The organism is Gordonia sp. VNK1, from assembly GCF_040049135.1.
GTDB classification, from domain to species: domain Bacteria; phylum Actinomycetota; class Actinomycetes; order Mycobacteriales; family Mycobacteriaceae; genus Gordonia; species Gordonia oleivorans.
Genome location: NZ_JBDZDJ010000017.1, coordinates 55,705 through 113,375 on the forward strand (window position 1 = coordinate 55,705; position 57,671 = coordinate 113,375).

The 57,671-nt window shown below is 65.2% G+C and carries 43 protein-coding genes, 1 tRNA gene and 2 pseudogenes (2 of these 46 only partly in view); 26 read left to right on the plus strand and 20 right to left on the minus strand.

Annotation, left to right across the window (positions count from 1 at the left end):
- The 4 genes in view from ABLE94_RS19035 to ABLE94_RS19050 are tightly spaced (at most 43 nt apart) and all read left to right on the plus strand, a layout consistent with a single transcriptional unit that may run on beyond the window.
- Positions 1 to 459: the 3' portion of an HAD family hydrolase gene (locus tag ABLE94_RS19035; RefSeq protein ID WP_348809560.1), read on the plus strand. 174 nt of this gene lie to the left of the window's left edge; only the last 459 of its 633 coding nucleotides appear in the window; its start codon lies beyond the left edge, outside the window; its stop codon occupies positions 457 to 459.
- A gap of 28 nt (positions 460 to 487) precedes the next feature.
- Positions 488 to 1,447, plus strand: a complete 960-nt coding sequence (locus tag ABLE94_RS19040; RefSeq protein ID WP_348809524.1) for a 4-(cytidine 5'-diphospho)-2-C-methyl-D-erythritol kinase — start codon at positions 488 to 490, stop codon at positions 1,445 to 1,447.
- 11 nt (positions 1,448 to 1,458) lie between these two features.
- Entirely contained in the window at positions 1,459 to 2,604 is a 1,146-nt protein-coding gene (locus ABLE94_RS19045; protein ID WP_348809525.1) for a lipase family protein, read from the plus strand.
- 43 nt (positions 2,605 to 2,647) lie between these two features.
- The gene (locus ABLE94_RS19050) at positions 2,648 to 4,507 is read left to right on the plus strand and encodes an ABC-F family ATP-binding cassette domain-containing protein (protein WP_348802930.1); all 1,860 of its coding nucleotides are present in this window, start codon (positions 2,648 to 2,650) and stop codon (positions 4,505 to 4,507) included.
- On the opposite strand, the gene ABLE94_RS19055 is transcribed toward ABLE94_RS19050, so the two are convergent.
- The gene (locus tag ABLE94_RS19055; RefSeq protein WP_348809526.1) at positions 4,441 to 5,253 is read right to left on the minus strand and encodes an alpha/beta fold hydrolase; all 813 of its coding nucleotides are present in this window, start codon (positions 5,251 to 5,253) and stop codon (positions 4,441 to 4,443) included. The two genes, ABLE94_RS19050 and ABLE94_RS19055, sit on opposite strands and share 67 nt — an antisense overlap.
- Before the next feature lie 99 nt (positions 5,254 to 5,352).
- Here ABLE94_RS19055 and ABLE94_RS19060 point away from each other — a divergent pair, with 99 nt between their 5' ends.
- Positions 5,353 to 7,644 carry a carbon starvation CstA family protein gene (locus ABLE94_RS19060; protein WP_425476245.1) on the plus strand — a complete coding sequence of 764 codons (2,292 nt, stop codon included), beginning with the start codon at positions 5,353 to 5,355 and terminating at the stop codon, positions 7,642 to 7,644.
- On the plus strand, positions 7,641 to 7,859 hold the full coding sequence (locus ABLE94_RS19065) for a YbdD/YjiX family protein (protein ID WP_348802927.1): 219 nt from the start codon (positions 7,641 to 7,643) through the stop codon (positions 7,857 to 7,859). The genes ABLE94_RS19060 and ABLE94_RS19065 overlap by 4 nt, the downstream gene beginning before the upstream one ends.
- A 6-nt stretch (positions 7,860 to 7,865) precedes the next feature.
- On the opposite strand, the gene ABLE94_RS19070 is transcribed toward ABLE94_RS19065, so the two are convergent.
- Positions 7,866 to 9,428, minus strand: a complete 1,563-nt coding sequence (locus tag ABLE94_RS19070) for an ABC-F family ATP-binding cassette domain-containing protein (RefSeq protein ID WP_348809527.1) — start codon at positions 9,426 to 9,428, stop codon at positions 7,866 to 7,868.
- A 179-nt stretch (positions 9,429 to 9,607) separates the two neighbouring features.
- Between ABLE94_RS19070 and ABLE94_RS19075 the strand changes: the two are divergent.
- Together ABLE94_RS19075 and ABLE94_RS19080 are read left to right on the plus strand one after the other, a co-directional pair.
- Positions 9,608 to 10,614 (plus strand): annotated as a pseudogene (locus tag ABLE94_RS19075) (enoyl-CoA hydratase/isomerase family protein).
- Positions 10,615 to 11,417: 803 nt separating this feature from the next.
- Positions 11,418 to 13,058, plus strand: a complete 1,641-nt coding sequence (locus ABLE94_RS19080; RefSeq protein ID WP_348809528.1) for an HNH endonuclease signature motif containing protein — start codon at positions 11,418 to 11,420, stop codon at positions 13,056 to 13,058.
- 328 nt (positions 13,059 to 13,386) lie between these two features.
- Here ABLE94_RS19080 and ABLE94_RS19085 read toward each other — a convergent pair whose 3' ends face one another.
- Positions 13,387 to 14,997, minus strand: coding sequence for a peptide chain release factor 3 (locus ABLE94_RS19085; protein ID WP_348809529.1), 1,611 nt, complete (start codon positions 14,995 to 14,997; stop codon positions 13,387 to 13,389).
- A 66-nt stretch (positions 14,998 to 15,063) separates the two neighbouring features.
- Positions 15,064 to 16,080: a beta-ketoacyl-ACP synthase III gene (locus ABLE94_RS19090; protein ID WP_348809530.1), complete on the minus strand. Its 1,017-nt coding sequence runs from the start codon at positions 16,078 to 16,080 to the stop codon at positions 15,064 to 15,066.
- 182 nt (positions 16,081 to 16,262) lie between these two features.
- Between ABLE94_RS19090 and ABLE94_RS19095 the strand changes: the two genes are divergently transcribed.
- From ABLE94_RS19095 to ABLE94_RS19110, 4 genes are all read left to right on the plus strand, one after another.
- Complete coding sequence (locus ABLE94_RS19095) at positions 16,263 to 17,276, plus strand: ATP-binding cassette domain-containing protein (protein ID WP_348809531.1); 1,014 nt, start codon at positions 16,263 to 16,265, stop codon at positions 17,274 to 17,276.
- Positions 17,273 to 18,034 carry an ABC transporter permease gene (locus ABLE94_RS19100; RefSeq protein WP_348802919.1) on the plus strand — a complete coding sequence of 254 codons (762 nt, stop codon included), beginning with the start codon at positions 17,273 to 17,275 and terminating at the stop codon, positions 18,032 to 18,034. Before ABLE94_RS19095 ends, ABLE94_RS19100 begins: the two co-directional genes overlap by 4 nt.
- A gap of 93 nt (positions 18,035 to 18,127) precedes the next feature.
- Complete coding sequence (locus tag ABLE94_RS19105; RefSeq protein ID WP_425476246.1) at positions 18,128 to 20,233, plus strand: heavy metal translocating P-type ATPase; 2,106 nt, start codon at positions 18,128 to 18,130, stop codon at positions 20,231 to 20,233.
- 107 nt (positions 20,234 to 20,340) lie between these two features.
- Positions 20,341 to 21,321 (plus strand): hypothetical protein, encoded by a 981-nt coding sequence (locus tag ABLE94_RS19110; RefSeq protein ID WP_348809532.1) that lies wholly within the window; start codon positions 20,341 to 20,343, stop codon positions 21,319 to 21,321.
- A gap of 149 nt (positions 21,322 to 21,470) precedes the next feature.
- On the opposite strand, the gene ABLE94_RS19115 is transcribed toward ABLE94_RS19110, so the two are convergent.
- The 4 genes from ABLE94_RS19115 to ABLE94_RS19130 form a co-directional block, all read right to left on the minus strand.
- Positions 21,471 to 22,499, minus strand: coding sequence for a beta-ketoacyl-ACP synthase 3 (locus ABLE94_RS19115; RefSeq protein ID WP_425476248.1), 1,029 nt, complete (start codon positions 22,497 to 22,499; stop codon positions 21,471 to 21,473).
- A 177-nt stretch (positions 22,500 to 22,676) separates the two neighbouring features.
- A complete protein-coding gene (locus ABLE94_RS19120; protein WP_348809533.1) occupies positions 22,677 to 24,500 on the minus strand; it encodes an SLC13 family permease in 1,824 nt (607 codons plus the stop codon).
- Between the two features lie 37 nt (positions 24,501 to 24,537).
- Positions 24,538 to 25,104 (minus strand): aminoacyl-tRNA hydrolase, encoded by a 567-nt coding sequence (pth, locus tag ABLE94_RS19125; protein ID WP_348809534.1) that lies wholly within the window; start codon positions 25,102 to 25,104, stop codon positions 24,538 to 24,540.
- A 34-nt stretch (positions 25,105 to 25,138) separates the two neighbouring features.
- Positions 25,139 to 25,762, minus strand: coding sequence for a 50S ribosomal protein L25/general stress protein Ctc (locus tag ABLE94_RS19130; RefSeq protein WP_348809535.1), 624 nt, complete (start codon positions 25,760 to 25,762; stop codon positions 25,139 to 25,141).
- A 247-nt stretch (positions 25,763 to 26,009) separates the two neighbouring features.
- Between ABLE94_RS19130 and ABLE94_RS19135 the strand changes: the two genes are divergently transcribed.
- Genes ABLE94_RS19135 through ABLE94_RS19145 form a run of 3 tightly spaced genes read left to right on the plus strand, consistent with a single transcriptional unit; the run spans position 26,010 to position 27,320 of the window.
- Entirely contained in the window at positions 26,010 to 26,483 is a 474-nt protein-coding gene (locus tag ABLE94_RS19135; protein ID WP_348809536.1) for a limonene-1,2-epoxide hydrolase family protein, read from the plus strand.
- A 10-nt stretch (positions 26,484 to 26,493) separates the two neighbouring features.
- Positions 26,494 to 26,892 (plus strand): NINE protein, encoded by a 399-nt coding sequence (locus ABLE94_RS19140; protein ID WP_348809537.1) that lies wholly within the window; start codon positions 26,494 to 26,496, stop codon positions 26,890 to 26,892.
- 11 nt (positions 26,893 to 26,903) lie between these two features.
- Complete coding sequence (locus tag ABLE94_RS19145) at positions 26,904 to 27,320, plus strand: DUF2752 domain-containing protein (protein WP_348809538.1); 417 nt, start codon at positions 26,904 to 26,906, stop codon at positions 27,318 to 27,320.
- An 18-nt stretch (positions 27,321 to 27,338) separates the two neighbouring features.
- Here ABLE94_RS19145 and asnB read toward each other — a convergent pair whose 3' ends face one another.
- The 5 genes from asnB to glmU form a co-directional block, all read right to left on the minus strand.
- Positions 27,339 to 29,180, minus strand: a complete 1,842-nt coding sequence (gene asnB / locus ABLE94_RS19150) for an asparagine synthase (glutamine-hydrolyzing) (RefSeq protein WP_348809539.1) — start codon at positions 29,178 to 29,180, stop codon at positions 27,339 to 27,341.
- 116 nt (positions 29,181 to 29,296) lie between these two features.
- On the minus strand, positions 29,297 to 29,638 hold the full coding sequence (arsC, locus tag ABLE94_RS19155; protein WP_348809540.1) for an arsenate reductase (glutaredoxin): 342 nt from the start codon (positions 29,636 to 29,638) through the stop codon (positions 29,297 to 29,299).
- A gap of 3 nt (positions 29,639 to 29,641) precedes the next feature.
- Positions 29,642 to 30,841: an MFS transporter gene (locus ABLE94_RS19160; protein WP_348809541.1), complete on the minus strand. Its 1,200-nt coding sequence runs from the start codon at positions 30,839 to 30,841 to the stop codon at positions 29,642 to 29,644.
- A gap of 120 nt (positions 30,842 to 30,961) precedes the next feature.
- Positions 30,962 to 31,939 (minus strand): ribose-phosphate diphosphokinase, encoded by a 978-nt coding sequence (locus ABLE94_RS19165; RefSeq protein ID WP_348802905.1) that lies wholly within the window; start codon positions 31,937 to 31,939, stop codon positions 30,962 to 30,964.
- Between the two features lie 43 nt (positions 31,940 to 31,982).
- On the minus strand, positions 31,983 to 33,452 hold the full coding sequence (gene glmU, locus ABLE94_RS19170; protein ID WP_348809542.1) for a bifunctional UDP-N-acetylglucosamine diphosphorylase/glucosamine-1-phosphate N-acetyltransferase GlmU: 1,470 nt from the start codon (positions 33,450 to 33,452) through the stop codon (positions 31,983 to 31,985).
- Positions 33,453 to 33,652: 200 nt separating this feature from the next.
- On the opposite strand from glmU, the gene ABLE94_RS19175 reads away from it, so the two are divergent.
- The 8 genes from ABLE94_RS19175 to ABLE94_RS19210 all read left to right on the plus strand — a co-directional run bounded on the left by ABLE94_RS19175 (position 33,653) and on the right by ABLE94_RS19210 (position 43,544).
- On the plus strand, positions 33,653 to 34,408 hold the full coding sequence (locus ABLE94_RS19175; RefSeq protein ID WP_348802903.1) for an SDR family oxidoreductase: 756 nt from the start codon (positions 33,653 to 33,655) through the stop codon (positions 34,406 to 34,408).
- A 127-nt stretch (positions 34,409 to 34,535) separates the two neighbouring features.
- A tRNA-Gln gene (locus ABLE94_RS19180) sits at positions 34,536 to 34,607 on the plus strand.
- Between the two features lie 1,062 nt (positions 34,608 to 35,669).
- A complete protein-coding gene (locus ABLE94_RS19185) occupies positions 35,670 to 36,020 on the plus strand; it encodes a hypothetical protein (protein ID WP_348809543.1) in 351 nt (116 codons plus the stop codon).
- Between the two features lie 127 nt (positions 36,021 to 36,147).
- The gene (locus ABLE94_RS19190) at positions 36,148 to 36,768 is read left to right on the plus strand and encodes an AAA family ATPase (protein ID WP_348809544.1); all 621 of its coding nucleotides are present in this window, start codon (positions 36,148 to 36,150) and stop codon (positions 36,766 to 36,768) included.
- The gene (locus tag ABLE94_RS19195; RefSeq protein ID WP_348809545.1) at positions 36,765 to 37,076 is read left to right on the plus strand and encodes a hypothetical protein; all 312 of its coding nucleotides are present in this window, start codon (positions 36,765 to 36,767) and stop codon (positions 37,074 to 37,076) included. Before ABLE94_RS19190 ends, ABLE94_RS19195 begins: the two co-directional genes overlap by 4 nt.
- 259 nt (positions 37,077 to 37,335) lie before the next feature.
- On the plus strand, positions 37,336 to 39,699 hold the full coding sequence (locus tag ABLE94_RS19200) for an AAA family ATPase (protein WP_348809546.1): 2,364 nt from the start codon (positions 37,336 to 37,338) through the stop codon (positions 39,697 to 39,699).
- Positions 39,700 to 40,389: 690 nt separating this feature from the next.
- Positions 40,390 to 40,827 carry a hypothetical protein gene (locus ABLE94_RS19205; protein ID WP_348809547.1) on the plus strand — a complete coding sequence of 146 codons (438 nt, stop codon included), beginning with the start codon at positions 40,390 to 40,392 and terminating at the stop codon, positions 40,825 to 40,827.
- Between the two features lie 14 nt (positions 40,828 to 40,841).
- Positions 40,842 to 43,544: an ATP-binding protein gene (locus tag ABLE94_RS19210; protein ID WP_348809548.1), complete on the plus strand. Its 2,703-nt coding sequence runs from the start codon at positions 40,842 to 40,844 to the stop codon at positions 43,542 to 43,544.
- A gap of 23 nt (positions 43,545 to 43,567) precedes the next feature.
- On the opposite strand, the pseudogene ABLE94_RS19215 reads toward ABLE94_RS19210, so the two are convergent.
- The 3 genes and pseudogenes from ABLE94_RS19215 to ABLE94_RS19225 all read right to left on the minus strand — a co-directional run.
- A pseudogene (locus ABLE94_RS19215) lies at positions 43,568 to 44,080 on the minus strand (restriction endonuclease); the annotation flags it as partial.
- A 139-nt stretch (positions 44,081 to 44,219) separates the two neighbouring features.
- A complete protein-coding gene (locus ABLE94_RS19220) occupies positions 44,220 to 47,576 on the minus strand; it encodes an NACHT domain-containing protein (RefSeq protein WP_348809549.1) in 3,357 nt (1,118 codons plus the stop codon).
- A 942-nt stretch (positions 47,577 to 48,518) separates the two neighbouring features.
- On the minus strand, positions 48,519 to 49,145 hold the full coding sequence (locus ABLE94_RS19225) for a hypothetical protein (RefSeq protein WP_348809550.1): 627 nt from the start codon (positions 49,143 to 49,145) through the stop codon (positions 48,519 to 48,521).
- A 1,194-nt stretch (positions 49,146 to 50,339) separates the two neighbouring features.
- Between ABLE94_RS19225 and ABLE94_RS19230 the strand changes: the two genes are divergently transcribed.
- The 3 genes from ABLE94_RS19230 to ABLE94_RS19240 all read left to right on the plus strand — a co-directional run bounded on the left by ABLE94_RS19230 (position 50,340) and on the right by ABLE94_RS19240 (position 55,547).
- Positions 50,340 to 51,023: a hypothetical protein gene (locus ABLE94_RS19230; RefSeq protein WP_348809551.1), complete on the plus strand. Its 684-nt coding sequence runs from the start codon at positions 50,340 to 50,342 to the stop codon at positions 51,021 to 51,023.
- Positions 51,020 to 53,314 carry a hypothetical protein gene (locus ABLE94_RS19235; protein WP_348809552.1) on the plus strand — a complete coding sequence of 765 codons (2,295 nt, stop codon included), beginning with the start codon at positions 51,020 to 51,022 and terminating at the stop codon, positions 53,312 to 53,314. The genes ABLE94_RS19230 and ABLE94_RS19235 overlap by 4 nt, the downstream gene beginning before the upstream one ends.
- Positions 53,315 to 53,444: 130 nt before the next feature.
- Positions 53,445 to 55,547, plus strand: a complete 2,103-nt coding sequence (locus ABLE94_RS19240; protein WP_348809553.1) for a hypothetical protein — start codon at positions 53,445 to 53,447, stop codon at positions 55,545 to 55,547.
- 87 nt (positions 55,548 to 55,634) lie between these two features.
- Here the strand turns inward: ABLE94_RS19240 and ABLE94_RS19245 are convergent, their stop codons facing one another.
- The 4 genes from ABLE94_RS19245 to ABLE94_RS19260 form a co-directional block, all read right to left on the minus strand.
- Positions 55,635 to 56,195, minus strand: a complete 561-nt coding sequence (locus ABLE94_RS19245) for a hypothetical protein (protein WP_348809554.1) — start codon at positions 56,193 to 56,195, stop codon at positions 55,635 to 55,637.
- Between the two features lie 90 nt (positions 56,196 to 56,285).
- Positions 56,286 to 56,453, minus strand: coding sequence for a hypothetical protein (locus ABLE94_RS19250; protein ID WP_348809555.1), 168 nt, complete (start codon positions 56,451 to 56,453; stop codon positions 56,286 to 56,288).
- A gap of 462 nt (positions 56,454 to 56,915) precedes the next feature.
- Positions 56,916 to 57,314: a hypothetical protein gene (locus ABLE94_RS19255; protein ID WP_348809556.1), complete on the minus strand. Its 399-nt coding sequence runs from the start codon at positions 57,312 to 57,314 to the stop codon at positions 56,916 to 56,918.
- A 216-nt stretch (positions 57,315 to 57,530) separates the two neighbouring features.
- A protein-coding gene (locus ABLE94_RS19260) for a type IV secretory system conjugative DNA transfer family protein (protein ID WP_348809557.1) crosses the window boundary here: on the minus strand, positions 57,531 to 57,671 show its final stretch. The gene runs 2,043 nt beyond the window's last position; the window shows 141 of its 2,184 coding nt (coding positions 2,044–2,184); the start codon falls outside the window, past its right edge; its stop codon occupies positions 57,531 to 57,533.

The window sequence follows — 57,671 nt, forward strand, 5'->3', positions numbered from 1 at the left end:
GCCGTCGGTGACCGGTTGCGCGATGAGTGGGCCGAACGGTACCGCGAGGTCCTGCCGGAGGTACGTGCCATCCCCGGCGCATCCGACCTCGTCCGTGCGTTGACCCGATCCGGCTACCGGGTGGCCATCGCGTCGTCGGGAGCCCGGGAGTTCACCGACGCGGCACTCGACCTTCTCGGACTCGCTTCGACCGACGTCGACGTGGTGACCAGTGCCGATGATGCCGACAACTCCAAACCGGCCCCGGACCTGCTCACCGAGGCGCTGCGCCGGGCCGGTGGCAGCAGTGCGGTCCTGGTCGGTGACAGCGTGTGGGACGTCGCCGCGGCGACAGCGGCCGGCATGTCCTGTGTGGCCGTCCGCACCGGTGGCACCGCGGCCGCCGAACTGCTCGACGCCGGCGCAATCAGGGTCGTCGACGACGTCGCGGTGCTTCTCGACACGCGATGGCGGCCGTGACCGGAATGAACGCCTACTCTGGATCCCCGTGTCCCCAGCATCCCTGTCGGTGATCTCCGACGCCGTGACGGTGCGCGTGCCTGCCAAGGTCAACCTGCACCTCGGCGTCGGCCCGCTGCGCGATGACGGCTACCACGATCTGGTGACGGTCTTTCAGGCGGTGTCGCTGTACGACGACGTCACGGTGGCCCGCGCGGCGGGCCTGTCGGTGGAGATGACCCGCGACAGTGGTCGCGGCGCCGACGTCGCCGAGGTGCCCCTCGACGACGACAATCTCGCGGTCCGCGCGGTGCGAGCCCTCGGTGAGTACGCCGGTCGTGATCCCAAGGTGGCCATCGAGATCGTCAAACGCATCCCGGTGGCCGGGGGTATGGCCGGCGGCAGCGCCGACGCGGCGGGCGCGCTGGTCGCATTGGCGGCGTTGTGGAAACTCGACATCCCGCGCGCCGATCTCCTGGACATCGCAGCCGGTCTCGGCAGCGACGTGCCGTTCTCGGTGCAGGGTGGCACCGCCCTGGGCACCGGCCGCGGTGAGCAGCTCATGCCGATGCTCGCGCGCGGGGAACTGCACTGGGTGCTGGCCTTCGCGCGCGACGGACTGTCCACGCCCTCGGTATTTCGTGAACTCGACCGGCTCCGCGCCGACCGTGACCTGACACCGGACCCCGACGAGCTCCGGCCCGACGCACTCGTCCAGGCGCTCGCCGCGGGTGACCCCCACGTCATCGCCCCCTTGCTGCACAACGATTTACAGCCGGCGGCGCTGAGCCTGCAGCCGGGTCTGCGTCGCACGTTGCGCGCCGGAATCGATGCCGGCGCCCTCGGCGGCATCGTCTCCGGGTCCGGCCCGACGTGCATGTTCCTGTGCGCCGACGCGGATGCGGCCGTCGCGGTGGCCGCCGAACTGTCCGGCGCCGGCGTGGCCCGTTCGGTACGCACCGCATCGGGTCCGGTCAGTGGTGCGACGCGGCAGGTGCCGAGCGCGTGAGCAGACGACGCATGCACTCGACCGTGACGACGGCGGGTGTCCTCGGGACTGCGCTGAGCGCGGCGGTCACCGCCGGTGTGATCACCGCCGCACCCGCCTCGGCCGCGCCGCTGGCCGGCCGGGTGCTGAGCGCCGAATCGATTGCCGCCGAAGACCTTCCGCCCGGCGCCGCATCGGGCGAGCGGGTCACCTACGTGACGCGTGACCAGAACGATCGGATGGCCCTGTCCACCGGGGTCGTCTACGTCCCGAAGGGCACGGCACCGAGCGGCGGGTGGCGCATCTTCTCGTGGGCGCACGGCACCACCGGGATCGCCGATCAGTGCGCACCGAGCCGCACCCGCAAGGGCAGCGGCGTCGACCGGCCCGTCATCGACGCACTCGAGACCGGCTATGCCGTCACCGCCACCGACTACGCCGGTCTCGGCGCCGCGGGCGAGACCGAATACCTCGGTGGACGGGCGGCCGCACACTCGGTGATCGACATGATCCGCGCCGCCCGCTCGACCGAGGCGAGCCTGGGTACCGAGTGGGTGTCGGTGGGCCACTCCCAGGGCGGGCACGCCGCACTCTTCGCCGGGCACGAAGCGCCGTCGTACGCACCGGAACTCGATCTGCGGGAGATCCTCGCGATCGCACCGGCCTCGGGGATCGAGGGGGTGCTCACCAAGTCGTTCACCCCGAGCGTGCCGAGCCTGGGACGGGTCAACACCGTCAGTGCGCTCTACCTCTACATCCTGGCCGGGCTCGATCATGCCCGGCCGGACCTGCACATCACCGACCGGCTCTCCGACGACGGCAAGCGCTATCTCGATATGGCCCGGTCACAGTGCAACGGCGAGGTGTCCGACGCGCTGCGGTCGGTGTCACCGGGATCGCTGTTGGACGAACCGCTGGGCGACGACGCCGTCACCGCCGCACTCGCCGACTACACCCGCGTCCCGACCGGCGGTTACACGGTGCCGATCCGCATCGACCACGGACTGCTCGACCCGATCGTGCCGTTCCCGCTCACCGCGACCCTGGTCCGGTCGATGCAGGATTCCGGTACCGACGTCGACCTGCACACCCACAGTCGCGATGATCACACCGAGGTCGTCGCCGGCGCGCTCGGTGAGGTGATGACGACGGTGTCCTCGGCATTCGGGCGGGACTGACGGTGATGTGCCGGTGCGCCATGGCGGTTGATACCGTCTACCGGTGTCTCCTGCCCCCGCATCCGCGCTGATCAACGCCGATCGCATCAGTAAGAGCTACGGCATCCGCGCACTGCTCGACGAGGTGAGCCTCGGCGTGCACGAGGGCCAACGCATTGGCGTCGTCGGCCTCAACGGTGGCGGTAAGACGACGTTGCTGGAGATCCTCGGTGGTGTCACCGAACCCGATTCCGGCCGGGTGTCGCGGGCCGGTGGTGCACGCATCGCCGTCGTCACCCAGCGCGGTGAACTCCCGGCAGGCAAGACCGTTGCCGAGGTCGTCGTCGGTGGCCCCGAGGTCGCCGCACATGAATGGGCCGGCGACGCGCGGGTCCGTTCGATCCTCGCCGGCATCGGCATCGACGAATTGCTCGACACCCGCGTCGACGAACTCTCCGGTGGTCAGCGCCGCCGCGTCGGTCTGGCCGCGGCGCTGGTCTCCGACGCCGATGTACTCATCCTGGACGAGCCGACCAACCACCTCGACGTCGAGGGCGTGGAGTGGCTCGCCGAGCACCTCATCACGCGACGCAGCGCGCTGGTGGTGGTCACCCACGATCGCTGGTTCCTCGACACCGTCGCCATGCGCACCTGGGAGGTGCACGACGGCAGTGTCGACGAGTACGAGGGCGGCTACAACGACTGGGTGTTCGCCCGCGCCGAGCGGGTCCGGCTGGCCGACGCCGCCGAGGAACGTCGTCGCAACCTCGCCCGCAAGGAACTGGCGTGGCTGCGACGTGGTCCGCCGGCGCGAACATCCAAGCCGCGCTACCGGATCGAGGCCGCCGAGAAGCTCATCAGCGATGTGCCCGAACCGCGCGACTCGGTCGCGCTGTCGGCGTTCGCGCGTCGTCGGCTGGGTCGGGTGGTCATCGAACTCGAGGACGCCCACATCGAAACCCCTTCCGGGGAAACCCTTCTCGACGATCTGACCTGGCGGCTGGCGCCGGGGGAGCGGATCGGTCTGGTGGGGGTGAACGGTTCGGGCAAGACGACGCTGCTGCGTGCACTGGCCGGGGAGGTCGACGTCGCTCCCGGCCGGCGTGTCGAAGGTGTCACGGTGACCATCGGGTGGTTGCGTCAGGAACTCGACGACCTCGATCCCGACCAGCGGGTGCTCGACGCCGTGGAATCGGTGGCCGCGCGAATCATGCTGGGCGACAAGGAGATGTCGGCGAGTCAGCTCGCCGAGCGCCTCGGCTTCTCGCCGGCCCGTCAACGCACCCCGGTCGGTGATCTGTCCGGCGGCGAGCGTCGTCGGCTGCAACTGACGCGGGTGTTGATGGCCGAGCCGAACGTCTTGCTGCTCGACGAGCCGACCAACGATCTCGACATCGACACGCTGCAGCAACTCGAGGATCTGCTCGACTCGTGGGCGGGCACGCTGGTGGTGATCTCGCACGACCGTTATCTGATCGAGCGGATCTGCGATTCGACGTGGGCGCTGTTCGGCGACCGCACACTCACCAACCTGCCCGGCGGCATCGCGCAATATCTCGTGCGCCGTCGGGAGATGCAGCGTGGCGCATCGGCATCCGGCTCGGCGGTGGGGTCGTCGCAGGCGGCATCGGGCGAGGCCACCGCGGCATCGTCACCGTCGGCGGACGGTGCCGCCGAGGCCGCGAGCGCCGCGGCTCCGGCCGTCAGCGCTGCCGAACACCGCGAGGCCCGGAAGGCGGCCAATCGCGCGGAGCGTCAACTCGAGCAGCTGTCCAAACGCGAGGAGCAACTGCATCTCGCGCTTGCCGAGGCCGCCACCGATCCGGACAGGCTGGTGTCGCTCGGCGCCGAGTTGCGTCAGGTCATCGAGGACAAGGACGCCGCCGAGGCCGCGTGGCTGGAGGCCGCGGAAAAGCTGGAGTGAGTGAGGCTCGAGGTGAGTCGCCGGGTGTGGCTCAGCCTCGCATCGATCCGGGTCGCGAAATCGCCGATCATCGCCCCGGTCATCTCCGGCTGGATGAGCGGGTAGAGGTGCGACGCCCGGCCGATGATGCGCAGTTCGGCCTGCGTCGACAATGCGGCGAAAGTCTTTTCGTGGATGCGGAATTGGTCCCAGCCGCCGTTGGCGAAGAGCATCGATCCCGGGTAGGCGGACAGCTCACCGAGCGCGTCGAAATCCGCGATCGCGTCGACGACGTCGGCGATGGAGTGCAGTGCGAGTCCACCGGCCTCCATGTCCTGCGCCAGCTGCCGGCCCAACGCGACTCGCGTCAGGCCGCGGCTGATGGCCGCGGCCTGCGCGGGGAGCACACTGGTGGCCGCTCCGAACGCCCGAAACGGTGCTGCGAGAAGCGCACTCGGTTGCGCGGTCGATCCCATCGTCACCAGCCCGGCGACCGAGTCTGGGTGACGCCCCGCGGCGGCCATTGCGACGTAGCCGCCGAGGGAGATCCCGGCGACCACCGCGGGTTCCCCGACGGTTGTGATGGCGTCGAGGACGGCGTCGACGGCGTCGTCCATCCTGAACGTTTCGGCGCTGCGGTCGCCGTGGCCCGGCAGATCCGGGTGGATGACGGGGCGTTCGGTGATCGCCGCGGCGATACGGTGCATCGACGCACCGCTGACGCGGAGACCGTGGACGAGGACGACGGGAGTGGCGTTGCTGCTCATCGGGTGTCAGTATGCCGCCGCGAGGACTGCGCGTATAGTGACGCAGGCCACTGTTTGTGGACCTGTCGAGCAATCGAAAGGCACGCCACCGCCATGACGATGACCGAGACATCACCCATCACCGAACGTCGGGACGGCTACCCGGACGTCGAATTCGTAAAGAACGATCCGGATCTGCCACCGGTCGCGATTATCGACCGGACGCCGATGACGACGCCGAAGAAGATTCTCTTCGCGATCATCGGACTGCTGGGTGCGGTGGCGTGGGCTCTGATCGCCTTCATTCGTGGGGAGAACGTCAACGCGGTCTGGTTCGTTGTCGCGGCGGTCGCCACCTATGTGATCGCCTACCGCTTCTATGCGCGGATGATCGAGATGAAGGTGGTGCGTCCGCGTGATGATCACGCCACGCCCGCTGAGGAATTCGACAACGCGCAGGACTACATGCCGACCGACCGGCGGGTGCTGTTCGGTCATCACTTCGCCGCGATCGCCGGGGCCGGGCCGCTTGTCGGGCCGGTGCTCGCCGCGCAGATGGGTTACCTGCCCGGCACGATCTGGATCATCCTCGGTGCGGTGTTCGCCGGCTGCGTGCAGGACTACCTGGTGCTGTCGATCTCGACGCGGCGCCGCGGACGCAGCCTGGGACAGATGGCGCGCGACGAACTCGGGCCGGTCGGCGGTATCGCGGCGATCCTGGCCGTGTTCGTCATCATGATCATCCTGATCGCGGTGCTGGCGCTGGTGGTGGTCAACGCCCTGGCCGAAAGTCCGTGGGGTGTCTTCTCGATCGCGATGACCATCCCGATCGCGCTGTTCATGGGTGTCTATCTGCGGTACCTACGGCCCGGTCGGGTCAGCGAGGTCTCCATCATCGGGGTGGTGTTGTTGCTCGCGGCCATCGTGGCCGGCCGCTACGTCGGCGAATCATCCTGGGGCAGCGACTGGTTCAGTCTGTCGCCGGTGTTTCTGAGCTGGGCGATCATCATCTACGGCGTGGCTGCCGCGGTGTTGCCGGTGTGGTTGCTGCTCGCGCCACGTGACTACCTCTCGACCTTCATGAAGGTCGGCACCATCGCGCTGCTGGCGCTCGGCATCGTCATCGTGCAGCCGGTGATGCAGGCACCCGCGGTCAGCGAATTCGCCTGGAACGGCAAGGGTCCCGCGTTTGCCGGTGCGCTGTTCCCGTTCCTGTTCATCACGATCGCCTGTGGTGCGCTCTCCGGATTCCACGCCCTGATCGCCTCGGGGACCACCCCGAAACTCCTGGCCAAGGAGGGACAGGCGCGGATCATCGGCTACGGCGGCATGCTCACCGAGTCGTCGGTGGCGATCATGGCGCTGATCACCGCATGTATCCTCGATCAGCACATCTACTTCGGGATGAATGCCCCGAAGGCGCTCACCGACGGTACCGCTCAGGGCGCCGCCGACTACGTCAACGGTCTTGGGGTGCATGGTCAGTCGGTGACGGCCGAGGACTTCACGCAGGCCGCAGAGGCGGTCGGGGAGTCGTCGATTGTGTCGAAGACCGGTGGCGCACCGACGTTGGCGATGGGGATGGCCGACACCTTGCAGGATGCGATCGGTGGAGAGTCGTTGCGGCCCTTCTGGTATCACTTCGCGATCATGTTCGAGGCGTTGTTCATCCTGACCACGGTGGATGCGGGTACGCGGGTGGCGCGCTTCATGCTCTCCGACGGCATCGGCAACATCCCCGGCGCTCAGCGATTCAAGGACCCGTCGTGGCGGCCAGGCGCCTGGCTATGCACGGTGATCGTCTGCGCCGCATGGGGTTCGATCCTGCTGATGGGTGTCACCGACCCGCTCGGCGGCATCAACACCCTCTTCCCGCTGTTCGGCATCGCCAATCAGCTGCTCGCCGCCGTCGCGTTGACCGTCGTCACCGTCATCCTGTTCAAACGGGGACAGTCCAAGTGGGCGTGGGTGTCCGGTGTTCCGCTGGTATGGGATGTGATCGTCACGATGACGGCGTCCTGGCAGAAGATCTTCTCGTCGAATCCGTCGATCGGGTACTGGGCGCAGCACAGTGCCTTCGTAAACGCCAAGGATGCCGGGGAGACGAGTTTCAAGACCGCGAAGAACCTCGACGAGATGAATGCGGTCATCCGCAACACCTTCATCCAGGGGACGCTGTCGATCATCTTCGCCGTGCTGGTGCTGATCGTAGTGGTCGTCGGGGTGTACCTGATGGTGAAGGCGTGGCGGCGCGGTGGGTTGCCGACCACCGAGGAGAAACCGGTGCCGTCCCGGATCTTCGGTCCACGCGGCCTGATCACCACCGCGCCCGAACGCGAGGTGCAGCACGAGTGGGATGCCCTCCAGGCGCAGAAACACGGGCACCGGTCACCCGCGGAGGCGGCACCGTGACCGGCGCGCAGGTCATCGCGTCGCTGCGCCGCGCCGGTGGTCAGGTGGCGTGGTATGTGGGCAGCGTGATGGGCGACCGGGACTATCAGCGCTACCTCGACCATCACGCGGCGCATCGCGCCGACGGTGATGACCGTCCGCCGATGACCGAACGCGAATATTGGCGGGCGCGTTGGGATCACACCGAGAAGAACCCGCAGGGACGGTGCTGCTGAAGCGGATCACGCGCTCGGCACGGTGATCTCGCGGTCGATGCGGATCTGCCGCCGGAACTCGGTGTCGTGACTGACGATCAGCAGTGCTCCCGTCCACTGTCGTAGCGCGGACATCAGTTCCTCGGTGGTGTCGATGTCGAGGTTGTTCGTCGGTTCATCGAGGATCAGGAGCTTGGGCGTCGGATCGGTCAGCAGCGCCGAGGCCAGCGCCACGCGAAGACGTTCACCACCGGAAAGTTCGGCCAGCACCCGGTCACCCGCGGTGCCGCGGAACAGGAATCGGGCCAGGTGGGCTCTGACCTGCTGGGTGGTCGCCGCGGGGTGGGCGGCGGCGACATGCTCGGCGATACTCAAATGCGGGTGGGGGAAGGTGATGCGTTGCGGTACATACGCATAGGGCACGATGATGTGACCGCGCTCGATCAGATCGGTGATCAGCGTGGTCTTCCCCGATCCGTTGGCTCCGACGAGGGCCACCCGCTCCGGTCCGTCGATTCGCGTCCGGTCGTCGGCGACGATCTGGGCATGTGAGGCCAGGTCGACGGCGGGCATGGCGATCCGGGTGCTGCGGTCGTCGCGGACATCGGCGCGGGTCGACTCGAGGCGATCGGCCGCGGCCAACACGTCGTCGCGGTGTTCGCCCCGGAACTTGCCCGCCGAGACCTGCGCGGCGTCGCGTCGTAGGTGCGCGACGATCTTCGGAACCCGTTTCTCACGTTCGGCTTTCGCGGCCGTGCGCGCCCGACGATCCAGGGCGACCTGGGCGTCGACCATCTCCCGTTTCTGCTTGCGCAGGTCGTTCTCGGCGTTGGCGACCGCTGCCGACGCCGCCTGCTGCTCGGCGTCGATGATCTCACGGTAGGCCGAGTATCCCCCGCCGAAGAGTCGCAGATCTCCGTGGTAGAGCTCGAGGGTGTGCTGGACGCGTTCGAGTAGTTCAAGGTCGTGACCGACCACCAGGACCGTCCCGGGGAATCGCTCGATCGAATCGAAAAGCCTTGTTCGGGAATCCCTGTCGAGGTTGTTGGTGGGTTCGTCGAGAAGCAGGATCGACGGACGGCGCAGGAGTGTCGAGGCGATGGCGAGCATGGTCGACTCGCCACCGGACAGGGTGCCGACGGTGCGGTCGAGATCGGCGACGAGTCCGAGCGAAGCGAGTTCGCCGGCGGCGCGTTCCTCGATATCCCAGTCGTCGCCGATGATCTCGAAGTCGAGCGGATCGCTCGACCCGTTCTCGATGCGCGACAGTGCCGAGCGTTTCGCGGTGATGCCCAGGACATCGGCGATCGTGGCGGTGGGGTCGGCGTCCGGGTGCTGGGGGACCAGCCCGACGTCGCCGCGGACGCTGACGCTGCCACGGGTGGGCTGGAGAGTGCCGGCGATGAGGTGGAGCAAGGTCGTCTTGCCCGCGCCGTTGGCGCCGACCAGCGACACCGAACCCGACGGGATCGTGAGTGAGATGCCGTCGAAGACGACGGTGCCGTCGGGCCAGGCGAACGTCAGGTTCGAGAGGGACAACGATGTGGGTGTGCCGGGCGTCGACGGGTGCGACGCAGGGGAGGAAGCCATGGGTACTCCTGAGGTGCGGTGGGGTCGCGAGCATCGGTGACGTCGCGATGGATGACCGGCCTCAGTGGTTCATGGTGTGAGATCACTCCTCGGGTGGGCAACAAGAACTCGACCATATCCCCTGACGGCGGGTCGGTGTCAATGGCTTTTACGGGAGGGGACGCGCTAGCGTTGAGTTCATGTCGTTCATCCGCACGCACGTTGCCAACGGTGTCGGCGAGGTCATTCTCGATCGGCCCAAGGCGCTCAACGCACTCGACCAGTCGATGGTCGACGACATGGATCAGATCTTGCGCGAGTGGGCCGACGACGAGTTGATCGAGACGGTGCTGCTGACCTCGGCCAGTGAACGAGCGTTCTGTGCCGGCGGCGACATCCGCGCCATCCGGGATTTCGCGATCGACGGAGACCATGAGGCGATCACCCGATACTTCGCGGGGGAGTACCGCCTGAATCAGCTGATCGCCGAGTACCCGAAGCCGCACATCGCCCTGATCGACGGCCCGGCGATGGGTGGTGGCCTCGGTATCAGTGTGCACGGCGAGATCCGGGTGGTGACCGAGAAGGCGATGATCGCCATGCCGGAGACCGCGATCGGCTTCTTCCCCGACATCGGCTCCACCTACTTTCTCCCGCGACTTCCCAGCGGCGTCGGAATGTGGTTGGGACTGACGGGTTCTCGAGTGCGCGGATCGCAAGCTCTGTCGGTCGGGCTGGCGACCCACTTCGTACCGTCGGCGGATCTGCGTCCGTGGCCGACCGAATCCGTTCCGGCGCACCGCTCGGCGACATACTGGTGCCCGATCCGACCAAGCACGAGGATCATCCACCGCTGCCGGTCGAGGCGATCGGTGAGTACTTCGCCGATTCGAATGTCACCGCGATCGTCGGTGGCCTGCGCGGCGCCGTCGGCGACGAGTGGGCCGCCGAAATGCTCGATCTGATCGGCAACGCATCCCCGACCAGCCTGTGGGTGACCGCCCGACTGCTCGAACTCGGAGCCGACTCGCTACTCGACGAATGCCTGGAACGAGAACTCCACGCGGCCGAGAACATCACCATGACAAACGATTTCCGTGAGGGAGTGCGAGCGGTACTCGTCGACAAAGATCGCTCACCGAACTTCGACCCGGCCGAGATCGACGACGTGGACCCCGCCACGGTGGCAGCCATCATCGGAGCCTGACCTGGTCGCCCGGCCGTTCCCACAGGTCGAGTGCACGTAACCCCGCTGGCCGAGTGCCGACGAGCTTGCGAGTCGGTGTATCGAGGCCACCTCCGCAACCCCCGCTGGTCGAGTGCGCCGCGCGAGCGTAGCGAGCTCGTCGCGTATCGAGACCACTTCCGCATGCCGAAAGCATCACGTATGCACCAGCTTCCACTCGCCAGGGTGGCCTCGACCTCGACAGGCTCGGCCCGACGGATACGGGGCTCCGCAAGCTCCGCCCCACTCGGCCAGCGGTGGGCACCTCCGCTGGCCGAGTGCACGTAACCCCCGCTGGCCGAGTGCACGTAACCCCCGCTGGCCGAGTGCACGTAACCCCCGCTGGCCGAGTGCACGCAACACCCGCTGGTCGAGTGCACGCAACACCCGCTGGTCGAGTGCCGACGAGCTTGCGTGTCGGTGTATCGAGGCCACTTCCGCAACCCGACAGCGCAACACCTTTCCCCGCTGGTCGAGTGCGCCGCGCGAGCGAAGCGAGCTCGTCGCGTATCGAGACCACTTGCGCAAGGTGAAAGCCTCACGCAAACAGGCAGTTCAGTAACTCCCGCTGGTCGAGTGCGCCGCGCGAGCGAAGCGAGCTCGTCGCGTATCGAGACCACCTTCGCGACCCGACATCGAAACCGGGCCACCGCCACCCGAACACAGCTCGGCCGACGCGGACGTCATTCATCCCCAACCGATTCCGCGCCGGAAAAACTTGTCGGTGCCCCTCGCTACACTTGACTCAGTTCAGTTGATCCGACCGAGCAGAGGGGGTGAACATCATGGCCGACACCATAATTCGCACGACTACCGCGCCGAAACTGTCGATGACCGCCGCCGACGCCGCCATGATCGATCACCTCCCCACTGAAGCGGCCACCGCACTCGCCCGATCCCTGCAACGCCAAGAACGACAAGTGATCGCCCGGAAAGTGCTCTCCGCGGCGCGGATCGGGCACACCGTGTACGACGAGATGCTGCTCTCGGGCCATCAGACCAACGTCCACACCACCGGCGCCGTCGACAAAGCCGCCACCGGCAAGGTATCGACCACCCTGGGTGTATCGGTGCCGCAAGCCACCGCGTGGATGACGCTGAGCTTCCTGCTGTCAACGCTCCCGACCGTGACCGCAGCATTCCTCGACGGTGACCACTCGCTGGAACGTATCCGCATCGTCGCCAACGAGATCGCCGTCCTATCCGACGACGATGTGCGCGCCTTCGCCGAAACCCGCGCACTGCAACTGGCCGAACGCAATCAGGCGGATAAGACCCTGCGGGATCAGGTCGTCGAGATGGTGATCGCCCTGGATCCCGACGGCGCCGCAGACCGACGCGAGGAAGCCGCCGCACGCGACCAGAACGTGCGAGTGCGTCGAGACACTAACGGGCACTGCAGCATCTCGGTCTACGCACCCGGAGAAATGGGAGCACACCTCGCCGCGCGGATCGCGAAGATGATCAGCGAACGGATCTGCCCACGTGATCCGCGTCGCCAGGGTCAGGTGCAGGTCGCGGCATTCGCCGAGATCCAAGGACTACCCGGCGCACACTTGTCTTGTGAGTGCGGGCGAGGCGACTGCTCGCGGGCGATCCCGCTGCCGGAAGAACCCAGTGGCCTGACCGACCTCGACATCGATGTCGACGACGACGCGCCTGATCTTTCTGTCGATGTCGATGCGGACGCCGATCATGTTGAGTCTCATGAGATCACCGAACCCGAGACGACCGACGATCCCCAGTCGGACACCGCCGATGTGACCGTCGATCCCGAGACGATCACCGACGACGACGCTGACGGTGCGGCAATGGATACCGAAGAGGCGCAACCCGACACCGACACCGACTCGCAGTTGTCGCTGTCGTTGATCACCGACCCGTCCGGGCAGCGGGAGGCCCGGTTGGAGTACTTCGGCGTTGTCGACGACGCCCACGCCCGATCGTTGATCAGTGCGGGGCAACTGGTGACCGTCAGCGAGTTTCCCACCCTCGACATAGCCAGCATCAACACCGCCACCTCACTGGAACGGATACCGGCGGCGTGGCGTCGCCTCGACGATCCGTTCCCCGCGGCACCGATCGACCCCACCGGACACGGCGGCTATCTGCTGCCGCCCTCGGGTGCACTCACGTATCGGATTCCGGCGTGGTTGCGGGAGAAGATCATCGAGTTGGATGGCACCTGCCGGTACCCGCATTGCGGCCGACCGGCCAGTGAATGCCAGTTCGATCACCTGGTGAAATTCGTGCACCAGGATCCGATAACCGGTGGCTGGACCGTGGAATTCAACCTGATGCCGTTGTGCACCCCGGACCATCAGAGAAAACACATGGGGTTGCTGCTACCCACCATGCTCGCCGACCGGGCTGTCGTGTGGCGCGACCCTGTGTCCGGGGAAACCATCACCACCTATCCGCGGTAGGTCACTGCTGTCGGGTGGTGCTCCGCTGTGATCGGGTTCCAGCGTCGTGTTGCGTGGTCTCGAGGCTCGTCGCCCTGGGGGCTCCTCGCACCTCGACCGGCGGGGGTTGGGTTGCGCTGCAATCGGTTTCCAGCTTCTGTTGCGTGGTCTCGACCTCGACAAGCTCGGCCCGGCGGACACGCCACGGGCTCGCAAGCTCGCACGAGGCGGCTCGACCGGCGGGATGGGCTGCTCGACCGGCGGTACGGGCGCCTCGACCGGCGGGTGTAAGGGCGGCTCCACGGGCGGTCAGGCACCTCGACCGGCGGAACCGGGTTTGCGGTCTACGTCAATCCGCTGCGGCCACAAGCGGTTCCAGCGTCAGCTCGGGGAGTTCCTTCTCGATGTACTGCAGCCGCCACTTGTCGCTGAAAAGGGCGAGGAGCACGCCGTCGCTGGTGCGGGTGAACACCTCGACACCGCGCTGACGGTTGAGTTCATCGGCGCTCTCGGCATCGGTCTTACGGGCCAAGGTGTAGCCGAGGGGCTCGATCACCGTGTCCACGTTGAATTCTGACTTCATGCGTGCGGTGACCACCTCGAACTGCATCGGTCCGACGGCCGCAAGCACCGGGGACGTGTCGCCGCGGATGTCGTTGCGCAGTACCTGGACCACGCCCTCGCTGTCGAGTTGCTCCATGCCTTTGCGGAATTGCTTGTACTTGTCGGCGGTGGTGGCACGCAGTGACGAGAAGTGTTCCGGCGCAAAGGAAGGAATCGGCGGGAACTGGATCTTCGGATCGTCGTAGAGAGTGTCGCCAGGGGCCAGGGCGGTCGCGTTGACCAGACCCACGACGTCGCCGGGATAGGCGGTGTCGACGGTCGAGCGATCACGACCGAAGACGGCCTGGGCGTACTTGGTGGCGAACGGCTTTCCGGTCTGCGCATGTGTGACGACCATGCCGCGTTCGAACTCGCCCGACACGATCCGCATGAACGCCAACCGATCTCGGTGGCTGGCATCCATTCCGGCCTGCACCTTGAACACGACGGCGCTGAACGGATCGGTGGGCTCACGGACGGTACCGTCGATGCCGGTGCGCGATCCCGGCGCCGGGGCCAACTCGACCAACGTCTCCAACAGTTGTCGCACACCGAAATTCAGCATCGCCGAGGCGAAGATCATCGGCGACGTCTGTCCGCCGAGGAACAGTTCCTGGTCGTGATCCTGCCCCATCTCCGAGAGCAGGTCGCTCTCCTCGAGAGCGTCGTTCCATGCGTCGCCCTCGCGGGCCGACGCGGCGTCGGCATCCAGGATCTCCTCGGGGGCGATCGTCGCGCCGCCCGCGGTACGGGTGAAATGGATGTAACGACCGGTGCGCCGATCCAGCAGACCACGGAAGTCACCGGCGATGCCGACCGGAACATACAGCGGGGTCGGCAGCAGGCCGATCCGTTCGTTGATCTCGTCGATGAGTTCCAACGGTGCCTGGCCCGGCCGGTCCCACTTGTTGATCACGGTGATCACCGGGATGCCGCGATGGCGACACACCTGGAACAGCTTGAGCGTCTGCGGTTCGAGTCCCTTGGCGGCGTCGATCAACATCACCGCGGCGTCGACCGCGGTGAGCACGCGGTAGGTGTCCTCGGAGAAATCCGCGTGACCGGGGGTGTCGACGAGATTGATGACGGCGGGCTCGTCGTCGGCGCCGGCACCTCGAGGGGAGTAGTTGAACTGCAATGCCGTCGACGACACCGAGATGCCGCGAGCCTTCTCCATCTCCATCCAGTCCGAGACGGTGGACTTGCGTCCAGCCTTGCCGTGGATGGCGCCCGCCTCGCTGATCATGCGGGCGTGCAACGCCAGGGCCTCGGTCATCGTCGACTTACCGGCGTCGGGATGGGAGATGATCGCGAAGGTACGGCGACGCTTCACCTCGGTGGCAACATCAGAACTCACCTGACGAGGCTATCGGGCGAGGTCGGAGCCCACCAAAACGTCAGACGCGAGGCGTCGGATGCGGCATCACTCGAACGGCACCGGCGGCAACTTGACCACCTGGGCGGCGTAGCTGAGACCGGCGCCGTAGCCCAGCAACAGCGCGGTATCGCCGGGCTTGGCCTTGCCGGTGGACAGCAGATCCTCCATGGCGAGCGGGATCGACGCCGCCGACGTGTTGCCGGTGTGCTCGATGTCGTTGGCGACGACAGTGCCCTCGGGCAGGTGCAGGTTCTTGGCGAGCAGGTCGTTGATCCGAGAATTGGCCTGATGCGGGACGAACACGTCGAGGTTCTCCGCGCCGATCTTGGCCGCCTCGAGGGCACGTTGGGCGACCTTGCCCATTTCGAACGCCGCCCACCGGAACACCGCGGTGCCCTCCATACGCAGGTAGGGGCGCTGCACGCGGTCGCTGTCGAGGAAGGTGACCCAGTCGATGTCCTGGGCGATCGCGGTGTACTGGGTGCCGTCGCTACCCCAGATGACCGGACCGAGTTGCTGGTCCTCGGTCGGTCCGACGACCACGGCACCGGCGCCGTCACCGAAGATGAAGCAGTTGGTGCGGTCGGTCATGTCCATGGCCACCGACAACTGCTCGGCGCCGATGACGAGAACGTGGGTGGCGCTGCCGCCGCGCACCATGTCGGTCGCGATGGCCATCGCATACCCGAATCCGGCGCAGCCGACCGTGACGTCGAAGGCCGGGACACCGTTGGCGCCGAGTTCGGTGGCCACCTTGACCGCGCCCGCCGGGGTCAGCAGCAGGTGCGTGTTGGTGGCGAGGATGACCGCGTCGATGTCGGAGCCGGACAGCAGGGCGTTCGCGATCGCCTTACGCCCGGCGTCGACGGCCATGTCGACGACGGTCTCGTCGCGCCGCGCGAAGCGTCGCGTCTTGATGCCGGTGCGGGTGTAGATCCACTCGTCGGAGGAATCGATGTTCTCGCAGATCTCGTCATTGGTCACGACGCGTTCGGGGCGGTAGGCGCCGATCCCGAGCATGCCGATGTTGTTCACGCCGGTGGTTTCTGCGATCACGGTCATCGTGAGTTCCTTCCGCTATGCGATCCGCCATAGACCGTCTCACACAACCCCCACTACTTGGAAGTAGGCGTGAGCAGACGGTGTACGCGGACACTCATTGTCCGCAATCCGATGAATGCTGGGTCGCACAGTGGTCAGAACACCATCGCGACCGCCATCCACCCAGCGAGACGAGGAGACCCATGATCCACGCACGAGGTCTGGTGCAGACCTTCCAGACCGGACGAGGGAAGAACAAACGCGAGGTCAGAGCCGTCGATGGAGTGGATCTCGACATCGCCGAAGGCGAGGTCGTCGGCTTCCTCGGCCCGAACGGCGCGGGCAAGACCACCACCCTGCGCATGCTCACCACGCTGCTGCGTCCGACCGTCGGCACCGCCACCGTCAACGGTTACGACATCGTCGACGATCCGGTCATGGTGCGACGCAGCATCGGCTACGTCTCCCAGGCCGGCGGGACGTTCAGTCAGGCGCAGGCCGGCGACGAGGTCGTCGACCACGGCATGCTCTACGGGCTCTCGCGTGCCGACGCCACGAATCGGGGCAAGGCACTGTTCGAGCGATTGCAGCTCGACGGCCTGTGGGATCGCATGCCCAAGAACATGTCCGGCGGGCAGAAACGCCGGCTCGACATCGCCATGGGGCTCGTCCATGACCCGAGCCTGGTGTTCCTGGACGAGCCGACCACCGGCCTCGATCCGCAGGCGCGGGCCAATCTGTGGGAGCACATCCGCGCATTGCGCGCCGACCGTGGTGCCACGGTGTTCCTCACCACCCACTACCTCGACGAGGCCGACGAACTCTCCGACCGCATCCTGATCATCGACAACGGCACGATCGTCGCCGCCGACACCGCCGACAACCTCAAGGCCAGGGTGTCCGGTGACCTCGTCGACCTGCAGGTCGCCCACGCCGGCGACGTGACCGCGGCCGCCGCCCGGCTCGCCACCATCGCCGGGCCGGTGGAGACCGACGGCTGTCACGTCCGCGGTCGGGTGCTGCGCGCCGGACGCGAGATGCCCGGCCTGATGCGCGACCTGACGACGCAATCCATCGACCTGGAGTCGATCGAGATCATCCGGCCGACCCTCGACGACGTCTTCCTCACCATGACCGGCCGTTCCCTGCGCGACGCGGAGGCCGCCACCGACAACCCCGCCGCCACCGAGCTCGAGAACGAAGGAGCCCTGCGATGACCTTTCTGCGCGAATCCCACATCGTCTTCCGCCGCCAGATCCGGATGAACCTGCGCAATCCCGCCTGGGTGCTCATCGGTGTGCTGCAACCGATCCTCTACCTGGTGCTGTTCGGGCCGCTGCTGAAACCCCTGGTCGCACAGTTCCCCGGCGGCGCGGACAACCCGTACACCTTCCTGGTGCCGGGGCTCCTCGTCCAGCTCGGCCTGTTCGGCGCGTTGTTCGCCGGCTTCAGCCTGATCGGGGAGTGGCGCGAAGGCGTCATCGAGGCCGAACGGGTGACGCCGGCCAGTCGCACCGCGCTGCTCACCGGGCGGCTCATGCGTGATGTCCTGCAGTTGTTCGTCCAGGCGCTGATCCTGGTGCTGTTGGGCTGGATCATGGGGATGCGCGGATCGGTGCTCGGCGTGACCGTCGGCATCGTCATCACCCTGCTGATCGGTGGCGCGTGCGCCGCGGCGTCCAATGCGCTGGCCCTCACCACCAAGAGTGAGGACGTGATGGCCCCGGTCATCAACATGGTGATGATGCCGGTGCTGCTGCTGTCGGGCATCCTGCTGCCGATGACCCTGGGGCCGCAGTGGTTGCAGAGTCTCAGTGACTTCATGCCGTTCCGCTGGATCGTCGACGGTGTCCGCGACAGCTTCGGCGGGGACATCGCCACGATGGCCGTGCTGTGGTCGGTGCTGGCCGCGGTCGTGCTGGCCACCCTGGGAACCTGGTGGGGCACATCGGTTTTCCGGAAGGAGAATGCCTGAGGCGGAGACGGTTGCCACATATACCCTCTAGGGGTATATGTGGATGGTATGTCCACCCCGCAACACGACCGCTCCCGGGCGGCACATGACGTCATGAATGACGGGTCCGTGAATCACGAGTCCATGGGCCATGGCTCGATGGGCCACAGCGGCTCGGACCACGGCGGCATGGACCACAGCGGCATGGACCACAGCGGCATGGACCACGCGAGCATGGGACACAGTGGCCACCACGACCACGTCGCCCAATTCCGGCGAATGTTCTGGATCACCCTGGTCCTGGCGATCCCCACCGTGGCACTGAGTCCGATGTTCGCCGACCTCCTCGGCTACACGCTGCCCGACGCCGCGTGGCTGCGCTGGGTGTCGCCGATCCTCGGTACCGTCATCTATCTCTGGGGTGGTCGACCGTTCCTGACCGGAGCGGTCAGTGAAATACGTTTCCGCGCACCGGGAATGATGCTCCTGATCGCACTTGCCATCACCGTCGCGTTCCTGTCGTCGTGGGGTTCGACGCTGCACCTGCTCGACCACGAGCTCGACTTCTGGTGGGAGCTGGCACTTCTCGTCGTGATCATGCTCCTCGGGCACTGGATCGAGATGCGTTCGCTCGCGCAGACGACGTCCGCGCTGGATTCGCTGTCGGCGTTACTGCCCGATACGGCCGAACGCGTCGACGGCGACGACATCGTCACCGTCGCGCCGAGCGACCTGCGCGTCGGCAACGTCGTGGTGGTCCGCCCCGGCGCGTCCATCCCCGCCGACGGCACCATCGTCGACGGCTCGGCTTCCGTCGACGAATCCATGGTCACCGGCGAATCGGCAACGGTCCGAAGGGGCGTCGGCGATCACGTCGTCGCCGGGACCGTCGCCACCGATTCCGGGCTGCGTGTCGAGGTCGACGCGGTCGGCGACGACACCGCTCTCGCCGGGATTCAGAAACTCGTCTCCGACGCCCAGAACTCGACGTCGCGGGCCCAACGCCTCGCCGACATCGCCGCCCGGTGGCTCTTCTGGTACGCCCTCGGCGCCGCCGTGCTCACCGCCATCGTCTGGACCGCCATCGGCATGCCCGATTCGGCGATCGTGCGGGCCATCACCGTGCTCGTCATCGCCTGCCCGCATGCCCTGGGTCTGGCCATCCCGCTGGTCGTCTCCATCGCCACGGAGCGCGCCGCACGCGGGGGAGTGCTCATCAAGGACCGCCTGGCGCTGGAGTCGATGCGCACCGTCGACACCGTCCTCTTCGACAAGACCGGCACCCTGACGCGGGGGGAACCGCAGGTCACCGGCATCGAACCAACATCCGGACACGAAAGCGACGAGGTACTCGCCCTGGCCGCGGCCGCCGAGACCGACAGTGAGCACCCGTTGGCCCGGGCCATCACCCGGGCCGCCGCCAACCGCGGTCTCGACGTTCCGGCGGCGTCGGACTTCTCCTCGTCGCCGGCGGTCGGGGTCGGCGCCACGGTGGACGGCCGCACGATCCGCGTGGGCGGTCCGGCACTCCTCGACGATGCGGGCGCCAACGAGCTGCCCATCGCCCAGAGTTGGCGCGAGGAGGGAGCGATCATCCTGCACGTCCTCGCCGACGATGAGGTGATCGGCGCCGTAGCGCTGGCCGACGAGATCCGCCCGGAGTCCCGCCAGACCGTCGACGCGCTGAGGCGCCGCGGCGTCGACGTCGTGATGGTCACCGGCGATGCGACGGCCGTCGCCGAGACGGTCGCATCGGACCTCGGCATCGACCGCGTCTACGCCGGGGTGCGACCAGAAGACAAGGCGCACACCGTCGCCGAACTCCAGCACGAGGGCCGCCGGGTCGCCATGGTCGGCGACGGCGTCAACGATGCGCCCGCGCTGGCGCAGGCGGACGTGGGCCTCGCGATCGGCGCGGGTACCGACGTCGCCATCGGCTCGGCCGGGGTCATCCTCGCCTCGTCGGACCCGCGGTCGGTGCTGTCGGTCATCGAACTGTCCCGCGCCACCTACCGCAAGATGAAGCAGAACCTGTGGTGGGCAGCCGGATACAACCTCATCGCGGTGCCGTTGGCCGCCGGTGTTCTCGCCCCCATCGGCTTCCTGCTGCCGATGAGCGTCGGCGCCATCCTGATGTCGGTGTCGACGGTCGTCGTCGCACTCAACGCGCAGTTGCTGCGGCGGGTGGATCTGTCGCCGGAGAACAGCGTGCGGCGCTGACCTCGCTCCCGCGTATCCGATCTCTTCCCGCGCACTCATATCGTTGCGCGGGGAGCAGACGAGTGCGCGGGAATGCACGGCCGCGCGGAAGAACGGCACGGAATCCGATGGAACCGAACACCATCGCGTTGCGTCCAACTCCCGTGACCACATATCCCCATGATCGATACGGTCTGATTCGCCGTGACGCGGCGCTTCGGCAGGGCATCACCGACGCCCGTCGCGCCAACGACGTCAGAGACGGCCAACTCATCACACTCATCCCCGGCGTCGACGTGGAACCGAGCGCCGAGTTCGACGGACATGACGGTGCGCAGAAATTGCACCGGCTCAGGTCGATTGCGGTGGCCACGTCGAAGCTGGCTACCGGACCCGCACTCCCGCTCAGCCACTCATCTGCGGCGACAATGCACGGCCTACCTCTGCTGAAACCCGATCTGGAACGCGTCCACGTCACGAGAGGCGCGTCGTCGGGCGGATCGATCGGCACCCATCGGCACGTGCACGTGGCACCGATCGAGCCCACGGAGATCGTGACGATCGACGGCGTCGCGGTCACCTCACTCGAACGTACGGCGGTCGACGTCGCCACCTCGGGCACCTTCGCCCAGGCGCTGACGGTTTTCGACCACGCACTCCGGTGCGATGCCGACCGCGCGCTGATGCACGAGATGATCGTGACCCGACGTCGCCGCAACGGTGTGATGGCGGAGCAGGCGCTCCTGTCGGCGAACCCGTTGTCGGGCAGCGTCGGGGAATCGTGGAGCCGCGCCGAGATCATCGTCGCCGGATTCACCGTTCCGCGACTGCAACACAAGATCGTGGTGCCCTCGGGCCGCACCTACTACACCGACTTCGACTGGGATTGGCTCCTCGTCGGTGAGTTCGACGGGCTGAGCAAGTACGGGAGATTTCGCCGTGCAGGCGAATCCATCGCCGACGCGGTGATGCGGGAGAAGCGTCGCGAGGACGAGATCCGCGGTACCGGACCGATGGTGGCGCGCTGGATCTGGGCGGATCTGGAGCGAAATGCCGTCATCCCCATGCTCGAGGAGCGGCTGCGTCACCTCGGGCTGATCCCGCGGTGACCCTTCGCCGCACGAGTTTGCGGCCCGGCCTCCCGCGCACTCGATCTCTTCCCGCGCACTCATATCGTTGCGCGGGAAGAGAACGGTTACGCGGGAATCAAAACGGTTGCGCGGGAAGTAAACCGGTTGTGCGGAAGCAGGATCGGCGGTCAGTCGAGCCCGTCGAAACTACTCACCGCGGGCGCCGGCGGCAACGTGACGATGGCACCCGCATACGACAGGCCGGCGCCGAAGCCCAGGAGCATGGCGGTCTGTCCGCCCTTGGCCTTGCCGGTGGCCAGCATCTCCTCCATGGCAAGCGGGATCGACGCCGCCGACGTGTTGCCGGTGTTCTCGATGTCGCCCGCCATCGGGAGATCGTCCGGGAAGCCGAGGTTCTTCTTCATCAGTTCGTTGATGCGGGCGTTGGCCTGATGCGGGATGAACACCTCGATGTCGTCCACCGACACCCCCGAGGTGTCGATGACGGCGGCCAGGGCCTTGGGCAGGGTGATGGCCGCCCACCGGAACACCCGCGGGCCCTGCATCGTCACGACCATCCGGCCGACCGGATCGGTCTCCGGGTCCTTGTGCTGGAACTCCTGCGCGCGGTCCATGTACTCGGGGATGTCGTAGTTCTGGCCGATGGCCTCGGCGTTCTCACCGTCGGAACCCCACACGGTTGGCGAGATCCCGTTCTCCTCGCTCGGTCCGACGACCACCGCGCCGGCACCGTCGCCGAAGATGAAGGCGGTGTTGCGATCGGTCGGATCCATCACCACCGACATCGTCTCCACACCGACCACCAGCACGAACTCGGCGGACCCGGCGCGGACGGTGTCGGCGGCGACGCCGAGCGCGTACCCGAACCCACCACACCCGGCGGCGACGTCGTAGGCGGGAATGCCGTTGAGGCCGATGTCGAAGGCGACGATCGGGCCGCCGTGCGGGATCTTCGTCTTCCAGCTGTTGGTGGCCAGGATCAGCGCGCCGATCTTCTCCTTGTCGACCCCCGAGTTCGCGATGGCGCGCTCGGCCGCCGCCGCGGCCATCGACCGCGCCGACTCGTCACCGCTGATCCAGCGCCGATTGCGGATGCCGCTGCGCTCGAAGATCCACTCGTCGGTGCTGTCGAGGACCTCGCACACCTCGTCGTTGCTGACCAGCCGTCGGGGACGGTAGGCACCGATGCCCAGCATCGCCACATTCTGATGTCCGGTGTTCACCGCGAGTTGTCCCACGTGTCTCTCCTTCGGGTTGCGCCGTGGGAGAGTGTATGCGGTCGGCCGGGCGCCACACGTGAGCCGATGGTCCCGGCGTTCGGCGCGTCACACGCGGCGGTTCAACTCGCCGGTTCATCAGTTCGGCCGCGCGTTTCAGCTCAGCGGCCAGAACACCGGCACCAGGAGCACGCTGGTCACCAGCCAGGCGGCCATGATGACGATGCCGAGGCGCCAGTAATCGCCGAACCGGTAGCCGCCGGGATTCATCACGATCATGTTGGCCGGCGTGGCGATCGGGGTCAGTACCGCGGCGGCCGCGGCAACACACGTCAGCATCAAGATGCCTCGGGGGTCGACACCGAGATCGCGGGCCGCGGCCAGCGCCACGGGGATCACGATCAGCACCGTCGCGGCGTTGCTGATGAACTGGCCGAGCGCCGCGGTGAGCACGAATAGCGCGACCAGCAGGACGTAGGCACTGTGTCCGGAGACGAGGTCGACGATGGGCTTCGCGAGTTGTTCGGCGCCACCACTGTCGGTGATGGCCTCCGACATCGGGATCAGCGCGGCGATCAACACCAGGGTCTGCCACGGGATCGCGCGGTACGCCTGCTCGCTGGCGATGACCCGGGTCAGCACCATCGCGACGGCGGCGAGGAGGCCGGCCACCACCGGTGGGACCGCCCCGGTTGCCAGCAACACGATCATCGCGACCAGGATGAGACCGGCGCGCGGGGCGCTGCGTCCGAGTGGAATGGTCTGGCGGCGAAGTTGTTCGGAGGACGCCACCACCATCAGGTTCTGGTCGTCGGCGAGTGCGTCGATCACCCGCCACGGACCGTGGACGAGCAGTGCGTCACCCTCGGCGAGTTCGACCGACTTCGGTCCGACGTCGGAGCTGAAACGCCGCACCGACAACACCAGCAGTCCGTCCTCGGCACGGACCATCCCGGGAAAAGCCTTGCGCCCGATCCACTCCGAGCGTGGTGGGATCACCACCTCGCTGACGCCGAGGTCCCGATCGACCAATCGGCCCCTGTTGCGTCGCCGACCGATCACGTCCTCGACGGTGAGATCATTTGCGTGAGCGAAACTCTCGGCCACGTCACGTCGGCCGTACACGACCAGCACATCGTCGGGCGAGAGTTCGTGGCCCGACGAGAGCACCTTGCCGGACTGGCCCTGCACGCCCACGGCACGCAACCCGTCGGCCAACTCCAATCGCCGACGACTCGACCCGATCACCGGAGACTCCGTACCCACGCGCAGACGGAAGGTTTGATCACCCGCACCGGAGGCGTCGAGTTCGTAGTGCTCGACGACGGTCGACACGTAGCTGCTGAAATCGGCAGGTAGGGAGAGGGATTCGCGGTTCGGCAGCAGACGATGGCCGATGGTCGCGGTGATCGCGATGGTGACCAGCACCAACGGGACACCGATGAGGCCGAACTCGAAATAGCCGAATCCCGAGCCGGTCTGCTCGACGGCGGCCTCGTCGACGATCACGTTCACCGGGCTGCCCGACAACGTCAGCATCGATCCGGCGCTCGCGGCGTACGCGAGGGGGATGAGCGCCTTGGACGGCCGCAGCCCGGCGTGACGTGCCACCGACACCGTCACCGGCACCAGGGCGGCGGCCGCACCGTTGACGGTGATGAGTGCGCTGAGGAGGGCGGCGAGAATCATGATGGCCGCGATCACCCGGAACCGGCCGGTGCCCGCCAGGTTGCTGAGCAGGCGCCCGGCCCATGCGGTGATCCCAGACGCCTCGAGGCCCTCGCTGACCACGAAGAGAGCGGCGATGAAGGCGATGACGCTCTGCCCGAGGCCGGAGGTCATGGTGGACAGGTCGATGAGGCCCAAGGCGTAGAGGACCAGCGCGGAGGAGACGGCGACCATCGTCACCGGCAGTCGATTCCAGATGAACAGCACCACCGTGACAGCGAGCACGATCAGGCTCAGCGTCGCATCCGACATACCTCATCGTGACATCGCGGCCCCCCGGCCGCAGGCGTCACCACGCGTGCACGGTGTTCTGGGCGGACTCCAGACCGTATCGCAGCAACAGGTCGACGGCGTCGGCGCCGTGCTCGATGAGCAGGTCGGTGTCGGCGCGGGCCGCCGACGGGAAGGGTTTGAGGACGTAGTCGGCCGGATCCTGGCGTCCCGGCGGGCGTCCGATGCCGAGCCGGACCCGCAGGTAGTCGCGGGTGCCGATGGTCTGGCTGATCGAACGCAGGCCGTTGTGTCCGCCTTCGCCGCCGCCCCGCTTGAGCCGGACCAGCCCGAAATCGATGTCGAGTTCGTCGTGCAGAACGATCAGATCCTCGGGTGACACCGAGTAGAACTTCGCCAGCGGACCGATCTGACGGCCGGTGGTGTTCATGAAGGTACGGGCCTTGGCCACCAGCACCGAACCGCCGGCGAACGGTACCGATGCCACTTCAGCGCCGGAGCGCTTGTGCACCGAGTACCGCCCACCGGCGGAGGTGACCAGACGATCGGCGACCATCGCGCCGATGTTGTGTCGTGTCTTCTCGTATTTCGGACCTGGATTACCCAGCCCGACAATGAGTTTCACGTTATTGTGACTCCAGAGAGTCGTCGGTCGGAGATTACTCCGACTCCGACTCACCCTCGGTCGGGACCTCGGCGCCGGCCTCGACGGCCTCTTCCTCGAGGTCGGAAGCGGTCGGGGCCTCGTTGACGGCAACGATCAGGGTGTCGGCGTCGGTCACCAGGGTGACGCCCTCGGGGAGATCGAGGTCGGAGGCCAGGATCGACACACCGACTTCCTTGCCCTCGACGTCGACGGTGATCTGCTCGGGGATCGACAGCGCGTCGGCCTCGATCTCGACGGTGTTGGCGTCCTGGACGACCAGGGAGCCCGGGGCGGCGTCACCCTCGACGACGATGTTGACCTCGACGGTCACCTTCTCGCCGCGCTTGATGACGAGCAGGTCGACATGCTCGATGTAGTTGCGGATCGGGTGGACGTCGACCTGCTTGGTCAGCGCGAGCTGGCTGGTGCCCTCGATGTCGAGGTCGATGACGGCGTTGGTGCCGTTGTTACGCAGGATCGTGGCGAGGTCACGGGCCGGCAAGCTCAGGTGCTGCGGGTCGGTGCCGTGGCCGTAGAGGACGGCGGGGACGAGGCCCTCGCGGCGGGCGCGGCGTGCGGCGCCCTTGCCCTTCTCGGTACGGGTGGTGACGGCCAGGGTGGCGGTCTGGTTTGCCATGGGGCTTCTCCTTCGTGCGGGGCCGCGGGGCGGCCGGTCGGTGCTTCTCGGATGCGGACCTGCGCCGACACCCACATCACGACCGTCGCGGCGCACTCGCACAGAGGCGCCAGAGGAGACGTAGCGTGGCCGCGCCGATCACGGTGATCACTCACCCTCGCCGAGACAACCCGAACAGAATAGCCGATGAACTGCGCGGATGTCATATCCGCGCGGGGTGGGGGTGACGGGCGGCATACTGGCGGCCATGACCTCACGGACCCCCATCGACATCGTCACCGGCTTTCTGGACGCACTCGCCCGCGGGGACAGCGCCGCGGGAATGATCGACGTCGCCGATCAGATCGCCTACACCAACGTCTCGACGCCCACCATTCGCGGACGGGCGAAGGTCAAGAGGATCTTCACACAGTTCGACGCCTCACCCGCCTCGTTCAACTACCGGATGGTGAACGTGAGCGCCGACGAAGAGGCCGGTGTGGTCCTCACCGAACGTGTCGACGAGATCCGGCTCGGGCGGTTCATCCTGCAGTTCTGGGTGTGCGGGCGTTTCGAGATCGCCGACGCGCAGATCACCGTGTGGCGCGATTACTTCGATTACTTCGACATGACCAAGGCCCTGCTGAAGGGTCTGCTAGGCGTGGTCGTGCCCGCGGTGGTGCGGCCGTTGCCCGACGAACACACGACACGGGTTCTGCGTGCGACGGGGCCGCTGGCCTAGCATCGACGCCATGGCTTACCAACCAGCGCCTTACGGTGCGCCCGCAGGCGGCAGCTTCTACATCTTCACCATGGGTCAGGAGCAGGGGCCGGTCGGCTATCCCGAGCTCCAGCAGATGGCGATCAACGGCCAGTTGAAGGGCGATTCACTTGTCCGCTCGGCCGACAGTCCGAATCCCTTCCCGGCCAAGCAGATCCCCGGGTTGTTCTCCCCCAAGGACTGGCTGACGACGCTGCTGTTGTCGCTGTTCGTCGGCGGATTGGGTGTCGACCGCTTCTATCTCGGTCAAGTCGGTCTCGGTGTGGCCAAGCTCCTCACCTGCGGTGGGTTCGGAATCTGGACGATCATCGACATCATCTTGGTGGCGGTGCGCAAGATGCCGGACGCCGACGGACGACCGCTGGCCTGACCGGAGACCCAATGAGCGCCCCTGCACCGGAACACACCCGACGACACCGGTTCGCGCCATCGGAGATGGCCGCGGCCGGTGGCGTGGTGGGTTTCGGTGTGGCTCTGGCTCTCAGCCCGGCGGGCATCGAGCACGGGCCGACCATCTGCCCCTTCCGGCTGGTCACCGGATTGCCGTGTCCCGGTTGTGGATTGACCCGGTCGTGGGTCTATGGGGCACACGGTGATTGGGCGCAGTCCTTCGCGGCGCACCCGTTCGGGCTGCCACTCCTGGCTGCGCTACTCCTTCTCGCTATCGTCGTCGTCGTGTTTCGGGTGACCGGGCGTGAACCGCCGGCGCTCGACCGACTGTTGTGGAACCCGGTGACCAAGGTGATCATTGCCGCCTGGTTGACCTTCGCGGTGGTCAGGCTCGTGCTGGCCATCTGAGCCGACGGAGTGCCCGCCTCAGGCGAGGTGCAGGGTCGGCGAGTACATGTCGATCCAGTGAAACAGGTCCAGCGTGCGATCGAGTTGAGTCCGGGTCGCCCCGGTCAGCGTCGCGGCATCGGCGTCCACGGCGGAGCCGACCCAGTCGTGATCGACGAGCGAGAATACCGGATGGTCTCGGTCGGCGGCCACATCGGCGAGTTGCTGCTGAAGTGACTCGGCGTACTTCACATCCTGTGTCGACGGGTACGGGCTCTTGGTGCGATCGATCACCGACTGCGGCAACACATGTCGAGTGGCCTCGCGGAGCAGGCTCTTCTCCCGGCCGTCGAAGGTTTTGAACGCCCACGGTGTGTTGTACACGTACTCGACGAGTCGGTGATCGCAGAACGGTACGCGCACCTCGAGTCCGACCGCCATGGAGGCGCGATCCTTGCGATCGAGCAACATCCGCACCATTCGGGTCAGGTGCAGGTGGCAGATCTCGCGCATCCGGCGTTCGTCGCCGGTCTCGCCGTCGACGACGGGGACCGCCTCGAGCGCGGCCGAGTACTGATCGGCGACGTAGGCGTCGAGGTCGAGTTCGCGGCGCAGGTCCGGGGTGAGCAGTGCGTCGCGCCCGGTGGTCATCGACGATTGAAATGCCAACCACGGGAACGTATGTGCGGTGCGGGCGGCCTCGTCGAAGAACCAGCGGTAGCCGCCGAACACCTCGTCGGCCGACTCGCCCGACAAGGCGACCGTCGATTCCTCCCGAATCGCGCGGAACAGCAGGTACAGCGAGGTGTCCATGTCGCCCATACCCGCGGGGACGTCCCGCGCAGCGATGACGGCCCGGCGCACGTCGGGATCACTGAGATCGGCGGGGTTGAGGACGACGTCGCGGTGCATCGATCCCACATGCGCGGCCACATCCCGGACGAACGGGGAATCGGGGGTGTCACGCATCTCGTCGGGGGTGAAGTTGTCCTCCTGGTCGGCGAAGTCGACCGAATAGCTGTGCACCCGTTGCCCTTCGGTACCCAGACGCTTGGCGGCCAGACCGGTCAGCGCACTGGAGTCGAGCCCGCCGGAGAGCAGGACGCACCGCGGAACGTCGGCGATCAGCTGGCGATCGACGGTGTCGGTGAGCAGATCGCGCACCGTGTCGATGGTCAGATCCAGGGAGTCGCGGTGCCGGCGAGCGGGCAGCGTCCAGTAGGTGCGCTGCTGCGATCCGTTGCGGTTGACGGTCACCATCGCACCGGGCTCGAGTTCGCGGATATCCCGCCACAGCGCCCAGCCCGGTTGTTTGGTCATCGCGAACAGTTCGCGCAGCCCGTCGAGGTCGACGTCGCGGCCGATGAGCGGATTGGCCAGCAGCGCTTTGGGTTCGGAGCCGAAGACCACCCCGTCGGTGGTCTCCGAGAAGTAGAACGGCTTGATTCCCAGTCGATCTCGGACCATCGTCAACTCGTCGGTACGGCCGTCCCAGACCGCGAAGGCGAACATGCCGTTGAGGTGATGGGGGAGGTGTGCACCCCACTCCAGATAGCCGTGCAACACCACCTCGGTGTCGGAGTCGGTGATGAAATGATGCCCCCGCGAACGCAATTCCGTGCGCAGCTCCCGATAGTTGTACGTTTCGCCGCTGTAGACGATGGCCACCACGCCGTCGGGGGTCTCGACGGTCATCGGTTGATGACCGAGCGGCAGGTCGATGATCGCCAGCCGGCGATGGCCGAGGCCGATGTGGGTGTCGATGAAGACCCCACGGTCGTCGGGACCTCGCTTGGTCATCGTCGCCGTCATCGCGTCGATGACGTGACGTTCGTTGCGCAGATCGTGATGAAATCCGAGCCATCCGGTGATACCGCACATGACACACCCCTATCTAGTTAGCGTTGCTAAATAGTTGACCAGTGCCGTTCTAGCACAGGGGATGACAGGCGTCGAGAACGCCGAGAGCTATGTCCGGATTGTCGTGCGCGCGAGTGTCAGAGGATCTCGTCGATATTGTCGACGGGGCGGGCCAATCGGGTGCCCTTGTCCGTCACCACGAAGGGACGTTCGACGAGGATCGGATGAGCGACCATCTGCTCACGCAACGTCTCCTCGTCGGCGTCGGCGAGACCGAGTTCGGAGTAGAGCGACTCCCGCTTGCGTACCGCCTGAGCTGCGGTGAGCCCCGCATCGGCGAGCAACGTGTCGAGCTGTTCCCGGGTGAACGGCTCGTCGAGATACTTCACGATCCTCGGTTCGATCCCGGCGTCGCGCAGTTTCTGCAGCGTCTTGCGGGAGGTCGAGCATCGCGGGTTGTGATAGATCGTCGCGTCCACGGACTACACCCTAGTCGGCAGCCGCAACGTCACCGCGAGGGCCGCGACCGCGCAGATCGCGCCGATCAACGTCGGTGCGAGGGAGCCCGCGCGGTCGATCGCCACGGCGCCGACGAGGGCACCCAGACCAATCGAGAGGTTGAACGTGGTCGAGTAGATGGTGGTGGCCGCCTCCCGATGCGTCGGCGCCACCCGCAAGACCGTGGTCTGCAGGCCGATGGGGATCGCGGCGTAGCCCGCCGACCACACCATCAGCACCACCAGGACGAGCGGGGTGAGCGACGACGTGGCGACCACCAGGACCAGGGCGAGTGCGAGCAGGCCGACGAGCGCGGCCAGTGACGCACGAATGGAACGGGTCCGGGCCAGGAAGGCACCGGCCGCGAAGTTGCCCGCGACCCCGGCCACCCCCATCGCCAGCAGCACCGCGCTCACCAGGTCGGCGTCGATGCCGATGGTGTCCACGATCAGCGGCGTCACATAGGTGTAGGCGGCGTAGGCGCCGGTGATGACGAGTGCGGTGACGATGATCGTGACCCGCAGATTGCGCTCGCGCAGCATCGACGGCAGTCGACGCAGGGACAGGCTCCCGGCCGGGGCGACGGGCGTCATGAACATGGCGAGCGCCACCAACGTCACCGCCGACAGTCCGGACAACGCCCAGTAGGCACTCCGCCAGCCGGCGAGCTGACCGATGAAGGTGCCCAATGGCATCCCGGCGACCGAGGCGATGGACACGCCGGAGAAGGCGATGGTGTTGGCGCGCACCGCATGACGGGTGGAGACCAACGCCACCGCGGTCGGTGCGACGATGGTCCACATCTGGCCCAGGGCCACGCCGATCAGCACCCGCACGATCACCAGCGTCGCGTAGTTCGGGGCGAGGGCGGTGAGGGTGTTGCCGACCACGAACACCGCCATCACCGCCAGCGCGATCCGCCGGCGATCGATGCGGCGGGTCAGCGACGACAACGTCGGAGCGGCCACCGCGGCCACGAAGGCGAACACCGTGACGGTGAGTCCGATGAGCCCTTCGGACACGCCCAGGTCGGCGGCCATCGGCTGGAGCAGGCCGATGGGCATGATCTCGGTGGTGGTGATCGTGAAGACCGCCAACCCGAGTGCGGTCACCGCGGCCCAGTCGCGCGCGGTCACCGTCGAATCGGTGCGGCCCGTCACGGGCGTTGGGTTCTGCTCGGGCACGGGTGAAGGGTCTCCTCGTCGATGGGTGGACGTCGGCGGGGCGACACGACAGCGGGCCGTCGTCGACGATTATCGTCGACGACGGCCCGTCGGTCCCGATGAGCTCAGATGCGCCCGGCGTCAGGCGATGCCGTCGAAAAGACTTGTCACCGATCCGTTCTCGAACACCTCACGGATGGTCTGGGCGAGCAGCGGGGCAATGGAGAGCACGGTGAGCTGCTCGAACCGCTTCTCCTCCGGGATCGGCAGGGTGTCGGTGGCGATGACCTCGGTGGCGCCGCAGTTGGCCAGCCGCTCGGCGGCCGGGTCGGAGAACACCGCGTGGGTGGTGGCGATGACGACGTCACCGGCACCGGCGTCCTTGAGCTTGCTCACCGCGCCGGCGATGGTGCCGCCGGTGTCGATCATGTCGTCGATCAGCACGCAGGTGCGGCCCTCGACCTCGCCGACGACGCGGTGTGCGACAACCTGATTGGCGACCATCGGGTCGCGGGTCTTGTGGATGAACGCCACCGGGGCGCCGCCGAGGGCGTCGGCCCACTTCTCGGCGACCCGCACGCGGCCGGAGTCAGGGGAGACGATGGCGATGTTGTCGGTGCCGTACTTGCCGCGCACGTAATCCGAGAGCTGCCCGAGGGCGTGCATGTGATCGACCGGGCCGTCGAAGAAACCCTGGATCTGGTCGGTGTGCAGATCGACGGTGATGATGCGGTCGGCGCCGGCGGTCTTCATCAGGTCCGCGATGAGGCGAGCGGAGATGGGCTCACGACCGCGGTGCTTCTTGTCCTGGCGGGCGTAGGGGTAGAAGGGCAGGATCACGCTGATGCGTTTGGCCGAGCCGCGCTTGAGGGCGTCGATCATGATCAGCGACTCCATCACCCACTCGTTGAGCGGTGCTGGGCAGCTCTGCAGCACGAAGGCATCCGAACCGCGCACCGACTCCTCGAAGCGCACGAACAGCTCGCCGTTGGCGAAGTTGCGCGCCGTCTGCGGCGTCACCTTGATGCCCAGCTCGTCGGCGACGGCCTGCGCGAGATCCGGGTGCGCACGCCCCGCAAACAGCATCAGGTTCTTCTGGTTGTCGGTGGTCCAGGTCATGAAAACTCTTCTACTCGAGGTGGGGCTGGTGGGTAATGCTCGGTCAGTCGGTGGTCGGGGGTGAAGGTTGCTCGCCGGCCGCTTCGGCGGCCGTGGCCGCCGCGGTTCCGGGCCGCTTCCGGATCACCCAGTCCTCGATCGTGCGTTGTGCGCCCGCCGACACCGCGAGTGCGCCGGCCGGGATGTTTTCCCGCACGACGGTACCCGCACCGGTGTACGCGCCGTCACCGACCTGCACGGGTGCGACGAACATGTTGTCAGACCCGGTGCGGCAATTCGAACCGATCACCGTTTGGTGTTTGTTCACCCCGTCGTAATTGACGAACACGCTCGATGCGCCGATGTTCGACTCGTCACCGATGCGGGCGTCGCCGACGTAGGTCAGGTGCGGCACCTTCGAGCCCGCGCCGATGACGGCGTTCTTGGTCTCCACGAAGGTGCCGATCTTGCCGTGCGGACCGAGTTCGGTGCCCGGCCGCAGGTAGGCGAAGGGGCCGACGGAGGCGCCGTCGTGGATGACCGCGTCGCTGCCGTGGGTGCGGATGACGTGGGCGCCGGCACCGATCACCACGTCGGTGAGAGTGGTGTCCGGGCCGACGACGGCATCTTCGGCGATCGTGGTGCGCCCGTGTAGCTGGGTTCCCGGGTCGATGGTGACATCGGCGGAGATGGTGACGTCGACGTCGATCCAGGTGGTGGCCGGGTCGATGACGGTCACACCGGCGAGCTGGTGGCGCCGCACGATGCGACGGTTGAGTTCGGCGGCGAGTTCGGACAACTGGGCGCGGTCATTGCAGCCGGCGACCAGCATCGGGTCGTCGACGGTGAACGCGCGGACCAACTCGCCGCTCGTGCGGGCGATCTCCGCGACGTCGGTGAGGTAGTACTCGCCCTGGGAGTTGTGATTGGACAGTTCGCCGAGTGCGGCCCGCAGGGTGGCGGCGTCGGCGGCGTAGACACCCGCGTTGACCTCGGTGATCGCCAGCTGTTCGGGGGTTGCGTCTTTGTGTTCGACGATGGCCTGGACCGATTCGTCCCGGTCGCGGACGATGCGTCCGTAGCCGGTGGGATCGTCGGCGACGAACGTCGTCAGCGTGACCGCTGCGCCACCGTCGGCGGTGTGCGCGTCCACCAGCGTCGCGAGGGTGTCGGAATCGAGCAGTGGAACGTCGGCGGCGGTGATGACGACGGTGCCGTCGAAGTCGTCGGGCACCGCACTCAGTCCGACCTGCGCGGCGTGTCCGGTGCCGTGCGGTTCGTCCTGCACGGCGGTGAGGATGGTCTGCCCGAGGCGTTCGCCGACGCGGGTGACCTCCTCGGTGACGAGTTCACGTTCATGTCCGACCACGGTGACGAGATACGCCGGAGCGATTCCGGCGGCGGCGTGCAGACTGTGCCCGAGCAGGGTCCGTCCGGCCAGGGTGTGCAGGATCTTGGGTGTCTTGGACCGCATGCGGGTGCCCGCACCGGCCGCGAGAACGATGACGGCGGTCGTGGGTGACGTCGATGTCAAAGGAGGCCTCCGGTCCTCTCGGCGGCCCGGCCCGGCGCAAGAGGTGTGTGCGGCGGCCAGGTGCTGCTTTGCAGCGCGGCAACGGCCCGATAGTAGCGACATCTGTGGTCGGGTCGGACCCCGTACCCCGCCGCGCATCGTGCCTGATAGAACCAAAGGGACTCACATCACACTCGACGAACACCAATGAAGGGAAGTCGATGAGCGCACAGAAGACAGCAATCGTCACCGGATCGGCCCGCGGCATCGGAGCGGCCGTCGCCAAGCGACTCGCCGCCGACGGCCTCGCCGTGGCCGTGCTCGACCTCGACGAGGCGGCCACCGCCGACACCGTCAAGGCCATCACCGACGCCGGTGGCACCGCGATCGGTGTGGGCGCCAACGTCGCCGACGAGGAGTCGGTGAAGGCGGCCGTCGACACCATCGTGGAGAAGCTCGGCCCGCCGACCGTCGTCGTCAACAACGCCGGCATTCTGCGCGACAATCTGCTGTTCAAGATGACCGTCGACGACTGGGACGCCGTCATGGCCGTCCACCTGCGCGGTGCGTTCAACGTGACCAAGGCCGCGCAGAAGCACATGGTCGACGCCGGCTGGGGCCGCATCGTCAACCTGTCGAGCACCTCGGCGCTCGGAAACCGCGGTCAGGCCAACTACTCCGCCGCCAAGGCCGGCATGCAGGGCTTCACCAAGACCCTCGCCATCGAACTGGGCAAGTTCGGTGTGACCGCCAACGCGATCGCCCCCGGCTTCATCGAAACCGAGATGACCGCGGCCACCGCCGCCCGCGTCGGCGTGCCCTTCGAGGACTTCAAGAAGGCTGCCGCCAGCCAGATTCCGGTCAACCGCACCGGCGTCCCAGAGGACATCGCGCACACCGCGTCGTTCTTCATCAGCGAGGGTGCGGGCTTCGTGTCCGGCCAGGTGATCTACGTCGCCGGCGGCCCGAAGGACTGAGCTCGGCGGCTCCCGCGCAACCGTTTGCTTCCCGCGCACCGATACGAGGTGCGTGGGTAGCAAACGAGCGAGCGGGAATCGATGCGGAGCACGCGCGGTGCCTGTGGCACAATCGTGTCCGCAGTATTCCCCCATGGTGTAATCGGCAACACTTCTGATTTTGGTTCAGGCATTCTAGGTTCGAGTCCTGGTGGGGGAGCAACGGTATAACGCCAGTTCAAAGCTGGTTTTTGCCAACGCTCGATTTACCTCATGCAGACAAGATGCGGATATCGTGCGTGGGAACCCCTCGAAACGAACGACCCCGATCAGGTGTTGGAAGCACCTGCCGGGGTCTGGCGAGGGGATCGGCTCAGGATCCTCCACCGCGTTGACATGCACTCTACCGCTGTTGGGTGTGCGGGTCTAGCGCCACCGCTGATTGCGGTTCTCCCTTCGCCTCTACCGAAGGGAGACGTGCGGTGTCAGTCATTCGTAGGCAGCTCGTCGCTGCCGCACCCGATGATCCGTAACAGCCAAGCCGTCTGACTGCCGTCAGGCGGCCCTTCGTCGTTTTCGCGCACAGCCCGACGCAAACCAGCTGGCGTACGCACTGCCCCATTCACCCGATCAGTGGAGTGGCAGTTCCCCTGGAAGTACCCCCGCGGCCCGGTCCGGTGCCCTGCGGCGACGGTGCATGGGCGCTGACGACGGGACCAGCGGCGAACCGTCGGGACGCTTTGGGGGGTCGGACTATCTGCTTTGCCAGCCCACGAACAAAGGATTTCAATGAACAGCGATCAACTAAACCTGTTGTATGACAGAGCATCTGGTCATGGTCTTCACCCGGTGACGGTGAGGTACCTCCTTCAAATTCATGCGCCAACTCTGTATGCGGCGATGAGCTCCAAAGAGACTGTGCCGAAGCCGGAACGGCGGGGACGTGGGGTCGGGCCAGTGCCACAACCCGGATTCCGGGCGCCGCACTGGCAAACGCGGTGGTCCAAGACCTGCCTCCTGTGCGGAGGACCGTTGCTCGCCGGTGATCGGCTCGACCGCGTTGCACTCGGTGACTCGGGTGCTCGGTTTCCCCACGCTCTGTGCGCACGCGCCAAACGTGCTGCGGCGGCGCAGAAGCGGTATCACGACGCCGATGCGGCGCGTCGGCGTCGCGCCGGTCGAACACGTAACTCGTCGGCCCGCTGATGCAGTGTTCACGCATTTTCGGCTGCTCAGCTAAACAGCTATCTATTCAAAGATTTAACGAGACAAGGAGCTTCGCGTGACAAACGACCCAGCGAATAGGCCACGATCACTCGCAGAATTGCTGGCGCGGCAGCCGAGTGACGCTGAGCGTCAGCACCGCGCCAACGATCTGATCGGGCGGGCTCGCCTTGTCCGCGCGCACGGATGGGACGCATATCGCTACACGTGGTCGACGGGCGAAGTCGCCGGTGTGGCAATGATTCTGGATGACAACGCCGTTCTTTATGACGTCGCGGAGGACGAGTCTGCGGTACTCAGCACGTGGTCGGCGAACCTCTGGGGCATCGCTGGGGGAGAAGCCGACAGCGACAACGGCTATGAGCGGACACGCTGCTGGTTGAGCGAGCTTCGTGTCGCCCTCGAATAGGGCTTACGTGGCGAGAGGCGAAACCCGCGGATCGCGCCGCGCCGGCTAATCGACTTGGCCAATCAGATTTCAATTCATTTAGCCAAATATCCAAGTAGATCAACAGCTTTCAAAGAACGGAGTTCGAATGCTATCTATCGCGGTCGTCAACCTGAAGGGCGGATCGACGAAGACGACGTCTGCCGCCTACTTCCTGCACGCGCTCGCCGAATCGGGGCTGAAGGTGCTAGGTGTCGACGCTGACCCGGAAAACTGTTCGCTCGTGAGGTGGTCTGACCTCGCGAGCTGGTCGATTCCCGTCGTCGGGTTGCCAGTCAAAGACCTCCACCAGCGCCTTGAGTCGATCTCTGACGGGTTCGACGTTGCAGTGATCGATACTCCGCCAATGGAATCCGGACGAGGAATCGTTACGTCGGCCGTTCGGGCTGCCACACACATTGTGGTGCCGATGTCGCCAACGCCCATGGACTTCGATCGACTGCGTGCGGTCCTCGATCTGGTTGATGATGTAACGCCCTTGCGCAGCCAACCGCCGGCTGTCGCTGTGCTCCTGACCCGAGTGGTCACGAACTCGGCGTCGGCGGAGGCGTACAGCGCGGCGGCGAATGAGTTGGTGCCAGTCCTGCCCGCTCGCGTCGCACGGCTGGAGCGGTTCGCTCAAGCATTCGGCTGTGCAGTCGAGAACGCATTGAACACGGCCTACGGTGACGCCCTGCCCCAGTTGCTCGACGTGGAGGCGCGGGCATGAAATCGCGAGCAGAACAGATCCGCGAGCAGGCGGCGCGAGTTGTGGCTCAACCGTCGAATAGGTCCGCGGAGGGGGCAGGTGCACGGGCACGGCTGCCTGCGGTGCCGAAATCGAAGCGAGTCGGGAAAACCGTGAATCTCGATGCGAATCTCAACCAGCGCGTCGTCGCCTGGCAGACTGCGGCTGCCACCAGCCTCGGACTGCCGCGCGTGACGTTCCAGGCCGTCATCGATTGCCTGTTGGAGGAGTTGTTCGACGACGAGCGCCTGTCGATGCGTGTGCGCCAGCGTATCGATGAATCGCAATAACCATGTGGCGATTAGACCGGATGCGGATGCCAAGCCTGTTCTAGGTCGCTCGGTTTGCGGACGGATGGTCGCTCGCTCGCTGAGGGGTCCGCACGAAGCTCTCGTTGTCCCAGCATGAGAGGACGGCGGCGTAGCCGAGAGCCGTAGGAGTGCCCGTAAGTGTCGGGAAGTGATGGCACGATTGCCTCAGCGTGTAGGACTTCTGGCGACTTCACGTTGGTGCTTCACCTCGACCATCCGTCCAAGCAGGAGAACGACCTTGATCCTGAAAACCGTCTACGTCCGGTTCTTCCGGTCGTTCAACTTCGACTATCTACGTCAGGATATCGACGGAAAGAGGTATCCCTGGGAAGCGCTCAACACAGAGCCCGACGCCTACTATCCGTTTGTGCGCGTCGGCTTGGAGCACGACATCACTACCGTGGTTGGTGCCAACGAGTCTGGAAAGAGCCAGCTCATCTCCGCGATCCAGTGCCTCCTCGGCGATAAGCCAGTAGTCCCACGGGACTTCTGCCGGTACTCACGATTCTTCGGAGTCCGGGGAACGATGCCGACGCCGGAGTTCGGCGGGCGCTTCACCGATCTCACCCCTGACGAGCAAACCGCCGTGTCGGAAGCTGCCAGCCTCCACGCGGCACCGACAGAGTTCTACTTCTTCCGTCTGCAGCGTGGGAGCTTTGTCTACGTGAAGGACGGTGCCGGCGAGTATCAAGAGCACATAGTCCAGCCGAACGCAGAGAACTCACAGAAGCTCGAAGACGCTCTGCGACTCCCAGTCGCCCGGCGCGTCGACGCCAACGTCGTGTTGCCATCCAGCGCAAGCCTTTTCGACCTGCAATCGGGTGCCGTGACCCCGGACGTCCGAGATCGTAGCGCCTGGCTTGAACTCTTCAAGGTTCTCAAAGGCTATGCCGACGCACCCGAAGGCGCCACAGAGTCGATCTCAACCTTTGTGCCGAAGCCTCCAGAGCTTCCCGTCAGCGACCGGGAACGCGCCCGCAAGGCACTCCAACTCGTGCGTGACCTACTGGAAAACGTTGCCGACATCGACACGCAGGCGTACTCGGAACTGCTTGGCGCGGACGCAGCCGACGATGGGTACGCCTCTGCCCTCACCGCCAGCGTGACCGACGCCCTCGACGTAACGCTCAACTTCCCCAAGTGGTGGTCCCAGGACAAGGACTTTTCACTCCGTGTGCACAAGGACGCCTTCCACTTGGTCTTCACGCTGACCGATAAGACCGGACAGACATACACATTCGACGAGCGAAGCGGAGGCATGCAGTACTTCCTCAGCTACTTCATCCAACGTGAGGCATACCGACCGTTGAAGCCTGGGCGATCAGAAATCTTGCTCATCGACGAGCCGGACGCCTACCTCTCCACACAGGGGCAACAGGATCTCGTGAAGGTCTTCGCGCGCTACGCCGAGCCCGACGACGGGAAGCCAGCAGCGCAGATCCTGTACGTCACGCACAGCCCCTTCCTCATCGATAAGAACTACCCGCATCGCATCCGAGTACTTCAGAAGGGCGCCGGCGACGAAGGAACACGCATCGTGGAAAAGGCCGCGACCGACAAGTACGAACCGCTTCGCTCCGCCTTCTCCTCATTCCATGCCGACACCGCGTTTATCGGGACCTGCAACCTCCTGGTGGAAGGACCAGCAGACCTCATCCTCTTCTCGGGGATCTCGGCTGCCATGCAGCGACTCACGAAGGGCAACGCAACCCTCGACCTGAACTCGCTGACGATGGTGCCCGTCCACGGCGCTTCTAACTATCGCTACATGGTGCATCTGGCCCGCGGCCGGGACCTGGACCGACCGGCAATCGTCGTGCTCCTCGACTCTGACGGTGCTGGACGCGAGGCAGGGACAGCGCTCGGAAACCTGGAGAAGGGATACGGCAAGAAGCCACTCTTCAATCAGTCCTTGATCCTCCCGATCGATCGGCTACCGAAGGCGGAGCTTGCCCTGGATGTCGACGAGGTCCACGAGCCCGAGGACCTGGTGCCAGCGGCAGTCGCCCGCGTCGCATTGGTCCGGTTCAGCGAGGAGATCTTGTCCGATATCGACCGACAAGCACTTCTTGCGAAACTCCCAGAGGCCCTGGTCGTCAATGCAAGTGAGCGGCTGTTCGACCAAGCTAAGTCAGCTTTCGAGGCGGCTGCCGACGAGTCAAACGTTGCGGCCACGCTTGGCAAGATCGAATTCGCTCACGCAGTCTCCGCCGTGGCCCGCGAGGCCCACGACGACAGTGCACTCAAGGAGCTGTTCCAGAACTTCCACTGCCTGTTTGGGCAGTTGAACAAACTCCAGGATCAAGCGATGGCGGAGCACGCTCAAGAGCAGGTCAAGGAGGTCACCAAGCGAATCGTCGATCGCTTCAAGCGCGACCACCGGGCGCGGGCTCAGAAGGCCACCGTCTCTAAGCTCCTCGATGAGATCGAGGTACAACTGACTGGCTCCACGCCGGGCCACGAGGCCGTGCGAACCGCGGCTCGTCAGATCAGAGACGAGTTCAACCTTGCCGACACGCCGCTTCAGGACGTCGAGGACTTCCCCGCGCTTCGTGACCGGCTCAAGGAGCTAGTTGTCGCACCGGAACGTGTACAGTCGTGATTTCGCACCGAGTCTTCTCCGAGCGAGAATAATGGAGCGACCGCAATGCTCCACGGCTGATTCCAACTCAGGCGTCCTCGTCGGCCGATGTCTCGACCTCACGCCGCGCCCACCGACCTTCGATACGGTTCCCGTCATCGTGATCGAGCACGCATTAGAGAAACCGCAGCCGCTGCTCCCTGCCCGCCATGTGTGTGATTTGCATCACTACAATTATCGGCATCGGCGTCCGACTCGCGCAGAAGAATTGCGCGCTAACCTTAGCCCGAACAACAGCATCCCAGAACCCGTACCTTGGCCTTCAAGCGCCCGTCGAAGTCGCAGGCGTGGCGGCGGATCGCCAACGATCGTCTAAACGTAGCGTGACATCCGAAAGGTTTGAACCAGTGACTATCTGACTGTTCACAGCGCTGCTCACAGCGCTGCGGAAGACAGCGATTCTGGTCATCGACGTAACGTAAGGTGTGGTTGGACCTGCACATGCAGCCATACCTATGCCCACACGACACAGATCGGGTCGTGAGGCTGTCGCGCATTCCGGCCTAGAACATTTTGAGCATCGACGAGTCATGCATATGCCTGCACCTCGGACCCGGCCCCCGAAGTTTCGGCAAGAACGGCGCACAGAGTTCCAGCGGATACGGCATGATTGTTCGCGTACATCAGCGCGCTCGATGAAAGGGGCCTGCCTTGGTTGAGCCGGTGTCGTTGACGTTAGGCGCGGTGGTTGCGGCGCTGCTCACGAAGGCGGCAGACAAGAGTGGTGAGAACCTCGCCGACGGGGCGAGCGCTGCCGTAGGGCGTCTCGCGGCGTGGCTGCGAGAGCGGTTCTCGCGCGACGGTGACCAGCGTGCGGCCGGAGCTCTTGAGATGGCGGAGCGGATCACAGACAGTGATTCCGTTCGTCGAGAGCTGGCGGGCGTGATTGATGCTCGGGCTGCGACGGACGCCGCCTTCAGAACTGCACTCGAGAAGTTGCTTGCCGACGCCGAGCGGCACGGAGTCGAGGTCAAGTCGCTTACTCAGACGGCATGGGGTAACCAGAACGTCCAAGTTGCCGATGTGAGCGGATCTGCGGTGACGACCTCCATCGGAGGACCTCCGGGTAGTGACACCCACGCGAGCTAGACCGCCAAGACAACATGTCTGATGATCAGGGTCACCAATGGGTTCACGGCGACAAGAACGTGCAACTCAGCGGCGTCTCTGACTCAACGATCGAGATCCGCATAGATAGCCATGGTGACACCCGCGGGCCACTTGCGTTGGCGGAGGATGCGATGCAGGCGGGCCGAAAGTGCTTTCTGGCCAGTGACTTCCACGGCGCTTCTGAAAAGTATGAGTCCGCGGTCGAGTTCGCTGTACGAGCCTCAGACACTGACCTTGAGGTTCGAGCGCGTATGAACGCCGCACGAGCCCTTAGCGAAGTGCTCTTTGAAGCGCGCCGCCTAGGGAATCCGACGCTGGGTGCCATGCGACGATTCATCGACGAGCATCTTCGGATCGCCGAGCAGCGCGGCGCCGAGGAATCCGACATCACGCTCGAACGCGCGCTGGCGTCACTACTCGACGATGATCCTGCGAAGACGATCCGCTTAGCCCGTCAGGCACTTGACTTCGTTACGGAGGGCGTTGACGAGAAGTATTTGGTGAATGCGCTCATCGTGCTACTCAATGGCCATCGGAACGCGGGTAGCTCACCCGAAGCTATTGACGACCTCTCCGAGCGGGTGGCGGCTACGCTGCAATCGTCTTCGAACTGGGACTCGCGCGCGCTGCTAAGTGCAGAGTGGCTGCGCAGTAAATCCAGCCCGGAGGTGGCGCGCGAAGACGTCGTAACACTCTGCGAGGTCTTCCGTGGCGCGGCTGAACATACAGACTCACCAACTCGGCTGGCGCACGCGCTCGATGAGGTTCTGGCTGAGATCGCGGAGCACGGTGTGACGTCGGGCCTGCTGATGTTAGCCGAGCTGCGGTACGAACTCGCAGCACTCGTTGGCTCGGAGAAGGCGCTCTGTGCCACCGCACTCCAGACATCCGAAATCGCCGCTGCTCTTGGGGACCGGGCCACAGTCGATCGCTATCTGAGACTCGCCAGAGACAGCGCTGCGAGAGTTCATGCGTTGCCGGCGGGCGCGCCTGAAAGGTCGGAGTGGGACGGCCTTCAAGCCCTCGTATACCGAACTACCGGCAATACCATGCTCCGGTCTATCGACGCGGACGGTGCTGAGGGACTGCTACGTGTCGCTCGCCTGAAGGAGGTGGCAGCGGTATTCGAGCGGGCCATCGACTTCGCAGTTGAGCACCGAGATCAGTTGCGAGGAGACGTTGACGACTACCTTGCCGAGGTCCGATGGTCGCTCGCTCGAGTGAAGCATGATCTCGACAGACTGGCGGAGGCCGCCATGTTGTTTAGGCAGGTTCGGAGTGCTCCTGCAATGCGCCATCCACGGTTCGCCGCTGAGATCGGGCTTCCCGCGTGGCTCGGCGAGGCGCACTGTCTCCTACGATCCGGCCATGGGGAGGAGGCGAGCCTCGCAGTAAGACAGATCCTCGCTGATAGCCGAGCACAGGACGCGACGCGAGGAAACGCCGAACAACTTTCTGCCTACCTCGACAATGTTGTCTTGCCGAGAAACAGGTGGATGAACTCGCAGGCTGCGCGGGAGGTATCGCGTAGTGTGCGACAGGTTGGTCTACGAGCGACTATTGCCCAACAGATCGCACCCTTCGTCGAATGGTGTAAGGCCTGGCCGCGTGAAGACGACAGTCTCGGACCGTATGCCGGGCTATTTGACTTCTGGGGCCGTGGTGGATTCGCGCGCGTCGCTGCCGCTCTGCGGGAGAAGCCGCACTCGGCGATCGCTGTCGACGCCGAGACTGTCGATGAGGTCAGGATGTGGGCACAAATTCTCTGCCCTCTCTTCGAGACGGTTGTGATCAAGTGGAAGGGTCCGATCACCAGTACGGTTGCGATGGTTCCGCAGCGGGCGGACTACGGGGGTCCCGATTCGTTCGGCGGTCATGGCTACGTCACAATGGCAGGACTTCAGCTTTACGATGACTGGGCGCCGACCATCGGGTTTGCGAATCTCATTCCAGACCAAGTCGCGCACATGCTTGCAACTGAGGCCCTTCCCCTTCTTGAGGACGGCCGGCTGGTACTCGTGCCGGCGCCCGTCGTTGGTTGCACGCAGAGCATGGTGGGTTGGACGGACCATCTTCTGCTTGACTTTGTGGGCGGTGTTGTGAGCGTTGCCGATGGGCGCGACTCTGTGAATGAGGCAGAGGGGGCGGCTGCTCGTCCGCGCGTCCTCGACCTCGTTGGCCACTCATTGCCCTACATGGCCGATGTCGGGTTACAAGACCTGGCCAGAGTGCTCGATGAGGGGGATGAGTGGGTTCAACCGTTCCAGAGTCTGCTAGTGCAGTCCTTAAATAGCGATGGGCTGAAGACAGAGAACTGGCAGGGAATCACCTTGCTGGAGAACGACTTCCGGGATGCATCGCGGCAACTGAATGCATGGCTTCGCGATGTCAGCAAGGTCGGCGGTTGGCACGTGGCTGAGGTGCCGGCGGTCGTATCTGCTAGTTCCGCGGAGGAACTTGGCAGCGGAAGCGAGCCCGTCACCGACATGCTCAGGGCGATTACGAGACGCGAACCTGATCTCTCACCCTGGGTCCCCTACTGGAGACTTCAAGGGATGGGAGGACACCTCGATTGGAGCCGTCCTCTCGACAACCCATCTCGACCTTCCCCGCGGGCTGGCGAATCACCGACCGTTCATTCGTGGCTATGTCCGGGCACTCCAGGGTGGGTCATGCCCACTTATCGCGAGGCGTAAGGGTTGCGGTCATCTATGCAAGAGCACGCCATAATGAGCTTGCCGCGGTCGTTGCCCGCAGAGAATCCGGCGAACACCTTCTCGATCGCCGTGGCCTGATGCTGACGCGGCTCGTGCCGGACGGCCAGACCGATTTGCTGCACCGGAATCGTCTGATCATCGAGGGCGTCCTCGGCGTTGCGCCCCCACCAGTCGGTTGTCGAGATGATGATCCGGTTGGTGAACGGGTTCTTACCCGACGCGGTGAAGAACGAGTCGATGTCTCCGTTGCGCAGAGTGTGGGTCGGCTCGTAGAACTTGCACTGGATCGCCTTATACTCACCGCTGTCGCGCTCGCGGGCGAAGAGGTCGATCCCATTGTCCGGCTTGCCTTTACGGCCCGACCAGTCCATCCACCGCCACACCCTGTCGTACTGCTGGCTCAGCGTCGGGTCCAGGTCGAAGTAGCGGACCATCAACTGCTCAAACTTGGTCCCGCGTTCCGAGTTCGACGGCGCCTGCCGAAACGCCTCCATCACCTCGTGGATCGAACCCATACCCTGCTGCCTCCATGCTCGACGTCCTGCAGGAATGAGAGTAGGTTGCCGCGACGGTCACAACTGAGAGTTCACGATGCGTCCGTGTCGCGGCGGTGGGTGGCTCTGGGTGCCTTTCCGGCGATCGATCGCAGCCGCGCTAGCGGTAGACGGCCTCGGCGTCGACCTTGAGCCACCGGTCCGCGCGGGCAACGCTGAGAAGAGAAGGCATCGCCGTCTGACCAGCCGATCCCGTCTCTCCTCCTGGTTCGGCCGACGGTACCGGCACACGGAGTTGATTGAGTGCGTCGAGCTCGGCGTCGGTGGTGTAACCGGAGACCAGCCGCTTCTCCAGCCAGCCGAAGCGTGCGATCTGCTCCGCCGCTCGTAGTACCGTCCGCCGTCGCGAGTCCGGGAGCTGCCCGAGGACTTCCGCGAGCTCGGGTAGTAGCTCGGACACCACCGGGCCCGTCGCGACGCACCACAGCGCCAACGCCCACTCAGCTCGGCCGAGGTCGTCGTCGACGGTCTCCAGCTGCTCGCGCCACCAGTTGGCCTTGCCCACGTTGGCCCGCGCCTGACCAAGGAGCTCGGTTGGGTGTGCGGTCGCCCCGAACGCGGTGGCCTCAGGACGCTTGGTGTACGCGAGCTTGAAGGGGGATGCAGCACCGATGATTGCGATCTCCGAGGCAGTCCAGCAGGGTCCATAGTGATCGTGTACAGCTGTGGCGGTGTCCGCCCACGGGAAGGTGCTGCCCTTGTATCCGGGCCTGTACACACGCGTCTTGGCAACCTTCTCCCACGGCGAGCGGGCCTTTCGCAGCTGGGTGATGGCCTCAGATCGACGGCGCTTCGCCCGGTCGTCGCCGGAGATGAACCCGGTGGTGGAGCTTGTGAAGAACTCTTCGGGTGCCATAGCTGCGGCGACTTGCGCAGGCATGGAGCAGGTCGACGTAACGCACGGGCACTCGCCGTTCAGCACCGCAGTGAGCAGCGCCGCTTCGAACGCCCCTCCGGAGGTTGGGGCCAGGCCCGTACTGAGGTAGAGCTCGGCGGCGCCGTCCGAGAGGTCCATGTCTTCGAAGTCCACAGTGACCCCGGCTCCGGCTTCGCAACAGGCTCCGATCGCGAGCCACGCGTTCTGCTGCTCCGTGCCGATCGCTGCTGCGAGCTGCTCGTACCACCACTTCGAGAACTCGCTGCGCTGGTTGAGCAGCTCACGAAGCACCCGCACGCGTTGGGGGTTGGCGGTATCACTCGGGTTCTTGCTGATCAGTGTCGTCAGCCGTGACCATGTCGGGTCAGCACCGGCGGCCGTGGGGTTTGGCAGCTCGGGCAGTGGGGTGATGTCTCGGCGGTCGAGCGCGGACAGTAGGAAGTTCACCCCCGTGTCGGCACAGAGTGCCGTCAGTACCTTGCGCGCTTCGTGTGGTCGACGCTGGAATACGCCGTCAGTCAGAAGTGCCCACGCGGCGAGGTATGACGCGGGCGCCGACGTGTGTGGCAGCTCCTGTTCGATGCCGGCGGCCAGGACGTAGACGTCGCTGCCCTTCGCGTTGCCGCCGTAGAACCTGGCGGTGTTGAGCCAGTATGGGCGGCGTAGGAGCTCGCGCAGGACAATCGCCTTGTCGAAGTGGGGGTTGTCTTCGCCTGCGTTCCGGTACAGGAATCGGGCGGCGAAGTACTCCCGGAGGGAGAGAACCTCGAACTCGTAGGTGCCGTCCACTTGGCTGGTCAGTGCCCATAGACGGTCGCTGATGCCTACGAAGAGCTCGTCCACAATCGACTCTTGGTTGCCGTAGGTGCGCTGGAAGTGGCGCATCGCTGCCTTGAGGTCGTTGATGCTCATTCGGCCGTTGATCTGCGACTCCTCGGTATGCGCGTGCAGGTACCAACCGAGGAACGGGATGATCTCGAGCAGCTCCTCCTTGTGGTCGCGAACGGCCTTGGGGTGCTTGTTCGCCTCGCGGGCGAGGAGAAGCTCTACGTACGTGTCGTAGAGGTCGGTCCGCTGTGTCGGGGTGGCCGCGCCCTGACGGTGGAGCAGGTCCAGCAGGATCGTCAACTGCATCGGGTTGCCGGCGAGTTCGTGGATGTAGGGCTCGCGGCTCTTCTCGTTGAAGCTCTTCCGCAGCTCCCGGCCGTCCTTGCCCCTGATTTCCCGGACCGCGCACCACTTGCGCAGGTAGTCGGCCCGTTGCTCGCCCGTGAGCTGGTTCAACGTGATGATCTCGAACTTGTCCAGGGTTGGCTCCGGGAGCGCACCCGCGCTCGGCCGCGTGGTGACAACGACCTTGAGCGGCTCGGTGTAGGACTTCCCTCGCCCGGCGAACGCGTCGATCTCGCTGACGACCCGCCGCCGGGTGCTGGCGCTGCCGACCTCATCGAGTCCGTCAAGCACAACGAGGCTGGGAACTCGTTCGAAGATGCCCTGCACCGTGTCGGCAGTAGCGGTGATGCCGCCGCTCGCATGCGTCATGAGGTCAGCGATGAAGCACTCGACGGTCGCCTTCTCGCCCTTGCGCGCCTTATCCCGCTTTCGCTTGCGGTCATCGGAGTGATCCCACACGTCGTTGCCGGCGAGCCACAGAGCATAGTCGCTCAGATCCAACCGGATCGGGAACCGTGGATTATCGAGCGCAGGTAGGGCCTTGGGTCGCTCCGACTCCGGAATGAATGCACTGCGGTGAACTTGGCAGATGTACTGACTGAGTGTGGACTTTCCCTGCCCCGGAGCGCCTCGCACCAGTGTGAACGGCATCGGTGTGTGCAGCAGGTGATGCGCAGCGCCGCCGAGTTCGTTCGAGTAGAGCCCTTGAGCGCGGGCTCTGTCCGGGGAGCGTACGAGCTCTGCGGTGACGTCGACGAAGAGGTCCGCCATCCTCTTCCGGTCCACCTCGACTTGGCTGAACTTGACCCGTTGGTCGTCATCCCACTGCGACGCGGCAACCTGCCGGATCAGCTTGCGCTCCGCCTGGTTCTTGGTGGCGCCGACCTGCTCGGCGACCAGGAATCGGATCAGGTCCCACCCGGCGAGCATGTCGGCGTAGGCCCACTTGATCGAGTCCTCGGAGTTGTCGAGCCACGAGTTGAGCGCCTCGCGCCAGATGCACGACATCTCGTCGAAGCCGAGCTCCTCGGCATACGCGTCCAGCTTTTTGTTCAGCTGCGCGAAGGTGCCGGTCCCGGGCTTGGCGGTGCTCGGCACGTTCGTCACCAGGACGTAGTGCCGCACATCTTCTTTCGCCAGCCGCCGCAGGTTGTCCAGCTCCTTCTTCACCTGGGCGTCCAGCCAGCTGACGGGGTTCTTCTCCGAGCCGGACATGGACCACTTGACCTGGTAGATCAGCACTGTCGACGGGTCGAGCTTGCGCTGCCCATCGATGCCGCCGTCAGCCTGGCGTAGCGCCATGGGTGTGAAGTTCGGGAATTGCGCGGCGAGCAGTGTGTTGACGAGCTGCTGGAAGTCGTGATCACCCAGGCGCTCGTAGAGGTAGCGGTGACGACTCTCGGGCATGGACGACTCCTAGAACTCCAACCCGATCGTGTCAATTGCGGCGTCGGGAACTCCGAATGCTGATTCCATTCAACCCGCTGGCGTTGCGCTGATCGTGGAGATACTCGGCCGGAGTGTCACTGGACACTGGCTCGGAGTTGCCTGCCAGAATCGCACCATGGCCGGTCGCTGCTGCCGAAACTACGCAAATGTGGCTATCGGAAGTCCCCGGCTGACGATCGCGGACACGGGGTCAGTCACTCATGCCGTCGTCGGATGCGCAGAAGTAGTACCGCAGCGCAGCCCCCTGAAGGTCGAGGCCCCGCCAGCACGACGGGGCCTCGATATGAACGCCAGTTGACGCTGGCATTCCTGCCGCTCCAAGGCGCTTCTAGTATATGCGATCGACAAACTCGGCGGCTGGAGGCTGGCTGCTGACGTCTAGATCTCGTCCAAGTGACGATTGGGGCCGCCCCTGTCGATTTAGGTGGTTAGCTGTTTGTTCAAGAATCTAAGCGGGGCAACCCATTCGGACTCCTCGTTGGGGTCTGAAGTTAGTTGCTCATCGCTGAATGACCACGGGTCACGAAGTTGTTGGCCTACAAGACCGCGATCAGTGTTCCACTCCGGATCAGAATCACCGGTGAACAACGCGGCGATGTCCTCGTAACGGCGCCACGTGCGCGGAGCGCGGCCGTCAGCAGCTCGCCGCCGAGCGACAAACCACTGAAACATCCACCTCAGGTACACGTTCGGTCCTCTCACAATTGCTCAACGATCGTGACGCGTCCACGACGTCTGTGGAGGGCGGGAGCCGAACGTCGCGCCACACAGGGAATGGCCTTGTACTGGAGTATCCGCCCGATAGCGGACGGCGCCAAAGTGGCTGTAGATGCGACGCCGTCACTTGATAGGAAAGCCGCCGTACGATCTCGCGGACTACCAATCACGCGGCGGCAGTGATTATGGCGATTCGTCGACAGCGATGGACATCGGCTCGGCGAGGATGCGGGCCACAACGTCACGCTGCGCGTCCGTGAGCTTGTCTGCAGAGGTGCCGCGCAGGACGAGCGCTGCCCACACCGTCTCGCTCATCGGGCAGCTACCACACGTGCGCGGCCCGACCACGCCAAACTGTCCGATGCGCGGCGGGTAGTCCCAGCCGGACTCGAATGCCTCGGTCGCCGTGAGCACGGCCTCGACGCCGCAGACCTCACAGACATGGCGGAGCTTCCAGTGCGCCATCTCGGGTTCAAGTAGCTTGCCTGAGCTGGGCATCAGAACGGCCCCGGACGGACGGCGGCTGTAGTGCGCCTGGTCGGGCACTGCCGTTACGGTCGCGTCGGCGACGGTGACGCTCGCACCCTCGGTTGAAAGGGTGGCGAGCTGCTCGCGCGTCACGGTGATGATGCCCTCGGCCACGCCGGCGGTCAGCTCCGCCGGGGTAGCTGCCTCAACCGCGTGGACAGTGGCGTCGCCGGTGCCCGCTGCGAGCATGCGGGCAGACTGCGGATCGTTGAGCTTCGCGATGAGCACCGCGACGTTGCGGGCGGTGAGCTCAAGTGTTCGGGTGGCTTCATGCCATTCCATGGGTCCTCCAATATGGCGACTCGGGCGTCACGACCTCTCCAGGGCAACTCGCGTATTCCCGGATAGCCGGCGGCTGTCGTTAGGACGTTCTCGGTTGCGATGGCGGGGAGTTCGTCGTGAGCTGGACGCGTTGCCGCAGTGACGAACACATCTGCGTTTCCCAGGTTCCACGATCGACCGCCGCGGGGTTCGTATGCGATGACCGAACCTCCTGCGACTCCGACGAGCAGTTCGCAGAGAGTAATCCGAGGACGTCGGGCATGGTCGGGGACACTATCTATCCGCGACGCGGCCTCTGTGATTGGTACTTGTCCGACCTTGGTCGAGTTGCTTTCGAATAGAGTCACATTTTTCGCACCAGCGGGGCCCCTCGCATAGTGGACAGATGGGATGGTGTGGATCTCATTTCTACACGGGTAGTCTGACACTTGTCGCGCGAAATTCTTTCTCACACTGGGCGGACGGGCGTAGGCTGAGTTCTAGCGCAGCTCGCCGAGGTGGCCGCCGTTAAGGTAGTGGCATAGAGCGAACGCCTCCGACTTCGCGGCATCGCCCGCGAAGGTCTCGACCCCTACCCATTTGCCAGGCTGTGGGTCCCAATAGCAGACCTGATAGATAAGCTTGTCCGTGCTCGCATTGACCAGCCGTACAACATGACTCACCTGTGGCCGCCAGGCTCTTCACGCGGCGTCGGCAGTTCATTGCACTCGACTCGGCGCATCATCACGACAGCCCCATATCCGGGGACGGTGACGTAACCGAACGCTCCCTCAATCGAACACCCCACTTTGTGATCCTCTTTCCGATTGTCCGGAAAATTGTTCAACATAATAGTAGGTCGTTACTCTTCGGCGCGCCCGGGGCGAGTGCGAGAACTAGTTTGCATTTTCCTCCGGTTTAGCTGTTTGGGTAAACATTGAAATACCTATTTGCGGAAATGTGCAAATTCGGACTCGCAGGACTTCGCAACCAGCACAACCGAGGGGGTACCCGCACTCACCTAACCGACTCGCCCGGACGAAGGATCCTCCAATACATCATCACCCAAGGGCTTGACCTCGATTGTCGGGACCTCCGCTCAGGGCATCAGGCTGACACTCGCCCGTGGGCAACGACGGGCGTCGCGGATTCTGATACTCCCGGCAGGTGCCCAGATAAGCTCCGTGCTACACGTATTCTGAGAGAAAGGGCGCTGTGTCGACGGACGGCGAACTCGACCTGTCACGGCCATCGGCGACGCGAACCCAGCATGCGATTCGCTTGTTGGCGTTGATGCATCGGTGCGGTGAACAACCAACGAAGTCGGACCCTCCCGGCACGGTCACCGTGGTACGCAGCGAACTCCGGTTGCAAGCGATGGACTTCTGGTTGCGTAACCCTGACTACTTGGCGGACGAACTCATCACGCTGGTGGAATCCGGCGCCCTCGACGACTCCTACGTGTGTGTTGCTGAGCGTCTCCTGAACGATCCGGAGCCGGACCTGCGCTACTACCCAATGCCCAAGTGGCTGCACGGCGCATTCGAGCCGCTCGACGACGCGTTCTCGCTGCTGGAGACGTACGACTTGGCAACCGCCGTACGAAGAGGAACGCCGGGTCACAATGTGGCGAAGACCCAGTTTTTCTTGACCGAAGCGGGAGCCGCGGCGGCCCAAACGCTGGCCGAGGACGCCACCTTGGGGTGGTACTCGCAGCAGGTCGAGCTGGTCGCGCTTGTTGCCGGTGACGAAGTGGGGAGCCGCTTGAAGGACAGGCAGTACCTCCAGACCACCTACGCGAACACTGACCTTGGCGCGAACATCGCGTCGATTGCGGACCGAGTTCGCGTGCGTCTGGTCGCCCACACGCACGATGGTGGAGCGGAGGAGAACTCGTGAGTGTGCTGGCAGACGCGGTTGTCGCTGAGCTCGCTCGGCTTGCCAGGCGAGCAGCACGGGCAGCCGAGAAGAGGAACGCAGAGGACGGCCCCGCGCCATCTTCACTGCCCATCGATGACGCGATTGACGAGCGGGACTTCGATGAAGACGTTGCCGGGGCTGCGGCCGCCGGTACCGCTGACGTGATCTCGGCTGAGACCGTCGACGAGATCCTGGAGAAGCACGACATCCCGGCGTACGCCTCGAAAGCGATCCCCGTGTCCCTGCGAGTGAGCCGCGTTCACTTCGCAGGTGTGAAGCGGCTACCGGCGACACATCAACTCGCGGTCGGCTATGACGTGATCGTTCCCGACGACGACTCTGCGATGGATGCCGCCGATCCTGCGCCACGGCCGGATGACGTCGAAGCCGATGCGGATACCGGCGTCCACACTACCGCCGACGAGGCGGATACCAGCGGGGATGGTGAGCCAGCTGAGGGCGACGTCGCCGAGAACGTGCCGAGCGTGGAGATACCGTTCTCGTGGACGTGGGAGCCGCCGGCCGGTGTCAACGGAGTTGGGAGCAACCGGAACCTGCGCGGTAAGTCGACTGTGTTGAACGTGATCATGTGGGCGTTGTCAGGGCGATGCGCGAACTTCCAGGTCGACAACAAGAAGTGGATCCGGCACGTCGAAGTCGACTGGCTGATCGGAACCGAGAGCGTACGGGTCGAGTTCGATGCTGACAATGGTCACGCCGTCGGGACGGTCGGCCTCGTCGCAGGCTCCGAACAACTCCGATCGCTGGGAAGCTTCGACGGCGAAGAGGAGTTCGTGGGCGTCATGGGATCGGTCATGATGGCCCGTCTCCGGCTCGCGGAGATCCCGACGTGGACCAAGGACCGCGAAGTCGTGCACCGGTGGCCGGCGTACGCGAGCGCATTCGCAGTGCGCGCCGAGCAGTTAGACCCGGTGGTCGGCAACGTGAAGGTCCTGGGCGTCCGGATGCTGCAGATGTTAGTCGGAACCGACTGGGGGCCTGCGCTCGTCGCGACGCAAGCGGCGCTCAAAGAATGGGAAGCTGAGCGATCTGCCGCGGAGGCCAAGGCCGAAGTCGCCGATCAGGCGGTCAGCGAACAGCGGAAGAAGGCACAGGCGACTGTACATCGTCTCAGCGCCGCTATGAAGGCGATAGATACCGGGACTCCGGACGCAGCGAAGCTCCACTCGGCGGCCGCTGCGGCGACGAAGCTGGCGCACGAAGTGCATGTTCTGGAGCGATCGGTGATGGAAGCCGACTCACAGCTGGATACGGTGCGGCTCCAGCTTCGGGCCGCGAAGGCGCGCACTCATACGCAGCTCGAGGATGCCCTCGCGACACAGTTCTTCCACCAGATGCGGCCGACGGTGTGCCCGCGGTGCACCTCGACGATCACGCCAGAACAGCATGCCGCCGAGACCGACAGGCATGAATGCTCTCTGTGCTCGAAGGGGTTGCAACTCGAGGAAGTCGATGCAGTCCCGGCCACGGCCGCCGACGGATCCCCGGTCACCGACGACGACATGCCTGTAGACGAAGTTCAAGCGCTTGAGGCCGCGTTCGCAGAGGCGAGACACCGGATCGATGCGCTCAATGCCGAGATCGCCACGAAGAAGGAGGGGTTGGCTTCAGCGGAAGCACAGGGTGTCGATGCGATGCGGGAGGTCACGGTTGCTGAGGAGCGTCGGGCACTCGAGCTCGACCTGGCCCGCGCGGAAGGGGCACTCGGCGCGCTGAGTGGAGCTTCCGGCTCCCTCGTTGGCGACTCGGTCGACACGACGGCCTTCGAGGTCCTCGAAGCGGCGAACACTGTTCTGTCCAAATGGGTTCGTGAGCAGCAGGATCCGTTGCTGGAGGACATCTCGGCCGACATCGAAACACTCGCCGTCGGATTCGGCGCTGACAGCCTCTCGAACATCAAGCTCGGAGGTGGTGGGCGGTTGAGTGTCACGAAAGGCGACGGGCGTACGACGTACTCGTCTCTGACCCCCGGCGAGAAACTCCGGGTGAAGATCGCGACCGCGGTCGCGATCATCAAGCATGGGTACGTCGCAGGCATCGGCCGCCACCCTGGGTTCCTGGTTCTCGACTCCCCCGCCGCGGAGGAGATGCCGGAGGAGGATCTCGCGGTGTTAATCGCGGCGCTGGTCGATGTCGCGGGCAAGGCCGGCATGCAGATCTTCGTGGGCACGCGCACGACACGACCGCTCGTGGATTGCCTGCCGGAAGAGAACCGCAGGCTCGCGATCGGGGACGACTACTTGTGGTGACCCCACGAGACGCGCCGCGTGACAGGGTTGTGGACGTACGGCTGGTAGTCCAGCACCGTGAACGACGATCTTGTGCGCACCGCCACCCCGACTTCGTGGGGCGGCGGCCCGAATGCGAAGGAATAAGCCGGTGAGCGAGACGCCCGCTGACTCGGTGCTCGCAACGCTGTGCGAACTGCTCACGAAGTGGAAGGGAAAGCCACCGGCGGATGCGATCGACCAGCTCGGCGGATGGCAGCGCGTCGTCGATGGGCTACGAGGAGCACCCGAGGATCCAGCCTCCGTGGTGCTGGTGCGGATCGCAGCTCTGTGTGTGCCGGAAGGCGGACCGGAGGCGAACGCGGCACTGCCGGAGATCGCGGACGCGGTTGCAGCGATGCAGAGCCCGGCAGGGTTCGCGGAGTCGCTCGACGCACTGCTGGAAGCGCCCGCTGCACTCGACATCGCGGGCGAGCAGCTTGCCGATGCATTGCTCGAACAGGTCAGGGCCATCACTAAGGCGCCATCGGGGAATCTCCATGAAGTGTCTCGTGCGGCGAGTGCCCTGGAGGCGGTGACTCGGCTACGAGTCGGGGGGTACGGATCGCGTTTCGGGCTCCTGGCAGCGTTGGAGGAGGTCAAGGCTCCGATGCCCAAGCGGCTCGCAGCCGCGATCGCACGATCGGTCGGCACCGCAGTGGATCACTGGCCCGAAGCTGTCGGCCTCGTGCCGGTCGTGGAAGCCGTCGCCGGACTTAAGGCGTCCTCAGGTACTCATGTCGACGGCGCAGACCCGGACCATGTCGCATCGGATGCTTCATGGGTGCTGGCGAACATCGCGTTGGTTCAAGCGCTGCGCTCCGACAGCGCGGAGTCCATGCTGCGCGAACTCGACAGGAGCATCCAGTACCTCACGCTCGGCGGCGAAACCTACGGCCGCGAGGATGCGAGACTTCTCGTTCCGATCGTGGAAGCTGTCGCGGGGCTGCTGCGTGCCGGCGATGCGGCCGGCGCCGCTGCGCTTGACGTGCTGCCGACGGCGCAAGTCGTGCGGGAGCTGGTGGAGCGGCAGACTCGCATCGACATCGGCCTGAGCGGCTTGAACCACTGGTACGCGGACGTGAAACGACAAGCGTCTGCCGCGTGGGTAATGCTGGTCGAGGACCTCGCCACCGCGCGGGAACAGCTTTTGCAGGAAGCGTTCTACGAGCCGGAGAAGGCGATCGACGACCTCATGCACGTCTACCGGGCGTCCCGGTCAGTCGAGATGGTGCGCCGTGCAGAGGACTTCGACGGAGTTCTGACGGTCGTGCAGCCGGTGATCGAGTCCGGGTTCGCGTCGAACACGGCCTTCGTGTCGAACCTTGATGTCTACATCGGCAGAATCGCGGTGCGCATTGAGTGCGCCACAGACGAGGATCGGTCCGACCTCGTCGAACAACAGCGCGCGGCTGAGCAGGTTCTGGCAGAGGCGCGCAGGATCCTTGACCAGGGCGGGCCGCCGGGAAAAGGTGGCGGCGGCACGGCCACTACGTCGCTGCCGCCCCAGCTTGAGGACATCCTCGGATCGGACCCGGAGGCTGCCGCCGCGATCGCAGCCTTCGCGCCCGGGACGCTTGAACGACTGGTCCAAGCCGTCGAAAACACCGGATTCTCTAGACACACCACCCTTCAGGAGAACCAGGTATTGACGATGCTCCAAGTCTCCCTGTCCGCGTCACCGGACTACGTGGGGGAGGTCAAGGACGCCGTCAACGAGGTTCTGCTGCAGATGGTGCGATTCGTCAGCAGCCGGCAGAACGCACAGGAAAACCGCCGGGCCTACCTGTACGACCCGAACGCCGACGAAGCGGCGCTTCACGATGACCTATACGAATACTTGTGGTCAGCGTTCGGGGCGACGGTGGACACCGAGGTACAGCAGATCGGAGGTGGCCGGGCCGATCTGCGGATCAAGTACGCGGGCTTCAGCATCTACCTCGAGCTGAAGGCGGACGACACGAAGAAGCCGTTGTCGGAGAAGGGCGCGTACCTGAGCCAGGCCGCGACCTATCAGGCCACGGATATCCGGATCGGTTTCGTCGTCGCACTGCGGACCCGGGCCTATCCGACAGGAGCGCCACACCCACACCTGACTTCCCTGTTCACACACGCGGTTGTCGACGTTGAGGGTGACGACCAGCCTCGGTATCTGATTCTGGTCGACGTGCCTGGAAATCGGAGCTCTCCGGCGGCAAAGAAGGCCAAGGCCTAATCATCCGCAGGCGTGGCACGCGTCGTCGCCGCTGCGCCGGGAAGCGTCGCCGCTAGTCTGACCGACGCTCCCTGATGGTTCCTTCGCTCAACTCTGTAAATCGGACGTGACCGGGATGAGAGTGTCGGGGTCGTAGGCTTTGTCCGCCGCGGGTAGCCGGGTCGCTGCCTCTGGATGGTCAGCGTCGGCCGAAAGGTAAGCGCGTCCGTCCCACGTATGTCGAATAACCTTGTAGACCTTTCCGTCAGGCGAAATGCGTACCAAATCGCCGCGACGAAACCTCCGCGTCATCGCAGTCGCGTCACCGCGATCGCTAAGGCCTTTCACAAGCACGACCGTGTTGCCACCTGGGTCGGTGGTCCACCACCCGCCCCCGTCGGGTGTTCTTTCAAATGCCGTACGTAGTCGGTCGCCGAGGCGTTTGGTTGCCGACTCTGCATCCCCGCTGAGCTCAATCCGCATCGTGGTGTGCGGGCAGTTTGTCGCCGGATTGACCTCAATGCTCAGCGTACTTGATGCGATGAGATAGTGCGGCTCGTCACCGTTCTGCAGTGTAGGAGAATGGGCGCCGAGGAGCGCCGCATAGAAGTCGCTAGCCAATCCCAGGGCCGGTTCGGGAACGTAGATTGCGATCGCTGTGATTCTCATCGAACTCTCCTGATTTCGGTCGGTCAATCGGGTGAAAGTCGCTCATACTTGCCGACGTGCGGTGGCTTCGTCGGCGGGCAGTCCTGCTGATTACAGCGGAGCGAGCATCTCGTAGGCATGCATCTCGCGACGCCAGCGTAGGAGCCCCGCATTCCGTGCCTCCTCGAGGAAATAGATGAGCGATTCGACGTCCCGGCCGGTCTCAGCTGCCCAATGGCCGAAGGTGGTGGGCGGGTATGCCGGTCCGTCTGGGGTCATGATTGGACCGACTCGGATCGTTGAGCCCATGAGAACGTCAATGAAAGTCTGGACGCTCGTACTGGAGGTAGCCTCGGCCGCTCGCTTAGCAGCCTGAGGGTACTCCCTGTAGGGAATAGCGACGACATCGTCATAGCGTTCTACGTGGTAATGATCGTGGCGGTTTCGCGTCCGCTTCGTTCGACGCCTCGCCTTTGCGGCACGGGTTCGGTGGTTCTTACTCATCGTTTATTTCCTCATCTCTTTCGACGTAGAGCCCTTTATGACGTCGGGAACGATGTCGTGGTGAGCGGCGCGCCGCAGGGCGCGCGGGAGAATCGAGCCGGTGCTCGCCGATCGACGCCCACGCTCAGTTCGGCGAGTTGGCCATAGACGTAGTTACCCACATTCGTCCTGGACGCACAGTGCGTACCCAGAAACGCACGGTGCGTCCGAGATCCAGGTTGCGGACGCACAGTGCGTCTATAATTTGGACATCTCGTAGAGTTTGCTGGCGAAATTGACCAGTGCACGAGAAGGCGGCTTGACCTTGTAACGGTGGCGCCAGCCGACAGAACCATCCCGATGCGCCCGTCTGAAGTGCGGGTGGGCCCGTACAAAGGAGCTTGCACGATGACCCGTCGCGATCCTCGAGCCAACGACGTAGCGCGCCACGAGCTCGGCCGAGTTCTTGGAGATCTCGCGCACGCCGGGGTCGACCAAGCGAGACCGTTTGGGGAGCTTCGCCAGGCCACCGATCGACCAACGATCGGACAGGTCCTCGCGGCCGCCCATGCGCACCGACTCGCGAGTCAGCGTACCGACGAGTTGCTGTGGGATTTGTTGGCGTATGCCCGGTTGGGTGGCGCGACCGTCGCTCAAATTCGCGAAGCGACCGGTCTTTCGGCCACCACAGTGAAGACACGCCTGGGTGTGCGGCCATATGCATCCGCGGCGGGCGTCGACTTCGTGCGGGTCGAGGGGGAGGGCGGAATCGATCGGTGGGACTACCAACCCACGGACTGAGAGCGAGTAGTGCGAACGCCGGGTTGCCGCTCGACAACGAACCCAGTGGATCAGATTCCGCGGCGGTCGCCGTCATGAGATTGATGCCGGGACGTCATCGCTGAACCGCGGTGTGAAATGCGTACCGGGTCCATCCGGTTCAAGGTCTCCCTCATATGCCGGCGATGTCGGGTCGAAGCGCTCCCGGCTGTGAATCGGACCTCGGGTGTCGTC

Coding starts and splice junctions, on each gene's coding strand:
- ABLE94_RS19110 (WP_348809532.1), top strand. CDS start 20,341: ATGGAACCGAACACCATCGCGTTGCGTCCAACTCCCGTGACCACATAT.
- ABLE94_RS19225 (WP_348809550.1), bottom strand. CDS start 49,145: ATGGAATGGCATGAAGCCACCCGAACACTTGAGCTCACCGCCCGCAAC.
- ABLE94_RS19245 (WP_348809554.1), bottom strand. CDS start 56,195: ATGAGAATCACAGCGATCGCAATCTACGTTCCCGAACCGGCCCTGGGA.
- ABLE94_RS19100 (WP_348802919.1), top strand. CDS start 17,273: ATGACCTTTCTGCGCGAATCCCACATCGTCTTCCGCCGCCAGATCCGG.
- ABLE94_RS19195 (WP_348809545.1), top strand. CDS start 36,765: ATGAAATCGCGAGCAGAACAGATCCGCGAGCAGGCGGCGCGAGTTGTG.
- ABLE94_RS19055 (WP_348809526.1), bottom strand. CDS start 5,253: ATGAGCAGCAACGCCACTCCCGTCGTCCTCGTCCACGGTCTCCGCGTC.
- ABLE94_RS19250 (WP_348809555.1), bottom strand. CDS start 56,453: ATGACCCCAGACGGACCGGCATACCCGCCCACCACCTTCGGCCATTGG.
- ABLE94_RS19105 (WP_425476246.1), top strand. CDS start 18,128: ATGAATGACGGGTCCGTGAATCACGAGTCCATGGGCCATGGCTCGATG.
- ABLE94_RS19220 (WP_348809549.1), bottom strand. CDS start 47,576: ATGCCCGAGAGTCGTCACCGCTACCTCTACGAGCGCCTGGGTGATCAC.
- ABLE94_RS19130 (WP_348809535.1), bottom strand. CDS start 25,762: ATGGCAAACCAGACCGCCACCCTGGCCGTCACCACCCGTACCGAGAAG.
- ABLE94_RS19080 (WP_348809528.1), top strand. CDS start 11,418: ATGGCCGACACCATAATTCGCACGACTACCGCGCCGAAACTGTCGATG.
- ABLE94_RS19135 (WP_348809536.1), top strand. CDS start 26,010: ATGACCTCACGGACCCCCATCGACATCGTCACCGGCTTTCTGGACGCA.
- ABLE94_RS19210 (WP_348809548.1), top strand. CDS start 40,842: ATGTCTGATGATCAGGGTCACCAATGGGTTCACGGCGACAAGAACGTG.
- ABLE94_RS19165 (WP_348802905.1), bottom strand. CDS start 31,939: ATGACCTGGACCACCGACAACCAGAAGAACCTGATGCTGTTTGCGGGG.
- ABLE94_RS19045 (WP_348809525.1), top strand. CDS start 1,459: ATGCACTCGACCGTGACGACGGCGGGTGTCCTCGGGACTGCGCTGAGC.
- ABLE94_RS19190 (WP_348809544.1), top strand. CDS start 36,148: ATGCTATCTATCGCGGTCGTCAACCTGAAGGGCGGATCGACGAAGACG.
- ABLE94_RS19175 (WP_348802903.1), top strand. CDS start 33,653: ATGAGCGCACAGAAGACAGCAATCGTCACCGGATCGGCCCGCGGCATC.
- ABLE94_RS19090 (WP_348809530.1), bottom strand. CDS start 16,080: ATGACCGTGATCGCAGAAACCACCGGCGTGAACAACATCGGCATGCTC.
- asnB (WP_348809539.1), bottom strand. CDS start 29,180: ATGTGCGGTATCACCGGATGGCTCGGATTTCATCACGATCTGCGCAAC.
- ABLE94_RS19070 (WP_348809527.1), bottom strand. CDS start 9,428: ATGGCTTCCTCCCCTGCGTCGCACCCGTCGACGCCCGGCACACCCACA.
- ABLE94_RS19140 (WP_348809537.1), top strand. CDS start 26,494: ATGGCTTACCAACCAGCGCCTTACGGTGCGCCCGCAGGCGGCAGCTTC.
- ABLE94_RS19145 (WP_348809538.1), top strand. CDS start 26,904: ATGAGCGCCCCTGCACCGGAACACACCCGACGACACCGGTTCGCGCCA.
- ABLE94_RS19115 (WP_425476248.1), bottom strand. CDS start 22,499: ATGCTGGGCATCGGTGCCTACCGTCCCCGACGGCTGGTCAGCAACGAC.
- ABLE94_RS19095 (WP_348809531.1), top strand. CDS start 16,263: ATGATCCACGCACGAGGTCTGGTGCAGACCTTCCAGACCGGACGAGGG.
- ABLE94_RS19120 (WP_348809533.1), bottom strand. CDS start 24,500: ATGTCGGATGCGACGCTGAGCCTGATCGTGCTCGCTGTCACGGTGGTG.
- ABLE94_RS19060 (WP_425476245.1), top strand. CDS start 5,353: ATGACCGAGACATCACCCATCACCGAACGTCGGGACGGCTACCCGGAC.